The sequence below is a fragment of the Clostridium sp. UBA1056 genome, from assembly GCA_002316385.1.
Classification (GTDB): Bacteria; Bacillota; Clostridia; order Clostridiales; family Clostridiaceae; genus Clostridium_J.
In genome coordinates, this window is sequence record DCDL01000004.1 from 209,588 (window position 1) to 267,258 (window position 57,671).

Sequence of the window (57,671 nt, forward strand, 5' to 3'; positions counted from 1 at the left end):
ATTCTGACTTATTTATTTTTTTGAAGATGCCTAAATCACAAATGAGGAACATAAGCTAATTTTTAAGCTTATGTCCCTCATTCATAAATTAGTTGAATAAAATCACAGTTGTTTATATATGAATCATTATAACATTTTTAAATGTTGCCTTCATCAGTGCTAAAGTTCCACCTGAAGTTAGGAATCCTCACTATATAAAAATTATCTTTAGTAAGAATACTATCGCTAGAATATATACAACGAAAGATACTCGTTTTCTATCTTTAGCTTCCTTTGTTGTTATATTAGCTATTAAATTTAATATAGCATATGATAACATACCCATCATTAGTCCATCACCAATACTATATGTCATAGGCATTAATGCTATAGTAAGGAAAGCCGGTACTCCTTCAGTAAAGTCAGAGAAATCTATATTTTTAACTGACTCTATCATGAAGAATCCTACAATGATTAAAGCTGGTGCTGTTGCACAGCTTGGTATAGCTATAAATAGTGGTGATAAGAACATGGCTAGTAAGAATAGTATTCCTGTAACTACGGCTGAAAGTCCTGTTCTAGCTCCCGCTGCAACCCCTGCTGAACTCTCTACATAAGTTGTAACTGTAGATGTTCCTATAAGAGCTCCAAAAGTTGTTCCAATTGCATCTACTAATAATGCTTTTCCTGCATTTTTAACCTTACCATCTTTGTCCATCATTCCAATTTTAGATGCCACTCCAACTAGAGTTCCAGCTGTATCAAAGAAATCTACAAATAAGAATACAAATACTACTGAAATAAATTCTGATATATTTCCTAGCTGAGAGAATACTGAGAAATCTAATTTACCTGCAATTGGTGCTATGGATTCAAACTTTAAAATTCCTTCTGGCAAATATATTCCGAAGGTAGCTGCAGCTTCTGGTGATATAGCAGCATATGTCCATGCAGCCACAGCACTGGCAACCATTCCCCAAAGAATTGCACCTTTTACATTCTTTTTTGATAAAATAACTATAACAACTACACCTAATATTGTAATTAATGCTGTTGGGCTTAATAAGTTACCCATTGTTACCTTTGTAGCTTGGCTTCCAACTACTATTCCTGCATTACCAAAGCCTATAAACGCTATAAATAATCCAATACCTGCAGTAACTGCATATTTTAAGTTAGTTGGTATACATTCTACAATGGCTTCTCTAACCTTTGTTAATGATAATAAAATAAATATAATTCCTTCTACAAACACTGCTGTTAGTGCCACTTGCCAAGATATTCCCATCTCCATTACTACTGTATAAGCAAAGAATGCGTTAAGTCCCATTCCTGAAGCTAGTCCTAATGGTAGGTTTGCATAAAGTCCCATTAAAATAGTAGTAACTCCAGCTGCTAAACAAGTAGCTGTTACTACTGCTCCCGGATCCATTCCGACCCCTGGATCACCTAGTATGTTGGCATTAACTGCTATTATGTATGCCATGGTTAAAAAAGTTATTAATCCACCAATAACTTCTCTCTTCACATTTGTGCCATTTTCTTTAAGCTTGAAAAGTTTTTCCATAAAGCTTGTCCTCCTATTGATACATATTATTGCAAAATAATAGCCACCGGATGAGAATTCCAGTGGCTCTTTCTTCCAAATATAGGAATTCTCATAGTCGGATTTTATCGGTATCCGGTAGAAACATCTAATCCATCACATTAGATATATATGAAAACTAGTGGTTATTTCTTTTTACATGCTTATAATATCAACTTTATCCACCCATGTCAACATTTTTCCGTATATTTATTTTATTTTATTTTTTATTGTTCGTGTATTAATAATGTCCTTTTTCAAATATCTCTCTTATTTCATCTAATTTTTTTGTTTTTCCAAGAGCTAAGATAAGCTTTATTCTTGCTTTTTGTCCTGGTATGCTATCTCCAAATATAACGCCCATGTTTCTTAGCTCTTTTCCGCCACCTTCGTATCCATAACTATCCAGAACTCTGCCTTTATAACATCTAGAAACTATTACTACCGCTACACCCTTACCTATAGCTTTTTTCACTGAGTCAGCCATTAAAGGTGGAATGTTACCTCTTCCCATAGCTTCTATTACTAATCCCTTAGCCTCCTGACTAACACAATAATCTATAAGAGTGCCATCCATTCCTGCACAAGATTTAATAAGTTGAACATTGTTTTCTATTACCTTGGTATCAATATACTCTTTTGTAGTACTCTCCCTATAGAATCTTACTTCATTGCTATCAACAATACCTATAGGGCCAAATTCTGGACTTTGGAATGTATTAAGATGCATAGAATGAGATTTTGTAACCTCACTGGCACAATTTAGCTCATTATTTAAACATACGATTACGCCTCTATCTCTTGATGCTTTAGATGTGGCCGTACAAATAGATGCTGCTAAGTTAGCAGGTCCATCATATCCAAGCTCAGAACTATTTCTCATAGATCCTGTAACCACAACTGGCTTTTCACTCTTTATAGTAAGTTGTAAAAAGTATGCTGTTTCTTCAAGAGTATCTGTTCCATGGGTAACTACCACTCCATCTACATCTTCCCTTTCTAAAAAGCTCTTAACATAGTTCGATAATTGCAGCATTATATCTGGAGTCATATGCGGACTTGGCAAGCTAGAAAATGTATATGATTCTACCTCAGCATAAGACTCAATACCTGTTACCATAGACATTATTTCTTCACCTGTTAGATTAGGTACTGCTGCTTTTATTTTCTCATCAACCTTCATAGATATAGTTCCACCATTAAATATTACTACAACTTTACTCATATTTTATGTACCTCCTAAGTCTTTATTGTTTATCTTATGTCTAGCAACTGTAGTGCTTTCATACCCTACGAATATGATAGGTAACAGTTGTACCCTAGAGAATTTTGACTTAGCTTCAACGAGAATAAAAACTCCAACTAAAGCTAAGTTTCACTTGATAATCTCAAAGTAAAAGACCAATTATAATTAATTTATTTTTAATCCATTTTAATTATATATCCTTCTTACGTAAATTGTAAATGTACCTTATATAATTATAGCCATATTGTTGAAAACTTTTACATCGCTTAATACATTTCAGCTATATAAATTATATAATAAAAAAATATAGTTTTGAAATTATTAACAATTTCAAAACTATATTTTTAAATTTGAAGAAAATATTTTAACTCTCATTAGATAATTATGCAGATAAGCCCACCATTTCCCTCATTAATAATTTTTTGAAGTGTCTTTTGAAGTTTAACTTGAACATCTTCAGGCATTTTGTAAAGTTTGTTTTGAAGTCCCTCTTTAACTAACTCTTCTAAAGATTTACCAAACATATTGCTTTGCCAAATTTGAGATGGATCATTTTCAAATTGCTCTAAAATTGATTTATAGAACTCTTCACTTTGTTTTTCGCTACCCATTATTGGTTGAATTTCTGTTTCAATATCAGCTTTAATTAAATGCAATGATGGAGCTGAAGCTTTTAATTTAACACCATATTGATTGCCCTTTTTAACAATTTCAGGCTCTTCTAACTTCATTTCAGTAAGTTGCGGTGCAACTAGACCATACCCAGTTTCATTAACTTCCCTTAATGCCTCCGCAACCTTATCATATTCTATTTTAGCCTTATAGAAACTTTCCATGATACTTAGTAGATCATTTTCATTTCTTATATCAGTATTACAAATCTCTCCAAGAATTTTATAGAATAATTCGTGTTTTGGATTAATATCCACACAGGAAGTACCCTCTCCCATATTCATCTCTTTAACTTTTATGTCTGATAAGAATTCAATGCCTTTAAAGGCATCAAGACATCTTTTAACATCTCTAACTTTATAGATATCTTTACACATGGCTTTTAAAATAGTCATTATGTTTACCTTTAACCAATGAGATGAATTTAGACTCTCCATCCATTGAGGCATATCGATATTTATTTCTTTTATTGGGAACTCTCTTAGCACTGTGTCAAATATTTCTGTAATCTCTTTACTACCTATATTCATTACATCCATAACTTTTACAGGCACATCATACTTTTCTTCTAGATCCCTTTTTAATTCCCTAGTATCTTCTGAGCTTGGGTTTACAGTATTTAAAATGATTATAAATGGCTTATTTATCTCTTTAAGCTCATTTATAACTCTCTCCTCGGCATCTACATAATCGTCTCTCTCTAATCCTGTAATACTTCCATCTGTAGCTACAACTATACCTATTGTAGAGTGATCTGTTATCACCTTCTTAGTTCCTATCTCTGCTGCTTGCTCAAATGGAATTTCATAATCATGCCATGGAGTAGAAACCATTTTAGGTGCATCAGCTTCTGTATAACCTAGAGCATTCTTTACTATATACCCAACACAGTCAACCATTCTAACTTTAAATTTTATTCCATCCTCAAACTGAATTTCTACAGCCTCGTTAGGAACAAATTTAGGTTCTGTAGTATGAATAGACTTTCCAGATCCACTTTGTGGCAATTCATCTTTTGCTCTGTCCTTCTTATGAGGATTTTCTATGTTAGGTATAACCATTAGTTCCATGAACTTTTTAATAAAAGTAGATTTACCTGTTCTAACTGGTCCTACTACCCCTACATATATATCCCCTTGAGTTCTTTCTGCTATATCTTTATATATATCAAAATTTTCCAAGGCTACCCTCCCGCAACTACATATTAACATTATATATATATTGATATAAAATTCATATTATGACTTAATAAAATAAAAAAAGTTTCCCTCTTTATTTTAAAAGGAAAACTTTTATCATATAATCTATTTTTAATCTAACTTATTAATTTTTAGTATAGTCAAGTAATTCTTCTAATGTTAGGTCTTTATCATGACAAATCTTACTAATGGTCTTATTTCCAATATATCTGTAATGCCATGGCTCATATTCGTAACCAGTTATATCTTCTTTAGTTTTAGGATATCTTAAAATGAAGCCATACTTATAAGCATTTCCCAAAGCCCAAGCACCCTCCTTTGTATTTTCAAAGGATTGATTTAACTCAAAGGTCATATCTTTACTAGTAATATCGACAGCTAATCCCAGTTGATGTTCACTTTCTCCAGGCTTTGCTACATAATCACTATCTTTTTTACCATTGTTTTGAACATCTTCATTATATAGATATACTTGAGAAGCATATCCTCTATATCCATTACTTAAAAATAGATTAAGTCCTTCTTTTTGAGCATCATAAAACATTGCCTCTAGATCCTTAACCATAGTTTCACTAACTAGATTTCTTTCATCACTTTTTTCAGCTACTAAGCTTATATTAGGAATAACTAAATTATTCGGCATATAATCCTTTGAAAGTAGATTTTCTTTATTTGCTAGCTTATATATTCCTGTAGTGTCATTACTAATAATATCTTTTATTTCAGCTATCTCCTCTTTTGTTAATGTAGAGCTAACTTTAGAGCTATTTAAATCAGGTACATCTTCTAAGTTATTATCTTTATATTTATCTCCTCTAGAAGGTGTTATCTTTCCTACATTATCATTAGAATTTGCATTTTCGTTAGTGCTTGTATTTTCGTTAGCGTTTGCATTTTCATAATCATTGCTAGCTGTATTAGATGCATCAAGAACTTTTGAATCCTCCCTTAATACAAGGCCAATCATTATGCTTACCAAAAACAATAAGCCTATAATTATTGTAGTTCCCTTATTAAAACCTGATTTCTTTTTATAAAAAATATCTTGCTTTTTATAAAATGTCATTTTTTTATGTTTGTAATTTTTACTTTTTTTATTTAACATATACTTTTGTTAGCCTCCTACCTTTATTTTCAATGTCTCATTGAAAATAAAATTAATTCTCACCTACCTAACTTTATATCATTATATCAAATAATATATTATTGTCAAAATAAAATATTGTCAAAATAACTTATTTAAATAAATGTTTACAATTTATGGTTTTCCTCTTTATACTTTCTTCCCATCAATTCAATTACAGACTCTTTAGGATTCTTCCCTTCAAAAAGAACTTCATATAAAGCAGTAGTTATCGGCATATCTACATTGATTTTAGACTTCAACTCATAAAAAGCTTTAACTGCCTCAATTCCCTCTACAACCATTCCTACCTCTGCTGTAGCTTCTTCCACAGTTTTTCCACTACCAATTAAAATTCCTGCTCTTCTATTTCTACTATGCATACTAGTACATGTAACTATTAAGTCACCCATTCCAGTAAGCCCATAAAAGGTCTCTGCTTTTCCTGAAAGTTTCGTTCCAACCCTTATTATTTCACTCATTCCTCTAGTCATTAGTGCTGCCTTTGTATTATCCCCATACCCGATACCATCTGAAATACCAGCAGCAAGGGCAATTATATTTTTAAAGGCTCCTCCTATTTCAACTCCAATTAAATCATCATTAGTATAAACCCTAAAAGTATTATTACTAAATATATTTTGTATTTTTCTTGCAGCTTCCATATCCTTTGAAGCTGCTGTTACTGTAGTAGGTATATCTCTTGCCACCTCTTCTGCATGACTAGGACCTGATAACACAACTATAGGATGGTCTTTTATCTCATCTTCTATTATCTGTGACATTCTTTTTAATGTATACTTTTCTATACCTTTAGCTACTGTTACAATTATTTCATCACCGCCAAGAAAGGGTGCTACTTTTCTTGCTATTTCTCTAATAGCCTTTGAAGGTACTGCAAGAACTACTATTTGACTGTTTTTTATGGTTTTTTCAATATCACTATAGGCAGTGACTTTCTCTGGTATAGTTATACCTTTAAGGTACTTTGTATTTTCTCTTCTAATATTAATATCATCAATGGTACTTTCACTATGACACCAAACAGAACATTCTGATCCTTTCTTAGAAAGTAATACAGCTAAAGCTGTACCAAAACTTCCTCCTCCAATAAATGAGATCTTATTCACCTTATCCCTTCTTTCTTAAATTATATATTTAAGTCTATAAAATAATGAGAATAAATATTATAATATTTATTCTCATTATTCCTATTAATTCCTTTTTAATTCACTGAAAATACAGTTGTAACAGAAAATGTAAAATTTTTATTAATCTTCTTTTCTCTTTCTAAATATAATTTTTATTCCAGTACCTTTAAAATCAAAACTCTCTCTTAGCTTATTTTCTAAATATCTCTCATAAGAGAAGTGTAATAGTGCTGGATCATTAACAAAGAATATAAATGTAGGTGGTTTCACATCAACTTGAGTTACATAGTATATTTTCATTCTTCTTAGTGCAACTACTGGTGGCTCATTCATAAGCACAGCTTTACTTACCACATCATTTAATACTCCTGTAGCTATTCTCTTAGTATAATTATTATAGCATTCTTTAGCCATTGTAAGAACTTTATTTACTCTTTGACCTGTAAGAGCAGATATAAATAAATAATTAGCATATGGCATAAATGATAATCCTCTACCAATTCTAGCTTTATAATCATTCATAGTCTTATCATCTTTTTCAATAAGATCCCACTTATTAACTATTACAAGTATAGCCTTATTAAGTTCATGAGCATATCCTATAATTTTCTCATCTTGATCACTTAGCTCTTCTGTAGCATCAAGAATCAATATACATATATCTGCTCTCTCTATAGCTGTAAGAGTTCTTATAACACTATATCTCTCTATCTCTTCCTTAACCTTACTCTTTCTTCTTAAGCCTGCAGTATCTATTAATATAAATTTACCTTCTTCAGTTTCAAGTTTACTATCAATGGCATCTCTTGTTGTACCTGGTATGTTACTTACTATATTTCTATTTTCACCTAATAGTTTATTTATAAGTGATGACTTTCCTACATTTGGCTTACCAACCATGGCAATCTTTATGTACTCTTCATCTTCTTCACCACTTCCTAGTTCATCAAAATGAGCCACTACTTCATCTAACATATCTCCAAGACCAAGTCCCTGAGTAGATGAAATAGTTACAGGATTACCTATACCTAAGTTATAAAACTCATAGGCATTATCTTCCAATTCTCTTCTATCAATTTTATTTACTACTAGTGTTATTGGTTTTCCTGATTTTCTAAGCATTTGTGCTACTTCATAATCTGCTGGATGAAGACCTGCTTTACCATCTACTATAAATATAATTACATCAGCTGTTTCTATAGCAATATTGGCTTGCCTTCTCATTTGCACCATTATGATATCTTCATTTTCTGGCTCAATTCCACCGGTATCAATAATTGTAAAGTTATGTCTTAGCCATTCAGCCTCCGCATAAATTCTATCTCTTGTAACTCCTGGTGTATCTTCTACTATGGCTATTCTCTTTCCTGCTAATTTATTAAAAAGTGTAGACTTTCCTACATTTGGTCTTCCAACAATAGCAACTACTGGTTTTCCCATATTAATCCTCCCTTAAATGTTCATTTATTATAGTTATTAAATTGTCTCCGGTGAAATCACAAATAATAACTTTTCTATTTAGTTCTTTAGCTAAATCTTCTACAGTATAATCATCTAATAATATGGCTTCATCTGAGTTAGAAAGTTCATATCCCTTTCTAAGTACATTATCAGGTATTATAACATAATCTCCATACCCTCGTTCCTTAAGAGTATTTATTATATCAATTCCTGTTAAAAGCCCCGTTACTGTAATAGTCTCTCCAAAAAACTTATTTGGTATCTTCTCCACTGAAATATTTATATTACTATTTATACTTTGAATTTTATCTTTTATATGTACTATCTCCGGATAAACTAAAGTTCCTGTTACAAAGGTAAAAGATCCAGCTCCATCTTTCTTCAACTCTGGTAATGTTGCATCAATAGTGTCCTTTAATAGAGTTACCATACCTACACCATCTTCAATTTGCTCAAATCCCTCATAATGATAAGAATCCGGCAATGGCTCTCCTGATACTATATAGAATTCATCTGACAATCTAACAAAAGGTGTTCCACTTTCTTTATAGTATTTTTCTTGTAGGGCTTTAACTAAGTTAACTTGTTCAAGAGAAGTTTCCTGAGTAAATAACTTCATCTTTTTTAATCCTTCTCTATGTTTAGTTATACCTAATGGCACTACTGCTACGCTATTAACATTAGGATAAAGCTTATATAAATCCTCTATAGTTTTAACTAATTCTTCACCATCATTAATTCCTGGGCAACAAACAATTTGAGTGTTCATCTTTATCCCTGCCGCCGCTAACCTCTTAAGTATATCATATATTTTACCTGCAAATCTATTATTAAGCATTCTAACTCTAAGCTCTGGATTTGTGGTATGTACTGATACATTTATTGGACTTATTTTATATTTTATTATTCTTTCTATATCCTCTTCCTTCATATTAGTTAAAGTTAAAAAGTTTCCTTGAAGAAATGATAATCTTGAGTCATCATCTTTAAAATATAAGGTTTCTCTCATACCTTTAGGAAGCTGATCTATAAAACAAAAAATACAATCATTATGACATCTCATAGGTTTATCTAGAATTCCTTCTCTAAACACTATACCTAAATCTTCATCATAATCCTTTTCTATTTCAATTTCCCAAATCTCGCCATCTTGCTTTTCTATTTCTAAAAGCAAAACCTCATCAGTAATAAGAAATTTATAATCTATTATATCTTTAACATCATTTTCATTTATCCTTAGAAGTCTATCTCCAACTTCAATGTCTACTTCTTCTGCAATAGACCCTGGGATAATCTTACTTATTTCATTTTTCATTTTTGTATCTCCTTCATTTGCATAGCATGATTATACCACTATTATGTTATATTATCTTAATTATATTCCCTAGTCAATGCACCTCATTAAGATTACATTAAAGCTTCCACTTTTTCAACAAAAATTCAATTTAATTTTGGAGTAAATAAAAAAGCTGACTACATATAGCCAACTTATAATTTAAAAGGGAATTACAATTAATTTAATTTTAATCTTTCTCCACACTCTAAGTATACAGTCCATTCACAAATGTTAGTAGCATGATCTGCCATACGCTCTAAGAATTTGCAGACAAAGAGAAACTGGCTAGCTTGATTTATAGTGGTTGGATCATTTCTCATTATTATAAGTAATTCAGCAAATATATTCTTATATAATTTATCTACTTCATCATCCATCTTGCTTACTTCATGCGCCCTGTTTACATCTCTAGTTATATATACCTCTAAAGAATCTTTAATCATTCCCTCTACAATTTTAGCCATTTTAGGTATATCTATAAGTTCCTTAATATAGTTTTCTCCAATGAGCTTTTTTGCTATCTTAGCTATATCTACAGCATGGTCTCCCATTCTTTCTAAATCTGTTATAATTTTAGTAGCTATAAATATTCTTCTTAAATCACTAGCCAGTGGTTGTTCTGTAGCCATAAGCTTTATACACTTATCCTCTATTTCTTCTTCAAACTTATCTACGATATCATCTTTTTCAATTACTTTATCAGTTAAAGCTTCATCCTGTTCCTTTAGTGCATTAATACTATCTTCTATTTGTTTAACTACTGCCTCACCCATGGACATTAAATCTTCATGAAGTTGTTGTAATTTAAGATCAAAACTATTTCTTGTCATATCCTTCACCTACACTTTATAAATTTTAACTTTTTAATTGCTACATATTTTATAGTATGATTAACCGAATCTTCCTGTTATATAATCTTCTGTTCTTTTATCCCTAGGCATATGGAACATCTCCTCAGTTTTTCCATACTCAATAACTTCTCCATTTAAAAAGAAAGCTGTTTTATCTGATATACGGCCGGCTTGTTGCATATTGTGAGTAACTATTACTATAGTGTATTTTTCTTTAAGTACATCCATAAGTTCTTCTACCTTTGATGTAGATATAGGGTCCAGTGCAGAAGTTGGTTCATCCATTAATATTACTTCTGGCTCAACAGCTATAGTTCTTGCAATACAAAGTCTTTGCTGTTGGCCACCGGATAATCCCATGGCACTTTTCTTAAGTCTATCTTTTACTTCTTTCCAAAGGGCTGATCCTTGAAGAGATTTCTCTACAATTTCATCTAGTTTCTTTTTATCTTTTATTCCATGAATTCTAGGTCCATAGGCAATGTTATCATAAATTGACATTGGAAATGGATTGGGTTTTTGAAATACCATACCCACTCTTTTTCTTAGTTCAATTTCATTCAAGTCCTTATAAATATTTCTATCTTCAAATAAAACTTGACCTTCTATTTTTACATCTTCAATTAGATCATTCATTCTATTTAATGTTCTAAGAAATGTTGACTTTCCACATCCTGATGGTCCTATTAAAGCTGTAACGCTATTTTTATCTATTTCCATATTTATATTTTTAAGTGCATTATTTGTTCCATAGTATAGGTTAAGATCTTTTACAGAAATTATTGACATAGTATTTCCTCCTAGCTATATCCTAGTCATTAAAACTTTTCTTTATTTATTGTTCTTGTAATTCCCTTAGCTATTAAACTTAAAGCTAAGATTATAAATATGAGTATTACACCAATTGCTGAAGCAAGCTCTATATTTCCAGCTTCCTTAGTAACTAAATAAGCATGGACAGTAAGAGTTCTACCACTTGACATAAGATTTCGTGGCATTGCTGCTACAGTTCCTGCTGTTAAAAGCATAGCTGCTGATTCACCTATTATTCTTCCAATGGATAGTATTACTCCTGATAAAATACCTGGCATTGCACTAGGTACTATTATTTTATAAATAACTTCAAACTTAGTTGAGCCTAAAGCTATGGCACCTTCCCTATAACTTTGAGGCACTGTCTTTAAAGCTTCCTCTGTTGTTCTTATAATTACAGGTAACACAATGATAGCAAGGGTTAAAGATCCAGATAAAATTGAAAACTGTAATTTAAGAGTAGATACAAAGAATACTGTTCCAAATAATCCATATATTATAGATGGTATTCCTGCAAGACTTTCTGTAGCAAATCTAATTAGTTTAACACTTCTACCTTGTTTTGCATATTCTTGTAGATAAATAGCTCCGCATATTCCTATAGGAAGTGATATTAATAATGACAATATTACTGTTAATAATGTGGTTATTATCATCGGAAATATTCCTCCTCCAGTGGTGGGTGAATAATCTCCAAAGATAAAGTTAAAATCTATTAGTCCAAACCCTTTTTTAAATATATATCCTACTATAGTTGCAATAATTACAACTGTGATAACTGCAGATAACCATAAAATAGCTTTTAACATATTATCTTTTACTTTTCTCATATTAATTACCTGCCTTTTCTGATATTTTAGCTATTACAAAGTTTAATAGTAGAATGAAAGAAAATAAAACTACTCCTGTTGCAAAAAGCATTTCTTGATGAGTCCCAAAAGCATATCCCATCTCTAGAGCTATGTTAGTAGTAAGTGGTCTTATACTATCCGTTATACTAGATGGTATAATAGGACTATTGCCAGCAACTAATATAACCGCCATGGTTTCTCCAATAGCTCTTCCCATTCCTAATACAACTGCTGTTAAAATTCCAGATTTAGCAGCTGGTAAAATTACCTTAAATATAGTTTCAATTTTCGATGCTCCTAATGCTAAAGATGCCTCCTTATATTGTTTAGGTACTGATCTTATAGCTGTCTCTGCCACTGAAATTATAGTAGGCAACATCATTATAGAAAGAACTATTATAACTGCAAGTAGGCTTTGTCCTTTAGGAAGATTTAATTTATTTTGAATCGCCGGTACTATTATTCCAAGAGCAAATACTCCAAATAATACAGAAGGAATTCCTGCTAATAGCTCTACACTCTGAGACATTATCTTGGCTGCTGGCTTAGGTGCTATTTCCACAATAAAAATTGCTGTTAATATTCCTATAGGTACTCCTATTACAAGAGAACCTAATGTTCCATATATAGAAGCAATGATCATAGGAAGAATTCCATACTTATCTGAGCTTGGTATCCATTCTGTTCCTATTAAGAATTCTCTAAAAGAATATCCTTTATATATAAATGGTGTTAATCCCTTATAAAATACAAAGCCTATTATCAAAATTAAACTCATAACTGCTACTAAAGCACACACTTTAAAAATATTTTCTGATATACCATCAATGATATATTTTACCCCCTTTGGCTTTTGGGGTTTTTCCATCTTAACTGATTTCACTGACATATAGTTTACCTCCAATTCAAATTCAATAGACCCTTAAGATAAAACTTTCTCTCAAAGGTCTATATCCATTGTGGCATATGAATTATTTATTTCACCTTTATTCCACCTGATTGTTCTACAATCGCTTGACCTTTGTCACTTAAAATATAATCAATAAATTTTTTTCCATTCTCTGTTATGTTACTTTCTTTATAAACTACTGAGAAAGGTCTTGATAATTTATATTCTTTACTTAAAACTTTTTCTGGAGTTGCTTCTACTCCTTCAACCTTTAAACCCTTGACTGACTTATCTAATTGTTCAAAAGAAATATATCCGATAGCATTTACATTAGTTGAAACTGTAGTTTTAACGCTTCCATTCCCCTCTGCTATTGTTGATTTTTTATCTAACTCTTCTGATTTATATCCAGCGATTTCTTGGAAAGCATCTCTTGTTCCAGATCCATCTTCTCTTGAAACTACTACTATTGGAGCATCATTTCCTCCAACATCCTTCCAATTAGTTATGGCTCCTGTATATATACCTTTAATTTGTTCCATAGTTAAATTTTCAGCTTTATTTGATGGATGAACTACTAATGCTATTCCATCATAAGCTATTACTTGTTCAGTAACCTGTGATTTCTCAGCATCCTTTAGTTCACGAGAGGACATACCTATTTCACTAACACCTTCTATTGCATTTTTTATTCCTGCTGAAGACCCTATTTGTTGAACCTCTACAGTAGTATTTGAATTTTCTCCTTTATAGGCTTCTGCCTCTTTTTCCATTAATGGCCCTACAGATGTTGACCCTGATACTTTAATTGTTATAGCCTTTCCTTCACTACTATTACCTGAATTGGAAGTATCCTTTCCTCCACAACCTACTAATAATCCCATAGTCATTGTTGCAACTATTCCTGCTATTAATATTCTTATTGATTTCTTTTTCATGTGATTTTCCCTCCAATTTGTTTTCTTATCTATCTTACAATATTTATTTTAGTCTTTATTAGTTAACCCATTATTATACCTATATTAAAAAAACTTTACTTAAGTTAATTATATTTAACAAAAATATGAAGTCTATTGGAAGTCTTTTTCGATTGAGTTAAATTTTTGTCGAAAAATTCACTCATTGAAAACAGCATAAATTTTAAAATTTAATAAGGTAAAATTCACATAAATATTACCCTGTATTTTGTGTATCCTTTTTTAGTCAAAAAAGTAAACTATACCCTGTAAGGTAACACAGCTTCTTTTCTGTGTCTCTCTTACAATGTACAGTTTACCCATCTTACAACCTACTGCATAATATCTCAATTTTACTTTTCTGTACTATATGGAATTGTAATTATAAATTTAGTGCCTACACCTAAGGTACTTTCTACATCTATACTTCCATTAAATCCAATGACTATATGTTTAACTATAGCAAGACCTAATCCAGTTCCACCCTTTGCTCTTGACCTAGCTTTATCAACTCTATAAAATCTTTCAAAAAGTCTCGGTATACATTCCATATCAATCCCCATACCGGTATCTTCTACTATAACTTTAAAGTATGTATCGCAAGCTATCTTTGTAATTGTTACTGCATCAAGGGGTTCACTATATTTAATTCCGTTATCCACTAGATTTATAAGCATCTGTTTGAACTTATCTTTATCACCTAGAATATCAGGGATGTCGTCTCCCCCTACACTCAAATGGACTTGTTTCTTTTCTCCTGTATTCTTCATTAAATAAAATACATCTTCTATTGCTTTATTTACACTAAATACTTCTTTCTTAAACTCTTGTTTGTGTTCAATTTGCGATAAAAGTAATATATCTGATATAAGTATCGTAAGTCTTTCTGCTTCTTCATTTATAATAGTTAAAAATTTATTCTTAGTTTCTTCATCTTCAACATCTTTTAATGTTTCAGAAAAACCTCTTATAGATGTAAGGGGAGTTTTAAGCTCATGGGATACATTAGCCACAAATTCAGTTCTCATATTCTCTAATTTTTTAAAATCAGTAATATCTTGTATTACTGCTACAGCTCCAATATGTTGATGATTATTAACTATAATGTCTGCAGTTCTCACTCTAAGAAATTTCATGTTAGGAACATTTAACTTGAACTCTTGAATATCTCTATCTCTCATAGAAAATATGGATTTGAAATCTACTTCACTACATATATTTTGAACTGGATTCCCTACCACATCCCCTTTAATGTTAAAAATTTTTTTTGCATAGTTATTTATCATTATAATGTTATGACTGTTATCTATGGCTATTACACCACTTTCCATACTTTGAAGAATTGCTGAAAGCCTATTTTGCTTTTCACTTACTTCATGTAAACTATTTTCAAGTCTATCTGCCATATGATTAAAATTTAAAGCTAATTTACCAAGTTCATCATTGGTAGTAATTTTAATTCTTCTACTTAAATTTCCATTAGTAATCATAGATGTAATAGAATCTAAATCACGAATTGGCTTAACTATTATATAAGATAATTTATTGGCAATCCAAAGAGATATAAAAATCATTATAAGTATAGCACCACCATACCATACTATATATGTATTATTTAATTCATGAGTTCCTTTTACAGATGTAGAGGTTCTAGCTACTGTACCATCTTCCATGGCCACAGCATAGTAAATTACATACTGTCCTTCGCTTTCACTATATCTAGTAGCAACTCCTTCCCCTTCTAGTCTAGCCATAACAACTTCTTCTCTATCATTATGATTCTCTAGCTTTTCAGTATCTCCTAACGAATCAAATTTAACACTTCCACTTTCATCTAAAACAGTTATTCTAACATTTAGATTACCTAGTTTGTCTACAGTCCTGGAAAAGCTTTCCTTATCCCCATTACTAATCTGCTCACTTACTAAGTAAGTATAAATATCTAATTGCTCTTTAGCACTGTCCTCACTTTCATAAGTAGCTATGGAATAAAATGCCATCGTTACAAACCCTAATATAAAAACTAATGCTACAAAAACACTTAGCATTAGTCTTCTTTTCATAGTTCCTTTTGAATTATCTTTCATAATTTTCTCCATAGTTAAATTTATATCCTATACCTCTAATGGTTTGAATATAAATTGGATTCTTATCATTATCCTCTATTTTTTGCCTTAAATGTCTCACATGAACATCTACCGTTCTAGTTTCACCTACATATTCATAACCCCATATCTTATCTAATAGAAAATCTCTTGTCATAACTTTTCCCTTATTTTTAATAAGTATCTCTAAAAGCTCAAACTCCTTTAATGTAAGTTCTACCTTTTCTCCACCTTTATAAACTTCATGCTTTTGATAATCTATACTTATATCTCCAAATTTAAAACCATTGTCTTCTTGTTTGAAACTAGTTCTTCTTAAAATAGCTTTAGCCCTAGCTACTAATTCTCTAACTGAGAAAGGTTTTGTTATATAATCATCTGCTCCTAATTCTAGTCCTAAAATCTTATCTAATTCTTCGCCTTTAGCTGTAATCATAATTATTGGTGTAGCTTCAATGGCTGAATTTTTTCTAATAGATTTACATACTTCCAACCCATCCATGCCTGGTAACATAAGATCTAAAAATATTAAATCCGGCTTTTCATCCTCAGTTATTTTTAGTGCATCAATTCCATTATCAGCAGTTATAACCTTAAAACCATTTTTAATTAAATTAAATTTAATTAGTTCCTGGATATGCGCCTCATCATCAACTACTAATATTGTTTTCTCCATAAATATCACTCCCTCTGCTCATGGATAAATATAAATGAAAATAACCTACCCTGAGATTCTTCTTTTTTTCTATAGGAATATAGTTTCTTATCATTGCTACAATGTGTACATAAATTTAAACATACTATATTATTATTTTTTATTCCTTCATTAATTAATTGTATTTCTACACACTTTTGTAAATCTAAGTTTCTACCAAAACTAATTTCTTGATTTTTGAATAAATCACAGTTCTTAAAAGTATCTATAAGCTCTTCACTTACTTCATAACAACAACTTTTATTATGAGGACCTATAAAAGCTTTAATATAGTTTTCATCAGCACCATAGATCTCCTTCATAACTTTAATTCCTTGAGAAGCTATATTATTTAAGGTTCCCTTCCATCCACTATGAAGAGCAGCTATAATTTTATTTTTAGTATCTACTAAAATTATCGGTACGCAGTCTGCTGTAAACACTCCTATGGCAACATTTTTCTCTTTTGTTACAATGCCATCTCCATCTGAATTCACCATGAACCCCTGTCCATCATAAGGGTAAACTTTAATTCCATGGACTTGATTTAAATATACAACCTCATCAACTTGAAACCATTTTTTAAAATTGTTTAAATTAGATTTTCCTTCATTAAGGTTTTTATTAAAATTCAATTGGTTCTTAGCTGTGGAAAATCCAACTTTTATATCTTCATCTAAATCATAGGTTAAAAACTCATAATTTTCTACGTTATAAGACTTCATATTACTTTTCATCACTTAATCCCTTTATCTCCTCTATGAAACTATTAATATCATCAAACTTTCTATATACAGATGCAAATCTTATATAAGCAACTTCATCTATATCCCTCAACTTCTCCAATATTAATTCTCCTATTTCTTCAGAACTTATTTCGCTAGTCATGGTATTATTAAGTCTTTTTTCAATAGAATTTACTAAATTTTCTATATCTAATCTTGACACAGGTCTCTTTTCACAGGCCCTTATAACGCCACTTATAATTTTATCTCTATCAAATACCTCTCTAGTTAAATTTCTTTTAATAACAAATATTTGTATATTCTCTATTTTTTCATAGGTAGTATATCTTTTACTACAATTAAGGCATTCTCTTCTTCGTCTAATTGAACCATCATCATCTGTTGCTCTCGAGTCTACAACCTTACTTTCTTCTCCATTACAATAAGGACACTTCAATGTAATCACATCCTCTTAGTTTTCTATTTATACTACGATTATACACAAAGTATTCACCATTTGTATATAATTAATTCTTTTCAATTAATTATTTTCCACTACTCCATCTCCATCTACTAAGATAACATCTACTCCAATCTTTTTAATTCTTTCCCAAGGCAGTTCTATATCTTCATTTTTTGAGAACCATCCAGATTTATGCGTTGGAAGTATGATAGCTTCTAATTTATACTCTTCACAATTTACTTTAAAATCTTTTATATATCCAAGCTTAGCACCTGTATTAATATCTATAACCTCCATGGTTTTTAAGCTATTTACTGCAAACATTGAAGTCTCCATAAAAATTCCTCCCTAAATTTTATATCATTTTATCTATATTCTCTTTGAAACAATATAGAACATAAAAAAAGAGCCTGAGCTCTTTAAAATATATCCTGCTGATATTTGTATAACGGCTTTTATTAAGTCTTTATTTTTTATCCTTCCACTTTTCCATGACCTCATTTTCAAATATGTTCTTTACCTCATCTAATATTTTAAAGTTGGTAAAATCAAAATGTAAGGGTGTTAATGTTACATATCCATTTGATAAAAAATACAAATCAGAGTCATCTTCTATAATGTCATTTCTAGTACCTTTTTTTATATATACTTTATCTTCATTTTCATCTATGAGTACATAATCTGTTTTATAAGTTAATTTTCCTAATTTACAAACTTTTATCCCCTTAATTTCATTTTCTCCCCTATTGGGAATATTTACATTAAGTACTACATTATTTTTTAAATAACTTTTTTCTGCTATATCTACAATTTTACTTATCCACTTAACAGCTTTTGTATAGTCTTCGTCTTCCTTATCCCAATCAACCTCCATAGAAACAGCAATTGATGGAACACTATATATCGCTCCTTCTATAGCTGCAGATACTGTCCCTGAGTATAATATATCTGTGCCACAATTTAACCCTCTATTTATTCCAGAAATAACCAGATCAATATTATCTCCAATTAAAGATAATCCAGCTTGTGTACAATCTGCTGGTGTCCCAGCTAAACTATAAGATTTAAAATTTTCACTTAATCCTTCTTCTCTTATTTTTATTGGATCATGAATTGATATGGAATGACTAGATGCACTTTTTTGATCTCTTGGAGCTACAACTATAACTTCATGTTTTTTAGATATTTCTCTTGCTAAGTCAATTATTCCTCTTGCATTTATTCCATCATCGTTTGTAATTAATATTTTCATGTAAATCCTCCTATTTAATATCCTAAAATCTAATTAAATTATCAAGACTATATTTTATATGTTAATATATTAAATTTTGTTAATTTTCTAAGTCAAAAATTAAAATTTTAGATTATATCTTTAATTGAAGTCATAGAAAGTATAACCTCATTTAAAAATAGATAACATTCCTTAAAGTTCTATTTAGGTAATATTCACTTTTTATTAAAAATTTTAGAGAAGTTTCTTTTAATATCTATACTGCATATTCTTATATATGCATACAACGGAACAAATAAACTTGAGATACTTTATCAATAGAAATACAGTATATTTACTACAAAACTATTTTAACAGAATATACATATATTAATCAAATTTTGTTTAATTTCAGTATTTTCCATATTATATATATACATTAATTCATACTAATTAATTCGCAATGTTCATATTTGTATTATTGATTTTATTAAATTATTTATATATTACAGATTTATAATATTATATAAAACAAAAAAGAGCCTAGGCTCTTCTTTGCTAAATTATAAACTTTAATTTTAACTTCATTACAATATAAATTTTTAACATAATATCAATTAATTATATTAAAATATCGTAATTAGTTTTTAACTCTAAAATTAAGCTACCTACCTGTAAATAATTATATTACACGTGTTTTCTCATATGTTTAAGTGCTGTCTTCTCTAACCTTGAAACCTGAGCTTGAGATATTCCAATTTCATCAGCAACCTCCATTTGGGTCCTTCCTTGAAAAAATCTTAGATTTAAGATTAATTTTTCTCTATCTGTAAGCTTTTTCATGCCTTCCTTTATTGATATATTTTCAAGCCATCCATCATCTAAATTCTTACTATCGCTAATTTGATCCATAACGAATATGGCATCTCCACCATCATGGTAGATAGGTTCAAATAATGAAATAGGATCTTGAATTGCGTCTAGCGCAAATACCACCTCTTCTTTAGGCATTTCTAGTTCCTTTGCAATTTGAGAGATAGTGGGTTCCTTGTTATCCTTATTAACAAGCTTATCTCTTACTTGTAAGGCCTTATAAGCAATATCTCTTAAAGATCTACTTACTCTAATAGAGTTATTATCCCGAAGGTATCTTCTAATTTCTCCAATTATCATCGGTACTGCATAAGTGGAAAATCTTACGTTTTGACTTAAATCAAAATTATCTATGGCCTTCATAAGACCTATACATCCTACTTGAAATAAGTCATCTACATTTTCCCCTCTGTTATTAAATCTTTGAATCACACTTAATACTAATCTAAGATTTCCTTTTATAAAATCTTCTCTACAGCCCTTATCACCCTGCTTTATTTTGATTAGTAGCTCCCTCATTTCCTTCTCTTTTAATACAGGTAGCTTTGAAGTATTTACTCCACAAATTTCCACTTTATTAATCATCATAAGGTCTCATTCCCTTCAGAATAATTACATTAAAATTATCTCCTGCTGTAACTTTTTTATACTAAAGACAACCTTATAACATTTTATTAATTTCTTTTTTAAGTCTTTTGATTATTCTTTTTTCTAGTCTAGAAATGTAGGATTGGGATATACCAAGCATATCAGCCACTTCCTTTTGAGTTCTTTCTGTAACTCCATTTAAACCAAATCTTAACTCTATTATTTCTTTTTCTCGACTATTTAATTTATCCATAGCAATACGAAGAAGTTGTTTATCCACTTCTTCTTCTATATAGTTATATACTACATTACTATCCGTACCTAATATGTCTGATAATAATAGTTCATTCCCATCCCAATCGATATTCAGCGGCTCATAAAATGAAATTTCTGTTTTTATCTTGTTATTTCTTCTCAAGTACATAAGTATTTCATTTTCTATGCATCTAGAAGAATAAGTCGCTAACTTAATTTTCTTCTCTGGTGCGAAGGTATTTACTGCCTTTATAAGTCCTATAGTTCCTACCGATATTAAATCCTCTACATTTACTCCTGTATTTTCAAATTTTCTAGCTATATAAACCACTAATCTTAAATTACGCTCAATTAGAATAGATCTTATACTTTCATCCCCCATTTCTAAGTTTTCTACTAAGGCTTCCTCTTCTTCTTTAGTCAATGGTGGTGGTAATGCATCATTTCCCCCTATGTAGTATATGGATTTTGCAAACCCCTTAAATTTACTTAAAAACCTACTTAATATACTCTGTAACTTGTTCCTCATTTCTGTAACCTTTTTTAATACATTATTCATAAAAACTCCCCCTATTCTATAATCCCCCTTGGTAAAAGCCCGTTATAATCACTATGCTTACTAAGCTTTTTATCAGAAAATGCTAATATCAAATTTTTCTCTCTCATATCTCCATTAATGTTAATCTTAACACTATCTGGTTTAATCCCAATAAGTTTTCCATTATATCCATTAACAACAGAGTAAGGAATATTGTATATATCATGAGTCTTTAAATTTAAATCTTTGAAAAGTTCCTTTTCCACAATTATTACTGGTAAATTAGTTGCTGGTTCTCGAAGTTCGTTTCCAGTATCTAAGAAAGCTTTTATTATAGTCTTAACATTATCTATACATATTTCTGTATTATACACATAACTAGTTAATATTCGCCTCTCTTTTACATAAACTATCAATTTATAAACTAATATATAGGTAATCATTAAAGATAATATAAGATTTTTATAAGAAAAATTATATATCATAGCACTTGGTGATAAAGATGGATTATCTTTTATAGCTAAGTAAAAGGCCATTCCTGCAAGGAGTATAGAATATAATACAAATATCCCCATTGCCTTTAATATTTCAATAACACTTTTATCCTTAATAGCTATTAAGATCATTATTACTGCCACTACTATTTTAAAAGGTGTAGTTGCAAATAACTGCAACTTAGGAATGACTATGGTTAAAACATACGAAGTACCAATAATTGAACTTAACATTAATCTCCCTGTTGGAACTTTCTTTTTTATTGTCTGCATAGTTATGGTTAATAAAAATAAGTTTACTAAAAAGTTCTCCAATAAAAGCATATCTAAGTACACTACCATTTTCTTTACCCCCTTAAGGATTATTATATAGATTAGTTACAGTAAAATTTGTAAAATCCTATTGTAAAATTCCATATTATTACTAGGAAATTATGTCATTTTACGATTTTTTTTTTGAATTCTATATATTCAAAATTAATGGCAAAGCTTAAGCATAAAATTACTGATAAAATAAAAGAGATTACCATTTATAAAGTATAATAAAAAAGGAGCTATTTCAGAATTAACTTTAGGTTAATTCTGAAATAGCTCCTTAATAAGCAATATTATCTCATATTTTTTCTAAGCCATGTAGGTACTGTAAAGTCTTCGCCTTCATCTTTAGGCGGTATAGCTTCACTTGATTGAGTAGCAGCCACCTCTGACTTAGCACTTTGACTTTTAATAGAGTCAAACCCTACTCCACTATCTATTTTAGTTTTTTCACTATCAAATCCTGTAGCAATAACGGTTATTCTTATTTCGTCATTTAAACTTTCATCAATTACAGCACCAAATATGATATTTGCATCTGGATCAGCCTCTTCTTGTACTATTTGTGCTGCTTCATTAATTTCTAATAAAGATAAATCAGATCCACCAGTAACATTTAAAAGTACTCCAGTAGCACCTATAATTGAAGTTTCTAAAAGTGGGCTCGCTATTGCTTGTCTTGCAGCATCTTGAGCTCTACTATCACCAGTTCCAACACCTACTCCCATATGAGCAAGTCCTTTGTTTACCATAATAGTGCTAATATCTGCAAAGTCAAGGTTAATTAATCCTGGTATAGTTATTAAGTCGGATATACCTTGCACACCTTGTTTTAAAACATCATCTGCTTTTCTAAAAGATTCTACAAGAGTAGTTTTCTTATCTACAAGAGATAATAATCTTTCATTTGGAATGGTAACTAAAGTATCAACTGATTCCTTTAAAGCTTTAATTCCAGCTTCTGCATGAATCATTCTTTTTCTTCCTTCAAATGGGAATGGCTTAGTTACAACTCCTACAGTTAAGATTCCCATAGATTTTGCTATTTCTGCAACTACTGGCGCAGCTCCTGTACCAGTTCCTCCACCCATTCCACATGTGACAAATACCATGTCTGCACCTTTTAAGGCTTCGATTATTTCTTCTTTGCTTTCTTCAGCTGCTTTTCTACCAATTTCCGGATTAGCACCAGCTCCTAAACCTCTAGTAAGCTTGTCCCCTAATTGAATTTTAAATTCAGCCTTTGACAAAAATAATGCTTGTTTATCTGTATTAATACCTATAAATTCAACATTTTTAAGTCCTTCTTCAATCATTCTATTTACAGCGTTGTTTCCACCGCCTCCACAACCTACAACTTTAATTTTACATAAATCATCATTTTGAATATCGAAATCAATCACTTTATTACCTCCTCATTAGAAAAACTCTTTAGAATTCCTTTTAGCCTTGTCATAAACTTATTTTCTTTATTTCTATTATTGCTACTACTTAATTCTTCATTATCACTTTTACAGCAATTTTCATTTTTATTAAAGAGCTGTTCTTTACTTAAAACATATCTTATAATTCCTGTAGCTGTTGAATATATTGGGTTTGCTGCCCCAACATAGTTTGGAACCCCTATTCTAACTGGCTTTCCTAATAACTCTGAAGCTATAGCTGTAATGTCTCTAAATAAAGATATTCCGCCTCCAACAATTACGAAACTGCTAATTTGATCACTAAGTTGCTCTTTTTCAATGTGCTTGCTTATTATTTCAAGTAGCTCCTTAACTCTTTCACATATTATATCCACTAACATTTCATAATTAACTTCAACTACATCATTTCCATTAGTGTTAACCTTCATTTTATAATTCCCTACGGAATTTTCTTTTAATAAAGTATTACACTTAAACTTTAGTCTTTCACTATCCTGTAATGGTAGATTCAAACAAATAGAAATATCATTTGTAATATTCTTACCACCTAAAGGTACTGAAAAGCAATCTAAGAATCTATTATTTTTAAAAACTGTAACTTCCATATTAGAACTTCCAACATCAATAACTGCTACACCTTTAGCAAGCTCAGCATCTTCAATTACATCCTTGCCTATACATATAGCATTTATTACCCATCCCTTTATCTCGATTCCAGCTTCTTTTAAACATCTTTTATATCCATCAACATATTTTTTATCCAATATAAATGCATTACCTTCTGATTCAAGTACTTTTCCCTTCATTCCTAGTGGATTAGTAATATTCTTCATAGAATCAACTATGTATTCTTCAATATCAACTTGGACAATTTCTTGATCCTTGCTAACACAAAACTTTGCAACCTCACCTACATTTACTATGTCCTCATAGGTAATCTCCTTCATTTCTTGAAATGATAAAACTCCTTTAGTTTTTACAATTTCACATAAGGAAATTGGTACAGATACGTATGTCTCTTCTAATGGTGAATTTACAATTTCCTTTAAACGCTCCATTACATTGCGTACTATGTCGGAAATATCCTTTTCATCCAATATTACATTATCTTTGACTCCTTCATAATCAGAAGTAGTAATTCCAGCAATCTGTATTTTATTTTCTTGATCTAATTTCCCAACTACTCCACATACCTTCGAAGAACTTATATCTATTCCAACAATGTAATCATTCATCTATCATATTCCCCCCACATCCTACTTCCTAAGAAGTTTACAGTGTACAAAGGTATATTCAACATAAAAATTTAAATTCCTTCAAAATAAAAGAATATTTTCAGAATAAGTTTATGTTATACTAAGGCTGCCACCATTATAGCTTCTTAATAAGAAGCAACTATATGCTTTTTGCATAAATAAATTCATATTAATGAGAATTCCTAATTGAATATAAATATACCATTAAATCATTTATATTCTATATATAGTATAAAACTTAATTAAAAAAAACACAATAGTTAAATTTTTCTATTCCCTTAATATTGTAGACTTTTACCAGCATATTCTATAATTCTATAGCTCTTCTTCATCAATGTATCTACTGATTTTGCCTATAGCTATTTCCATTGTCTGCATACCATATTTCGATGAAGTTTCCATAATAGATGGTATTTGATGTATTTTTCCTTCTCTAATTAAATTTTGAATTGCTGGCGTGTTCACCATTACTTCAATTGCTGCAACTCTTTCATTACCATCTACCTTCTTGAACAATCTTTGACATACAATCCCCCTTAACACTGTAGAAAGCTGATTTCTTATTCTCAATTGTTGTTCAGCAGGAAAATAGTTTATAATTCTATCAATAGTTTTATACGCACTTATGGTATGTAACGTAGAAACTACCAAATGTCCTGTTTCTGCTGCAAGTAATACTGCAGACATAGTTTCTAAATCTCTTATTTCTCCTACTAAAATTACATCTGGATCCTCTCTAAGTATAGCTCTTAATCCACTATCATAGCATTCAGTATCGCTGCCTATTTCCCTTTGATTTATTAGAGATTTTTTATGACTATGTAGATATTCTATAGGATCTTCTAAAGTTACAATATGAGTTTTTTTGTTTGTATTTATCTCATTTATCATAGCCGCCATAGTAGTACTCTTACCACTTCCTGTAGGGCCAGTTATAAGAATTAATCCGTCCTTTTTATTTGTAAATTCCCTTATGATTGCAGGCATATTTAAATCCTCTAGAGTTGGAACTTTTATCGGTACTACTCTAATTGCAATAGTGTCAAAACCTCGGTCTTTATATACATTAACTCTGTATCTTCCTACTTCAGGTAATGTATATAGTTTATCCATCTCTCCTACTTCATTATATAGCAAGTAATCTTCTCCAAGAATTTCCTTGCTATATTGCCTAACTTCTTCTTCAGATAAAACGTCTTCTATTATATCTACTAACTCTCCATTTTTTCTTTGGATTGGAGGCGCTCCTACAGATAAGTGTAAGTCTGAACCTTCATTTTCGACTACATATTTTAAAAGTTCCTTTAACTCCATTTATTATCTCCTCATATATCATAAAATAAATTTAGACATATATTGTTATATTTTTAATTATATATCTTACTTTAAGTTTACAATAATTTCTATTTGCTTATCAATGTATATAATTATAATAAAAATTTTTATATTTATATAAGTTCCAATAAATAGAACTCATTAATACTCTTTAGTGTAATCTAGGATTTCAAACAAATTTATGGTATAAGCTTTATTAAAACTTATATATATTCATATATAAAATTTATTTAATTCTTTTAGTTTGAACCTAAAATTTCTAAAATTAAAATATGATATGTATTAACTTACAATTTATTTATAAATTAATACATATCAATATCTTTCATAGTATGAAAATAATTATATAGCAAATATTTAAATATTAGATTAAGATATGTTACTAAGCTTCACCAAAATTTAATTCTTTAAGCAACTTCTTTAATGCTCTTTTCTCTATTCTAGACACATAAGACCTTGAAATTCCTAATATTAAAGCTATTTCTCTTTGAGTTTTGGGTTTACCATCTATTAATCCATACCGCATTTCTATTATCTTTTTCTCTCTTTCTTGAAGACACGTTTCCAATATAAAATATAGCTTTTTCACTTGTATCTTGTTTTCCACCACTTCCAAAATAGAATCCTTATCACTACTTAATATGTCCATAAGAGATATCTCATTTCCTTCCTTATCTAGTCCAATTGGATCCTGTAGGTAAACTTCACTTTTAATTTTCTTATTATTTCTAATAAGCATAAGAATCTCATTCTCTATACATCTTGCGGCGTAAGTTGCTAGCCTAGTTCCCTTGTCCATATCGAATGAATCTATAGCCTTAATTAGCCCCACAGTTCCTATGGATATTAAATCATCCACTTCTTTCCCAGGAAATGAATATTTTTTAACTATATGTGCTACTAATCTTAGATTTCTTTCAACTAAGACACACTTTGCTTCAGGATCTCCATCTTTTAATCTCTGTAAATATTCCTTTTCTTCTACTTCTGTAAGTGGTTGTGGAAAAGAATTGTTTCCCGAAACATATCCTGTAAGTAAGGCATATTCACTAATTACGTTCAATAACCAACTCAAGCAAAACATTTATGCTCCCCCTAATAGTGCTTATTATTATAATATGTTCTCTCAGGGAGAAAAGTGACTATATTGAAATATTTATTTAAATGAAAAATTTAAAATTTTAGTCATATTATATTCTTTATATATTTATATAAAGTTATATATGGCTTACCTATAGTAATATAGTAACGATTCCATAATTCATGAAAATATAAATGAATCCTCTAAATAAGTTCAATTAAACTTTAATACCATATCAACCTTATCTAAAATTATCCTCACTTAACTATAGATAACTTTCCTTAATTAAATTTTCTATAATATCCTTAAATACAGAACATGCAACTTGGCTACTTCCATTCATTTCCTCTATTTGTGGTAAATATATAACCATTGAATAATACTTATTTTTATAGTTAAAAAAACCTGCGAACCATCCGTCAGAGCATTTTTTCTCTCCTTCAAAATATTCAGTAGTTCCTGTTTTACCTCCCACCTCTAAATTATCTATTTTAGCATTAGTTCCTGTGCCTAAATCATCATTTACTACCCCTATCATGCCTTCCTTAATTATATTAGCAGTACTTTGGCTAAACACTTCTTTAGATTTATTTTCATACTTCTTTAATATTTTACCATCTACATTTATAATTTCCTTTACAATTTTAGGTTGAATATATTTACCACCATTAACTACAGTATTAGGAATTGTTAGTGCTGCTAATGGTGTAGTTCTCACCGTTTGGCCTATGGATGTATTAGTAATAATGTCTAAATTATTTTCTTCCTTATATCCTTCTATAATCCCACTTTTTTCATCTTGAAGATTTAATGTCTTATTAAATAATCCTAGTTCATTAGATAATTCATATATCCTATCCATTCCAACTTTCCATCCAATTTGTGCAAAAGTATCATTAGATGATGCTATATATGCCTGTTGCATATTATATGAACCCAATTTTTCAATACTTTTAGGAAAAATTCCATTCAAATAAAACTTTTCATCTATTCCTATTAATTGATTTTCTAAAGCAGATTCATATACTATAGTTTTAAAGGTAGAACCAAGCAAGAATCCATTACCACTAGGAACTCCAATATTTACATTTGATAAACTATCATCTTTCTGTGCCATAGATAGTATATTACCCGTATCACTTTCCATTAATATGGCCCCAATTTGCCCATACTTCTCATAATTTTTACTTCTTAAAATTTCTTCTATTTTTCTTTGGATATTATAATCTAAAGTTGTAACTACATTAGCATTATCTTTAGTATCACTAAAAACTTCTTTGATTATATTACCACTAACATCTTTTTCAAGTTTTAACTGTTCTTTTTTATTATTCTTTGTATATTCATATATTTCTCTTTCTAAAGTTCCTTCATCTTTTAACTGTGAATTATCAGAATACTTTACTCCGCTAGCTAATATATTTTTTATATTCCAATCATTACTCTTTTTATACTCAGTATATTCATATAAATATACTCCTCGTACAGCTTCTACAGCTTTTAACTTTTCATAGCACTCTTTATCAATTTCATATTTTTTATTCCCACTTCCCATTTCATATTGAAGTAAAGATACATCATAATCCTTATTATAACCTCGTAGTATATATGAAATATTTTTCATTGGAATAAAAGCTAACTCCTCATTCAATGTATAAAAAGTTATCGGATCTATTACTGCATAATATCTTAATGTACTTTCAAAAAGATTCTCATTATTTCTATCAAGCAACTTAAAATTAACATTATTTATGTCCTCTTCATAATAATATTGCTCGTTAGCCGATACCGAAAGAGCTGGACCTTCCATTAGTTGGACATGAACAAGTCTTATAATTAATCCCATAAATGTTACTACCATCATGGATAGAAATATATAATTTCTCACAGTTACTTGTTTCTTGTTACTTTTACGAAACAATAAAAACACCTCCTTTAGTATAATCTTTGACTAAAGGAAGGTGTTTAATACCAAAATTTGAAAGTTGTTTATATTGATCTATATTGTTTATTCTTGTCTTGCTAAAATTTGATGGATATTTCCTTTAATAACCTCTATAGCTACTTTATTGTGTCCACCTTCTGGTATAATAATATTTGCATACTTCTTAGTATTCTCTGTAAATTGCTCATGCATTTGCTTAACTACTGTTAAATATTGAGTTATAACTGAATCGACAGTTCTTCCTCTTTCATTAATATCTCTTACTAATCTTCTTATAAATCTTACATCTGCATCAGTATCTACATATATTTTTATATCTAGCATATCTCTAAGAGCTTCATCCTCAAGAACAAGAATTCCCTCTACTATTATTATTTCTCTTGACTCCACTGGTACAGTTTCTTTCTTTCTGTTATGTACCTCAAAATCATATTGAGGTTTTTCAATAGATTTACCATCAATTAAAGATTTTAAATGATTTACTAATAATGTTGTATCAAAGGCATATGGATGGTCATAGTTTGTCTTTACTCTGTCTTCCATAGTTAAGTGGCTTTGGTCCTTATAATAACAATCTTGCTCTATCATCGCTATACAATTTTCATCAAAGCTTTTGCATATTTCCTTTGCAATAGTGCTTTTTCCTGAGCCAGTTCCACCTGTTATTCCTATTATAATTGGACGTTTCATTAAACTTCCTCCTTAGCCTTTATTATAATATCATTTTCCTCTAATTCTTCATCAACTTTAGCAGTATATATCATTTTTGCGCTAGGTGCTGATTCAATTTTATTTCCTTTTTCATCGTGAAGGTCTTTTAAAACAACTTGTTTATTCTCACCTACTGGTCTCATAACCTCAACCTGAGCTCCCTCAATTACTTTATTTCTATGTTCAATAGTAACTATTCCTGTATCTTTATTATAATCCTTAACAATACCTACAATATCATAATTTCTCACGTAAGCTGAACTGTCCTGAACTTGTTTATTTTCCTCATTTAAATAAAATCCAGTGTAATATTGTCTATGGCTAGGTTTATTTAAATCTTCTAACCATCTTGGATTAAATTTATAATCTGTTGGGGACTTCATATATTCATCTATAGCTTCTCTATAAGCTTTAACAATACTTGCTACATAGTAAGTACTCTTCATTCTACCTTCTATTTTAAATGATAGTGCTCCAGTTTCCATAAGTTCTGGAATATGCTCAATCATACATAAATCCTTAGAGTTCATTATGTAAGTTCCTTTATCATCCTCAACAATAGGATAATATTCTCCCTCACGCTTTTCCTCTACTAGGTGATACTTATATCTACATGGTTGCGCACAAGATCCTCTATTAGAATCTCTTCCTACCATATAGTTAGATATAAGGCATCTTCCAGAGTAAGCCATGCACATGGAGCCATGAACAAATATCTCTAAATCCATAGTTTCAGGTATTCTATCTTGCACCTTTTTAATTTCTTCAAGGGATAATTCTCTAGCTAAAACAACCCTTTTAACTCCCATCTTATGCCAAAACTCACAAGTCTTCCAGTTAACTGTATTAGCCTGAGTGCTTAAATGCAACTCCATATTTGGCACTGTTTCTCTAGCCATCATAATTATACCGGGGTCTGAAACTATAATTGCATCTACTTTAGCTTCATATAATTCCTTAAGATAATCTTCTAGACCTTCTAAATCTTCATTATGTGGGAATACATTTAAAGTTACATAGACTTTTTTACCCTTTGAATGAGCGAACTCTATTCCTTCTAATAATTCTTCATTACTAAAATTATCTGCAAAAGCTCTAAGATTTAACTTGCTTCCACCTAAATATACTGCATCTGCTCCAAAGTTTATTGCTGCTTTAAGTTTCTCCAAGTTACCTGCTGGAGCTAATAATTCCGGTCTTTTCATTTTCATTCCTCCTGACTGTCAGTGCTATACCATCTCCCATTGGTATTACTGTTGTAAGTAAGTTTTCATCTTTTGAGATTGTTTCCATGTATTTCTTCATTCTTTTCACTATAGTAATTTTTCTTTTTATCATCAGGTCTTTACATGCAACCATCCCTCTAAATAATACATTATCTGATATAATTATTCCATCCTTTGATAACATTCTTATGCAATGAGGTAAAAACTCACTATAATGTCCTTTTCCTGCATCCATAAAAATTAAATCATATTCATCGTCTAAACCTTCAAGAATTTCTAAACAATCACCTTGTACTATTGATATCTGATTATCTAAACCTGTTTTTTTTATATTTTCAGTTGCTATAGTTACCATTTTTTCATCTCTTTCAATGGTAGTTATAGTAACATTATTTTCTGATGCTAAGGACATTAAAATGGAGGAGTATCCTATCGCTGTTCCAAGTTCAAGTATTTTTTGGGGTTTTTTCATGTTAATCATAAACTCTATTAATCTAGCAGTTTCCTTTTGAACTATAGGTACTGCGTTCTCTTCCGCAAAATCTTCTAATTCTTTTAATATTCCTTTAGAATCTCCTATGAGACCTCTTAAGTACTTTTCCATATAATCATATGTAATACCGCTCATATCTTCCTCCATATAATTCCTATATAATTTACTCTTTAACTTATTTACTATATTCAAAATTCTAATATCTATGTCATATAAATTCTTTATCAACCATATAATAATTACATAGTATAAAGTATTTCTAATAAGATATTTATAGCATAAAGTTATAAGCTCAAAATTATTGAGCTTACAACCTTATATGCTTATACTAAATTTAGTATTTTAATATCCTAATTCTTCTAACTTGTTCATAAAATCCACATCATTATTAGTAAAATAATGATGCATTTTATCTTTTTCTAGAACATAAAACAGATAATCTGTACTTTCAGGACTAGCTGCTGCAGAAATAGATGCTAATCCTGGACTAGATATAGGCCCTAATGGTAATCCATCATTTTTATAAGTATTATAAGGTGAATCTACCTCTAAATGCTTATACAAAACAGTATCAACATGCTCACCTAAAGCGTATATAACTGTAGCATCAATCTGTAGCTTATTCATATTATCACTCTTTAACCTATTGTATATAACCGAGGAAACTAATGGTCTTTCTTCATCCACCCTAGTCTCATTTTCTATAAGAGAAGCTATAGTTATTATATCGTAAACATTAGCTCCTTCAGGAATAATACTATTGATCTTAGAATTAAAAGCATTATTCATAGTAGCTATAACTTCATTAGGTTGAACTCCTTGATTAAAGAAATATGTATCAGGAAATAAAAATCCTTCTAAATCATACCTTCTTCCTTCCTTTGCTGGGATATAGTCTGGAGCTGGATATTCTTTTACTGCTTTTAAAAACTCATCCTTAGTAAATAATCCCTTCTCCTCAAATAATATAGCCATTTTTTCTATATCATATCCCTCTGGTATAGTTACAGATATAGAACCTTCATTGTTTTTATTTTTCAAAACATCTATCAGCTCATCTAAACTAGACTTCCCTGATACCTTAAAAGTTCCTGGTACAAGCTCTACTGAAGTGTTATGCAACCTCATATACACCTTAATTAGATTTTTATTTTTTATAAAACCCTGACTATCTAATCTATCTAATATGTTGTAAAGAGAATCCCCTTCGTTTACAACTATTGTAATTTCTTCACCCTTGAATGGAGCCTTTGTCACATAATTGTAATAAAAGCCACTAGCTGTTAATATTGCTATCAGCACTATCACAACTATACCTACAATTTTCTTCATATTACACCCCCATGAATAGAAATATTATTTCTTTAATGCTGCTCTCTTTCTTAGGGTTGGATCTAGTATTTTCTTTCTTAATCTTATAGTTTTTGGAGTAACCTCTACAAGCTCATCAGATGCTATAAATTCTATACATTGTTCTAATGACATATTAGGTACTGGTATTAATTTTAGAGCATCATCTGATCCTGAAGATCTTGTGTTTGAAAGATGCTTTTTCTTACATACATTTACTTCAATATCTTCATTTCTAGAACATTCTCCACAAACCATACCTTGGTATACTGGTACTCCTGGCCCTATGAATAACCTTCCTCTTTCTTGTGCATTGAATAGTCCATATCCAATAGATTCTCCAGATTCAAATACAACTAAAGATCCTCTACTTCTTTCCATTATGTCGCCTTTATATTTCTCATAACCAACTAAAACGTGGTTCATTATTCCATTTCCTCTAGTTTCAGTCATAAACTCATTTCTTAATCCAATTATTCCTCTTGATGGAACTTTAAATTCAAGCCTTGTGTATCCATTGACAGCACTAGTCATGTTAATCATCTCTGCTTTTCTAGGACCCATCTTTTCCATAACAACTCCCATATACTCTTCTGGTACGTCCATTGTTAAGTTTTCCATAGGTTCTAAAAGTTCTCCATTTTCATGTTTGTATATAACAGATGGCTTAGATACTTGGAATTCATATCCTTCTCTTCTCATAGTTTCAATAAGAATTGAAAGGTGAAGTTCTCCCCTTCCACTAACTTTAAATGAGTCCGCTGAATCAGTTTCTTCAACTTTTAAACTTACGTTAGTTTCAAGTTCTTTCATAAGTCTATCTCTTAAGTGTCTAGATGTAACAAAGTCTCCATCTTGACCTGCAAAAGGTGAGTTATTAACTATAAAGTTCATACTAAGAGTTGGCTCGTCAATATCTATAAATGGTAACGCTTCTGGATTTGCAGCATCAGCTATTGTTTCTCCAATATTGATACCAGGAATTCCTGATATAGCTATAATATCACCAAGTTGAGCTTCTTCTACCTCAACTCTTTTTAATCCATCGTAAGTATAAACATTTGATACTTTTACATTTTTCTTACTTCCGTCCTTGGACATTTGAGCTACTGTTTGATTCTTTTTAATAGCTCCTCTTTCAATTTTACCTATTCCAATTTTACCAACATACTCGTTATAATCTATTGATGTTACAAGCATTTGTAATGGCTCGTCTATGTAACCTTTTGGTGGATGTACTGTTTCGATTATGGCTTCGAATAATGGAATCATATCTACAGCTTCATCTTCAAGTTCAGCTACAGCAACCCCTTCTCTTGCAGATGCATATATAACCTTAAAATCTAATTGTTCATCTGTAGCACCTAATTCTACAAATAAGTCAAAGATTTCATCTATAACTGCTTCTGGTCTTGCATCTTTTCTATCAATTTTATTAATAACAACCATTGGAGCTAATCCAAGTTCTAATGCTTTTTTTAGAACGAATTTAGTCTGTGGCATAGCACCTTCATAGGCATCTACTACAAGTAAAACACTATCTACCATCTTAAGTACACGTTCAACTTCTCCACCAAAATCAGCATGCCCTGGAGTATCTATAATGTTTATTTTTACTCCATTATACATTACTGCAGTATTTTTTGAAAGAATAGTAATTCCTCTTTCTCTCTCTAAATCATTTGAGTCCATAACTCTTTCTTGCATTACTTCATTTTCTCTAAAAACTTTACTTTGCTTTAAAAGCGCGTCTACTAAAGTTGTCTTACCATGGTCAACGTGGGCTATTATAGCAATATTTCTTATATCTTCTCTTGTATATAAATTCATATTTTTCCTCCAAAATTTTATTTTAATAATAAACTACAAAATAAAATTGGATACTTGAGTATCCAATTTAAATTAACTATTTCAATTCTAATATTATGTGGATAAAAAGTCAATGTTATTAAAACATTATTAAATTCCAACATAGAATAGATTTATCATTAATTACTATTTGTGTAATGTATTTTAAAGTAATTAATAATAGTGAAAAGTTTAAATCATTAAACTTCCATAATTATAGGTAAAATCATTGGACGTCTCTTAGTCTTTTCATATAGATACTCCCTAAGAGCTTCTCTAATAGTAGCTTTTATAGTAGGCCATTCTGTAATGTGCTTTTCTTCACACTCTGTAAGTGCCTCTCTAACAACTTCTCTCGCTTTATCCATTAAATCCTCAGATTCTCTAACATAGACAAAGCCTCTTGAAATTATATCTGGTCCTGCAATAACACTTCCAGTATCTTTACCCATAGTAACTACAACTGTCAAAATACCATCTTGTGATAGATGCTTTCTATCTCTAAGAACAATATTTCCAACATCTCCAACTCCAAGTCCATCTACAAATACTTGACCTGAAGCTACTGTACCAGCTTTTCTTATGGATGTTCTGCTAACTTCAATAACATCTCCATTTTCTCCCAAATAAACATTTTTTTCTGGTAAACCTAACTTAACAGCTAATTCACCATGTTGTTTTAAATGTCTATATTCTCCATGCACTGGTATAAAAGATCTTGGTTTTACTAATGCTTGCATAAGTTTTAATTCTTCTTGACATGCATGCCCTGACACGTGTACTTCTGCTAAGGATTCATATACTACTTCTGCTCCTTTTTTAAACAATTGGTTTATAACCTTTGAAACCAGCTTTTCATTTCCTGGTATTGGACTTGCAGATAATATTACTAGGTCTCCCTTTTGTATATTTACCTTCTTATGCTCAGAAGCTGCCATTCTTGAGAGTGCTGCCATAGGTTCTCCTTGACTACCAGTAGTTATCATAACAATTTCATCATCACGATATTTTCCTATAGCATCTATGCTGATTAATGCATCCTCTTCTATATTAATATATCCAAGTTCTATAGCAACTGCAATTATATTTTCCATGCTTCTACCTGAAAGTGCAACTTTTCTACCATACTTACTAGCAGCTGTAATTATCTGTTGAACTCTATGAATATTTGAAGCAAAGGTTGCAACAATAACTCTACCTTTTGCACCATGAAAAATCTTTTCAAAACTTTCACCTACTATGCTTTCAGACATAGTATACCCTGGTCTTTCTACATTAGTACTGTCTGCAAGAAGTACTGTTACACCTTTTTTACCTAACTCTGCAAATCTAGCCAAATCTGCAACTTTACCATCTATAGGTGTAAAGTCAATCTTAAAATCTCCAGTATGAAGCACTACCCCTAAAGGTGTGTGTATAGCTATAGCTACTGAATCTGCAATACTATGATTAGTTTTAATAAATTCAACAGATACACTTGTAAGCTTTATAATATCCTTTGGTTTAACTTCCCTTAAGTCAACCACTCCTAATAATGCATGTTCCTTTAACTTACTTTCCACAATTCCTAGTGTAAGTTTAGTTCCATAGATAGGAACATTAAGTTGTTTTAATACATATGGTAGAGCACCAATGTGATCTTCATGAGCATGGGTTAAGAAAATCCCAGTAACTCTATCAATATTCTTAATTAGATAGGTTACATCTGGTATAACTACGTCTATTCCCAACATCTCATCATCTGGGAATTTAAGTCCGCAGTCGATAACAACTATATCATTTTTATATTCTATAGCCGTTAGATTTTTACCTATCTCATTTAATCCCCCTAAGGGAATTATTTTAATCTTCTCTTTTTCTTTTTTCAAAACTCTACCCTCCTTTTTTCGTAATTTGCTTTATGCTCTCCCTAACTTTATTAATATGAAAGATAAAGTTTTTTTGAGCATATTAATTTAATCTAAACATATAAAAATTTAACTTTAAATTCAAATTCTTATAGCATAGATTTATTTTATATAACATCTCTACTAATAATAATAAAATTTCCCCGTTGACTCATCGACTTAATACTATCATCTTCCTAAAGTCGAGTATCAGCACAGTCATATATTTATATATAATCATTTATCTGAGAAATTTATTTATATTATTATAAAGAGCAATTATCACAAATCCCATAAAATTTTAAGCTATGATTTTTAATCTTAAAATTATATTTTTTTTCTATTCCCTGTTCTAACTCCTCTAAAAGATCTCCTTCAACCTCAATGACTTTACCACAATTCTGACAAATCAAATGATGATGTTGATGACTTTCATCTTCATCACAAAGTTCGTATCTATTGCATCCATCATCTAAATCAAGCTTATACAGAACCCCCATATCTTCTAATAACTGAACGGTTCTATATACAGTCGCAAGTCCAATTTCAGGACAATTAACCTTTACTAAATCATATATTTCTTCTGTGGTTAAGTGGCTACCTTCGTTTTTAATAATTTCATCAAGTATAGACCTTCTTTGAGGTGTCAATTTATAGCCTTTTTCTTTCAGAATAAGTTTTAAATTTTCAATTTTTTCATTAGACATAAATTAACACAACTCCTTCCACCACCAGGTGAAGTATATTTACTCTATAACACCTTCATCATATAGAGTTTCAAAAGCATCATTAACTATACTGAACTCTTCTTCATCCTCTACTGTTGCAAAGTATTCTTCTCCATCTTCATCTTTAACAACCTTTAATGCAATAGCATCCTCATTTTCATCATCAATAGGTGCTACTATGAAATACTCTGTATCTTCTATTTCTAATTTTGTTATAACTTCAAACTCAACATCATTACCTTCTTCGTCAGTTAATGTTATATTCTCTAAAAAATTATCCATAAAATTTTCTCCTCCTTTTAATTCTTTGTAATGTTTTCTTTTTATATTAAAACTTATCCATACTATAAATTCATTATGTAAGCTATAATTACCAATTTAAATTATACTGTGATTCATCAATATAAAATGAAACAGAATACTATTTACTAAGGCTATCCAAGTATCCTTGTAAAATGTAAGTAGCAGCAATCTTATCAACTAAGCCTTTTCTTTTTTTCCTTGACATGTCAGCTTCTAACATAGCCATATGAGCTGCTCTAGTAGTAAGTCTCTCATCCCAAAATTTAATTTCTATATTTATATGTTCTTTTAGAACTTCACAAAATCTTTGAACCTTCTCCGCTTGCTCACCTATAGTACCATTCATATTCTTAGGTAATCCTGAAATTATGGTTTCAACATTATATTCATTGCATATCTTTACAATTTCCTCAATATCCTTTTCTTCCTTTTTACGTCTAATGGTAGTGATTCCTTGTGCTGTGAAGCCTAGTGGGTCACTTATAGCTACTCCAATAGTTCTATCTCCCACATCTAATCCAAGTATTCTCATGCTTTTCTCCTCACTGCATATTGCAGATACGGAACTCCCTATTGATAAACCTCGTCTTTATCATCCTATAGGAGCTCCTTAATCTTCTTATTATATTATAAATTAATGTCATTATAATATTAATTCTATGTATTATAACAACATAGATATATGATAATTTATTTTAATGGATAAATTTAATTCATTACCCCATGCTATATACTAACTTCATAGGCTATGCCTAGTATCTATTTTGTGTAATTTTAAAATAAAAATGCCTTTAAAGGCATTTTTATTTTATATCTAGATAAGATTTTAAAACTTCTTCTAATATCTCGTCTCGCTCTAGTTTACTTACCAATGCTCTTGCGCCATTATAGTTGGTTATATAAGTTGGGTCACCAGATATAAGATATCCCACTAGCTGGTTAACTGGATTATAGCCCTTCTCAATTAGAGCATCATATACATCAGTTAGTATAACTTTTGTCATATCCTTCTTATCTTTCATTACATCAAACTGAACTGTATGCTGTTTATCCATTATATCACCTTCTTAACCTTACTTTATTTCTTATTATACCATCATTGAAAGCAAAAAGTATACTACTTTACTAAAGTTTCTACTATTTCACTTACCTTCGAAATTGCTTCATCTAGTTTTTCTGGCTTCTTTCCACCTGCTTGAGCCATATCAGGTCTTCCACCACCACCACCGCCAGTGATGATAGCTACCTCTTTAATAATCTTTCCAGCATGAGCTCCTTTTGCAACAGCTTCTTTGCTAGCCATTACTACAAATTGAACCTTTCCAGCAACTCTACTTCCAAGGACTACTACTGCATCTGAAACCTTATTTCTAAGCTTATCACATAGATTCCTAAGTGCATCTCCTTCAATATCATCTAAAGCAGCAGCAATTACATTAATCCCTTTAATATTTTCAGCTTTATTAATTATTTCATCTTCAATACCACTAGCTAATTTTTCTTTTAGCCCTTGAATTTCCTTTTCTCTTTCTTTTAAAGTGGAAAGTAACCCATTTAATTTGTTTAATAAATCCTTTTCTCCACACTTTAATACCGCTGATACTTCTTTTAATAATTCTTCTTTTTCATTTACATAACTTTCAGATTTAATACCTGTAACAGCTTCAATTCTCCTAATTCCAGCTGCTACACCACTCTCACTTAAAATCTTGAATAAGCCTATTTCTCCTGAGTTTTTAACATGAGTTCCACCACATAGCTCCTTGCTATATCCACCTACAGATACAACTCTAACATCCTCTTTATACTTATCATCAAATAGAGCAACAGCTCCCTTAGCCTTAGCTTCATCTATAGACATAACTTCCGTATTAACTTCATAGGCTTTAAGAATTTGGCTATTTAAATCTTCTTCAACTTCTTTTAACTGTTCAGGTGTCATAGCTGAGAAATGAGTAAAGTCAAATCTTAATCTATCTCCATCTACATAAGATCCTGCTTGGTTTACATGATCTCCTAAAACTTCTTTTAAAGCTTCGTGAAGCATATGAGTAGCAGTATGGTTTTTACATATGTTATTTCTCATAGCTGAATCTACTGATAGCTGAACCATGTCATTTATTTTAAGCTCTCCCTTGATGCCTTCTACAAAATGAAGAATATGACCTCTAGTACTCTTTTTGCAATCGTAAATTTTTCCCTGGAATTTATCAGTCTCTATAATTCCAATATCTCCTACTTGACCTCCCATTTCTGCATAAAATGGAGTTTTGTCAGTAACAACTACAAACTTTTCCCCTTCTCCAGCATCATTGATAAAATCATCATCTTTTACCATGAATAATACTTTACCTTTACTGTCTGTAGTACCATACCCTAAAAACTCAGTAGTTATTTCTATTGGAATATTATTCAAGGCACCTTCATCATTTCCCATGTAGTTTGATGTACCCCTTGCAGCTCTTGCTGTATTCCTTTGATTTTCCATTTCTTTATGGAAAGCCTCAAAGTCAATTTTCATTCCTTTTTCAACTAAAATTTCTTCAGTAAGCTCCACCGGAAACCCAAAAGTATCATAAAGTTTAAATGCTTTTTCGCCACTTAAAATCTTTGTGCTTTCTGTATTCATCTCATCAATATAAGACTTTAATATATCCATACCCTGATCTATAGTCTCTTCAAATCTCTCTTCTTCTAAACCTATAACCTTTTTAATATAATCTTTTTTCTCTTCTAGCTCTCCGTAAGCATCCTTTGAACTTTTAATAACTACATCACAAAGTTCATTTAAGAATATACCTGAAATTCCTAAAATTCTTCCGTGTCGTGCAGCTCTTCTTAGAAGTCTTCTTAAGACATATCCTCTACCTTCATTAGACGGTAAAATTCCATCTCCAATCATAAAAGTTAAACTTCTTATATGATCAGTGATTATTCTTATAGATACATCTAAGTCTTTATTATCACCATAAGTTTTCCCAGATTTTTTACAAACTGCATTTAAAACATCTTTAATTGTGTCTACTTCAAAGATATTATCCACACCTTGCATTATAGTAGATATTCTCTCTAATCCCATTCCTGTATCTATATTAGGATTGGCTAATCTCTCATATCCACCTTTACCATCTCCATCAAATTGTGTAAAAACTAAGTTCCAAAATTCAATTATTCTATCCTCATCACTAGCTTTAATGAATTCTTCAGTAGTCTTTATTTGTGGAAGATTCGATTGTCTATCATAGTGAATTTCTGTACACGGACCACATGGACCAGCACCATGCTCCCAGAAGTTATCTTCTTTGCCTAATCTAAAAATTTTACTTGGATCTATGTCAGTTTTCGCAGTCCAAATATCAAACGCTTCATCATCCTCAAGATATATAGTTACATATAGTCTATCCTTTGATATTTTTAAAACCTCTGTTATATACTCCCAAGCCCATACTATGATCTCTTCTTTAAAATAATCTCCAAAAGAAAAGTTTCCTAACATTTCAAAGAAAGTACCGTGTCTTGAAGTTTTTCCTACATTGTCAATATCTCCAGTTCTAATACATTTTTGACAAGTTGTAACTCTTTTACTTGGCGGTGTCTGAATACCAGTGAAATATGGCTTTAGTGGTGCCATACCAGCATTTATTAGTAAAAGGCTTTTATCATTTTTAGGTACTAGAGAAAAGCTATTAAGTCTTAAGTGCTCTTTACTTTCGAAAAACTTTAAAAAACTTTCTCTTATTTCATTTAAACTCATATTGTTCATATTTCATTCCTCCTAATTCTTTCTATTATCAGTGACTTTTATTCAATTTTCACTAAAATAAAATTTAAAAAATAAAAAAATAAAACCCTCCTCCCTTAAAAGGGACGAAAGGTTTCCGCGTTACCACCCTAATTATACTAGATTAACTAGTATCTCTTAATTAATTATAGCTCCAAGACAGCTTCAATATGTTCCACTGAAAGTTTTCACCATCCACTTTCTCTCTGAAAGCTTCTCATACCTACTAATTCTTATCATTACTTCATATTTATTTAAATGAAACTCGACTCACTACGTTCACTGAGTAAGTGATTCACACCAAATCATAGATTTGGGTTCTCTACTTAAATGAAACTCGACTCACTACGCTCACTGAGTAAGTGATTCACACCAAATCGTAGATTTGGGTTCCCTACTTATATGATAAATTATATTTAGCATTTTACTAATTGTCAATAATTCTAAGCTAAAATAAATAATAATCTATTTCTTCTACTACTATTTTAATCATTACCCATACTGGAATTACAAGAATCATACCTATAATACCTCCTATACTACCGCCTATTATAAGTAGCAGTAGTATGGTTACTGGATGAGAATCCACAGTTTCACCTAAAATTTTAGGACATATAATATCCCCTTCTAGTTGTTGAATTACAAATAACCAAAATATAACTATAATAGCCTTTTTAGTTGATGTTAATAGAGCTATTATGATTATAGGAATTGCCCCTATAACTGGTCCAAAGTACGGTATTATATTAAATATTGCATTAACCAAAGATAATATTAGAGCATATTTTATACCGCTAGTCTTTAGTGCTATAAAGGTCAGTATACCAATTATTCCACATAATTCAAATTGAGTTATTATATATCTCTCCATTACCTTATCAATGTGATTTAGGGCTCTTCTAATGGCATATTTATTATTAAATGGAATATATTTCATTATCCCCTTTGAAATATGATTCCCGTCACTTAAAAAGAAATATACTAAAGTTGGTATTATAAATAGCAATAGCATATTCTCAGCTATGGATAAAATTTTTGATAAAGAATTTGACACAACTACCATAAGTGTGACTTTAAGCTTTTCATAGGAATTATACAGTACTTCCTTAATAAAAGGACTATCTGTAATATATTTAGCGTCTGCAGTAATTCTTTCATAATAGCTTTTCATCTCTCCTATTACTTCTGCAAAATTCGCACTTTCACTATATATCCAAGGAATCAAAATAGAAAATATTGCAACTATAAACAGTATAATAGATAGAATTACTATTAAAGCACTTAACTTTCTATTGACACCTCTTTCTGTAAATAATTTATGAAAAGGCCTAATGCTATATGAAATTATAAAGGATATTATAATTACTCCTAATACCTCTGTAAAAATAGGAAACTTCCATAATAAAAATATTATTATACCAACGCTTAATAAGGCTATTACTAATTTACTTATGACATTCCAGTTCCAATCAATCCTTTTCATAATATACATCCTTACTTGCAGCTTTTCCATTCCCTATATTAGGCATACATTTTAAAGATATACTAGTATTTTCTGTTGAGTACAGTATATACTCATCTCCTAATATTAAATCCGATTTTAATAAAATACTTCTCTTTTTAAACATGGTGAAAATATTATAATCTTTTACTGCAATACCTTTTATCTTAAAATTATCATCATCAAATATGATCTCACTTACTAATCCTAGTATATTAGAGTATTTATCTATTACATGCATATTCATAATAGTCGAAAATTCTAAATATTTCTCCTTAACTATATTATTAATTACGAGTTGTGACTTATAATATACTATATTTTCCTTAAGCACGTTAAAATCCTTACCAAATAACCTATACGGATTAATCTTAAACCCTATCACTTCCCCTTTATTAAAATCAACTAATAAATCCTTTATATATCCTATCTTTTTACCTTGGATATTAATCACATCCATATATATATAATCTCTACTTTTAGCCATAAAATAAACTCCCTTCATAGGAAATTATATTTCTATCCTTGCCTATTTAAAGAGAGTTTATACTAATATTAAATTAAGCTGTGCTATGTAACTATAGCTATTATCTATTCTTCATCATACTTATCTTTCCACTTTTCAAGACCACAAGATTCTCTATAATTATTAATAGCCTTGTGTATAGTTTGTTCTGCAAGTACGGAGCAATGAATTTTAGAAGATGGTAATCCATCTAAAGCTTCTATAACAGATTCATTAGTAAGATTCCAGGCTTCTTCTAAAGTCTTTCCAATAATAAGTTCTGTGGCAATGCTAGATGAAGCGATGGCAGATCCACAACCAAAGGTCATAAATTTAGCCTTTTTAATTATATTATTCTCTATAATTAAATATATCTTCATAACATCTCCACACCTTACATCCCCGCACTCACCTATACCATCAACATCAGGTAAAGTACCTACATTTCTTGGCGCATAGAAATGTTCTAGAACTTTATCACTATAATCCATAAAAATACCTCCTAGAATAGCATCAAGGATTGCCTTAAAGTATACTAGCTTACACTTACTAATAAGTCTAGACAAATTACTTTAAGACAACCCTAACATATTATTCACACCTTTTTATTGCACTTTAAATTAAGCTATAATTTATTCTTTTGGAGCTAAATTACATTTTATTATTTAATAACTTTCTCAATAATTCCTCCACCAACAACTATGTTTCCTTGATAGCAAACAACAGACTGTCCTTTTGTTATAGCACGTTGAGGTGTTTCAAACTCTAACTTAATATGATTTTCATCTATCTGAGTTAGCTTAGCAGGAGCAGGTTTAGCTGAATATCTCACCTTAGCCTCTACCATAATCTCTCCTTCTATTTTATCCATAGGAATTAAATTTATATCTTTAGCAATAAGGGTAGTATTAAAGATTTCTAATTCATCTCCTAAAACTACTTCATTTCTTTCTGGGATTATGTTCGTTACAAATACGGGTTTTCCAAGAGCAATTCCAAGTCCTTTTCTCTGCCCTATAGTATAATAAACTATACCCTTATGTTTCCCTAAAACCTTTCCGTTTTTATCCACAAAATTTCCAGGTGCAACTTCTCTTCCACTAAATCTAGCTATATAATTACCATGATTATTATCAGGTATGAAGCAGATTTCTTGAGAGTCTTTCTTTCTAAAGACCTCTAGACCTATTTTTTCAGCAATAGCTCTAATTTCAGTTTTAGAATAAGCTCCACAAGGCATTAAAGTGTGCGCCAACTGATTTTGAGTTAGGGTATATAAAGCATAAGTTTGATCTTTTCTATCATCTTCTGAACGCTTTAATCTATATCTTTCATCTTTAAAATCTATAGTAGCATAGTGCCCAGTAGCAATATAATCAGCACCTAAACCTTGAACTTTTCTTAAAAACTCTTCAAATTTTATTTTTCTATTACATTCTATACACGGATTTGGAGTTCTTCCGTTAAAATATTCCTCTACAAAATTATCTACTACATGTTCCTTAAATGGAGCTTTAAAGTTCATAACATAGAAAGGTATATCTAAAACATCAGCAACTCTTCTAGCATCATTAACTGCTGAAAGAGAGCAACAACCTCCTTCATTTTCCGCATATTCAGGATTATCTGGAGCTAGTTTCATCATTATTCCAGTAACATCGTATCCTTGTTCTTTTAAAAGATATGCTGCTACAGAACTATCAACTCCTCCGCTCATCCCTATTACAACTTTTTTCTTCATCTGAGTATCACACCTATTCTCCATGAACTTGGTCATGTATATCGTCATGCTCTTCATAATCCCAAGGTTGTAATCCTTGTTTTTGTCTATAATCATTTATAGCTTTATGAATAGCTTCTTCTGCAAGAACTGAACAGTGCATTTTAACTGGTGGAAGCCCATCTAAAGCTTCTGCTACAGCTACATTTGAAAGTGTCCATGCTTCATCTAAGCTCTTACCTTTTATTAATTCTGTAGCCATACTTGAAGATGCTATAGCAGATCCACATCCAAAAGTCTTAAATTTACAGTCTACAACTTTATTATCTTCAACCTTTAAGTAAACTCTCATTATATCTCCACATTTAGCATTTCCAACTTCTCCAATTCCGTTAGCATCTTCTATTTCACCAACATTTCTTGGGTTTGTAAAATGATCCATTACCTTTTCACTATATATCATAATTATTTATCCTCCTTATTAAAAAAGCTTTTGCATTTTCCATTTATAAAACTGTCGTATAGCGGTGACATATCTCTAAGTCTTTGCACTATTGCAGGTACAGTTTCTATTACATAATCTACTTCTTCTTCTGTTGTTTTAGCACCCATTGAAAGTCTTAATGAACCATGAGCAACTTCATGTGGAAGTCCTATAGCTAATAAAACGTGAGATGGGTCTAAAGAGCCTGATGTACATGCACTTCCACTAGATGCACATATCCCTTTAGCATCGAGCATTAAAAGTACAGATTCTCCTTCGATGAATTCAAAACTAATGTTTACGTTTCCTGGAAGTCTTCTATCTCCTACAGGTCCATTAAGTTTAGAATATGGAATTTCAAGTAATCCCTTTATAAGTTTATCTCTTAAATAAGTTAATCTTTCTCTTTCTTCTTTTAGATTTTCTATAGCTAATTCTATAGCTTTGCCTAAACCTACAATTCCTGCCACGTTTTCTGTTCCAGCTCTTCTATTTCTCTCTTGAGCTCCACCATGCACTAAATTATGAATCCTTATACCTTTTCTTAAGTATAGGACTCCAGCTCCCTTAGGTCCATAAATTTTATGTCCTGATAGAGATAATGCATCTATGTTCATTTCCTTAACATCCATATCTATATGACCTATAGCTTGAACTGCATCTGTATGGAAGAAAACTTTTCTTTCTTTGCATATTTCACCAATTTCTTTTATAGGTTGTATGGTTCCAATTTCGTTATTAGCAGTCATAATAGTTACTAATACAGTAGTTGGCTTTATAGCATTTTTAAGATCTTCTAATCTAATAGAGCCTTCCTCATCTACATCTAGATAAGTTACTTCAAATCCTTGCTTCTCAAGATATTCACAAGTGTGAAGCACTGCATGGTGCTCTATTTTAGTAGTTATAATATGATTTCCTTTATTTTTATTAGCAAGAGCTATTCCTTTAATGGCCCAGTTATCTGCCTCTGATCCTCCACCAGTAAAATATATTTCTGTTGGATCTGCATTAATAGCTTTTGCTACTCTATTTCTTGCTTTATCTACTGCCTTTTTAGTTTCCCTTGAAATGGAATATATAGATGATGGGTTACCATAAAACTCCGTAAAGTAAGGTAACATCTCCTCTAATACTTCTGGTTTTGTGTGTGTTGTTGCCGCATAATCCATATAAACTAGCTTATTCATCTAGGTTCACTCCTTTAATCTTCAATATGTTAGAATAATCATCTACAATATCCTGTAAAGTTATTGAGGTTGTCACAGAATCAATGCTGTCCTTAATCTTTTTCCAAACTATTCTAGTTGCACAACAATCAATATTATTGCAACCATCACTTTCTAGGCAAGTTGAAATTTCTATGGGACCTTCCAGTACCTCTAATATCTGATACACTGTAATTTCCTTTGGATCCTTTGCTAAGATGTATCCTCCGCTGGATCCTCTAATACTTTTTATTAGCTCAGCTTTTCTTAACCCCGAAAATAACTGTTCAAGATAGTATTCTGAAATATTTTGTCTACTTGAAATACTCTTAATTGATATAGGGCTTTTTCCGTAATTAATAGCTAAGTCAACCATAGCCTTAACTCCGTATCTTCCCTTAGTTGATAACTTCATAAAATCATTCCTTAATGTTGAGTACTTTACTATGATTTAATAATATCAAATCAGAGTATTTATGTCAACTATTCTTTTTATATCTGCACCAATAAAATATGTTTCTAATAATATATAGTAACAACTATTTATTTAAGGAGGTAAAAAATGAGTAACTTTAAGGATAACCCATATAGAAATTTAGTTTATGGCTTAGATGTTAGGGTTCCACTAATAGATAAATCATACTGCATAGGCATCAATTTCGATAATGCAGCCACAACGCCTCCATTAAAATCTGTAATTGATGAAGTAATAAAATTTTCTCCTTATTATTCATCCATACATCGGGGAGATGGATATAAATCACAATTATCCACTCACATGTATGATAACTCAAGGGAAATTGTGAAATTTTTCGTAAATGATTATAGTGATATGATGGATGTTATATATGTAAAGAATTGTACCGAAGCTATAAATAAACTAGCTAATATATTAGCTAGCCAGGATAAAGGTTCAATTATTCTATCCACTTCTATGGAACATCATTCTAACGATTTACCATGGAGAAAAAATTTTGAAGTTAAATATGTAGAAATAGATGAAGACGGTTGTTTAGATATGAAGGATTTAAGATCTAAATTAGAGAAATATAATGGAAGAATTTCTTTAGTTGCAATCACTGGAGCTTCAAATGTAACTGGCATTAAGAATCCCATATACACCATAGCAAATCTAGCCCACAGTTATGGAGCTAAAATTTTAGTGGACGGAGCTCAACTAATCCCTCATAGTAAATTTTCTATAGGCCCTCATCTACCCTTAGGTCCCATTGATTTTGTTGCATTTTCAGCACATAAAATCTATGCCCCATTTGGTTGTGGTGTATTAATTGGACCAAAAGACTTCTTTAATGAATATGAGCCTGATCATACTGGTGGTGGTACTATTAAGTTTGTATCTCATGATAAAGTAATATGGACGACCTCCCCTGATAAGGAAGAAGCAGGCTCTCCAAACGTTATTGGATCAATAGCCTTAAGTGCTGCTATCAACGAGCTTTCAAAAATTGGGATGTCAAATATAGATGAATATGAAAACTATTTAGCCATATATGCTACAAAAAATCTTCAATCTATAGACTCAGTAATACTATATGGTAATTGTGGTGACTTTAAAAATAAAGTTGGTATTATTCCATTTAATATAGAAGGAATGCATCATACTATAGTTGCTAAAACATTATCTTTTGAATTCGGAATAGCTGTAAGAAGTGGATGCTTCTGTGCTCATCCATACCTACAAAGACTTTTAAAAATCCCTTATTCAATGATAGAAGAGATGACTCTTGTATCTAAAGATATACAACCTGGTATGGTTAGGATTAGCTTTGGCTTTTATAATACAATAGATGAAATTGATAGATTATTATATGCAATAGAAAAAATTACAGCTAATAAGAATTACTATATAAGGAAATATGGCTTAACTAAAAGTAGCTTATATAGTTGACTACCATAAAATTTATTAACTTTTAATATATGGGCTTTTGCAAAATGACCTAATCTTAGATTAGCAATATTTTTGCAAAGCCTCCTTAATATTTATCTGTATTCTAACATAATACTGTTAAAACTACATATTTAAAAAGTTTCATATTTAAAATTTTATATCCTTCCAATAAGTACTACTGCTATAAGATGTATTGGGTAAAAACAATAAAATATCCATTTAGTAAGCTTATTATTAATACCTAATTTTTCGTTATACATTAGTATAGGAATTATAGCAAACACCATCATCCATTGATAATCCCAAACCAATATAGATTCTAAAAATAATTCTCCATTTCCAAGCCCTGAAAATACAGGAAGAATACTAGAGATTATATATACTAAGGCCATAACACCCTTTTTTTCTCTTAAGAAGTAAAATATTAATGTCATTGCAACGCCATAAAGTGAAGCCTCAGTAAACAACTCTAATACTAACGCAATTACAGAAACCATTACCCATATAATATAATTTTCATTATTTTTACGTGTCTCCTTAGCTTTATCAATACATGTTAAAAGTGCTACTGAAAGTCCAAGAGATAAAAATATATTATTATGAATACCTAGTATATAATCTACAACTAGCATTACTCCGCTAAAAGCAAATAACCTTAACATGTACTTATTTTTGCTTCTGGTGTGGAAAAATCCTTCAACTATTAAGAAAAAGAATATAGGTGCAGCAATCTTCCCAAAATATCCAAACCATATTGGAATACTTACTCCTCCATTAGTTCCTATATAAGTTAGAATATGATCCATAAGCATAAATATCATAGCTATAACCTTTAAAGTAAAAGAATCTAATTTTCTCATAAAATTTAACCTCCAAAATAAATTATCTACTGCTATGATTATAGGTAATAAGTATGCTTTTTCATATTTATTTACATTACATGAAGATTACAAAAGTGTAAGATAAAATTTTCATAGACTTTTCAAGTGAAGTAATTATTTTTCCCATTCCATCATTAACTCTTTTCTTCCTGTAGCTTCATCCATATCCTCTATATTAAATTCTCTTATAATCAAAGTATTACCATCCTCTATTTTTTATTTTTTCATTAAATTTTTCATATAGTTTAATCATATTAGATTCATTACTATATTTATGAATTTCATTAATAGGAATCCATGCAACACCACTATTTTCATCTTCCTTTACTTTAAGTTCATCACCTTCATCAGCTTCTAATAAATAAGCAATGGATAAATGAAGATGAGGAGATACATATTTACCTCTTTTAAAATGTCCTATCACCTCTAGTATATCTAAAGATAGTATTTCAGGAGTAATCGCTCTTATATTTTCTACTCCTGTTTCTTCTTTAGCTTCCTTTATTGCTACATGAAGTAAATCCGCCTCTCCATCTGCATGTCCACCCGTCCAGCACCAAGTTTTATAAATATTATGATGAATCATTAAAACTTTAGTCCTATCCTTATTTACGATATATCCTGAGCTACTTGTATGAATTAATGGGTTTTCTCTAGTAAGTAGATTATCAAATTGCTCTATGCCTAATAAAGCTACATTTTTATCTTGTGCTTCCTCCTCATTATAGGGTATATAATCTTTTATGTCTTGGATCCATCCCATGATTATCTCTCCTTTATATTATCTATATTATTTTTTATATCTTTTATATTATAATAGCATAAAGGCTCAATACAGCAGTATTATAAAAACTGTATTGAACCTTCTATTAATCTAAATGTATATGACAGTATCCATTAGGATTTTTCTTTAGATACCTTTGATGATACTCTTCTGCTTTATAATAATTCTCTAAAGGTTTTATCTCTGTGGCTATTTTCTTTATATAATTTTTCTGTAGATTATCTACACTTTTTATAATAATTTCTTCATCTACTTTATCAACGTAATAAATGCCTGTTCTATATTGACTTCCTATGTCATTTCCTTGTCTATTTAGTGTCGTTGGATCTATAATAGACCAAAATTTATTAAGTATTTCTTCTAAAGAAATTATATTTTCATCATAGTCTATCAAACATACTTCTGCAAAATATGTGTTGCCATAACACACATCCTCATAGGTAGGATTTTCTGTTCTACCATTGGCATATCCCACTTCGGTATTCATTACCCCATTGATTCTAGAGAAAAATTCTTCTACACCCCAAAAGCATCCTCCACCTAATACAATTCTTTTCATATTATCAACTCCTTATTTTAATCTTCTGGAATATAAGTACAAATTTTATTTTATTCACAATTTACATAGAACGTATATCATTATTAAAATCTCTGTACAGCTCTAGTATAAATTCTATACTTTCTTTTTTAATCTCTTGACTTTTACCATATACAATTAATACTTTATAACCTACTTCTATTACATATTTGTTATTAATATTTATAAATCTATTAATTTCCTCATCATTATATTGAAGATTTCTCATATAAAGCTTCTGACATAAAAGAGTGGAATGAATAATTAAATCTCTTATTTCATGAACCCGCTTATTCCTTTGTAAAAATTCCATACTGTCTTCTATAAGTCTTTTATTTAGTCTAGCAATTTTATCTATAAGCTGCTCTACTCCATCCTTCAATTTATATGGAAATATAAATTTATTAGCCATGACTACAATAACTACTCCTATAATTACGTATATCACCCTATAAAAAACTAGTACATTAATATTTTCAGTGAAAGAAGCTATACATATAGAAGATATAGCAGTAAATAGTGATATTTTATAGTATTCTTTAAAAGCATAAATTAAATAAAGAGAAATAGTTAAAATTCCTAAAGTAACTATCCTAGAATCTACCACATTAATAAATATCCCTGTAAATAAAATACCTAATACATTTCCAATAACTCTATCTCTAGCTTTTTCAATAGTATCTTCATAATAGGGTTGCATAATAGACATTATAGTTATAACTGCCCATATCACTTTATAAAAACCTAAAAATTCTCCAATAAGTAGTGTTGCAGTAAGAGTTATAGCCATTCTAATAGCAAATTTAAATCTTATAGTATCAGGTCTAAAATATTCTTTAAAGGTCACCCTAGTTTTATCGATATCAGCCCTAGCCCACTCTTTATATACCTTATTAGAACCTCTTTTTCCTATAGATCTCAGCTCTTTAATACTATTAACAAAACTTTCCAACATTAAGGATATCTCTAAATGATACTCCTTATCTTTATCCCATCTTTTTATAAACAGCTCTATATTTTCTTGTAAAACTTGAATGTCTAAGTTATCTTTACATAGCTCTATTATATCTTTTATTATTTCTTTTAAATCTTCTACATAAACCTTAGAAATAATTGAATCCTTTACATATTTATATATATTAATCATGTATAAATTAAAATATTCTACATTAATAAATATCTTAAACTGGACTTTTCCTAGGTTAGTAGTTAAGTATTTTCTATGCCTTGTTACATAAACCTTATAAGCTATGTCCCTCATAATTTTTGAGCATTTATCTTCTATGGTATTATCATACTCTCCAATTAATATATTTTCAAATTGATTATCTATTAGAGTGAAAGCTTCCTGTACACTCTTTCCTAGAGTAGACCTTTCATTTACTCTATTTATAAAACTTAAGCCTACAACTATCAAAACCCCAAAGATCACAGCTAAAACCCTAAAGGGAAGCTCTCCTAGTGATACCTGAGTATATTGGGTAAATACATATAGCATTATAAAGGGCTTATAAAAGGTTAAATCATAGGGCGACACTATGGTATACATTATAAGAAAAATAGCGAAAAAGTTTATAGGTATTCCCCACCAAATATTAATAGATGAAAGATAGGCCGTTAAAACAATAATTAAATCAACAAGAATTATTTTAATAGCTTTGCTAAAGGTTTTAACCTGAAAGTTTTGTCTTCCCATAACCTTTGATGTTAGAGCTATTGGAAATGCTATCATCATATTTTTAACTCCAAATAATATACCCACTCCAAATAGAGTTATTACAGCCACAGAGCCATGTTTTAGCATAGAGTATGTATTTATATTAAATTTCTTTACCAATTTATCATACATAAAGCCAACATCCTTACTATAAATAATTAGATTATCTACTTATTATTAGCTAATTTAACTTACGTATTCTTTATATTAGCTGTTTTTACATAAACAGAAAGACATCCTAAAATTTTAGGATGTCTTTCTATTTCATAATTAATTCAAATATGTATCTTCCAGTGTTAAGTCCTAGAACCATAGCAATTCTAAAAAATCCTATTGTAGCAATTCCAGCAAGAATTCCTGTTAATAATCTTCTTGCATTATTGCTTATCCAATATCCATGCAATTGTCCAAATCCATCAATGGTTATGGGAATTAAAAGTGAAAGTTCAAATAAAATATGCATTTTTTTAGACAGTATAGCATATATAATTCCGAATAAATATCCTACTAGTATCCCAGTACATCTTGCACATATAGGAAATTGCCTTCCTTTATGAAAAAAAGATCTTTCAGGCATTCTATGACATAAAAACATGTAATATAGTACCTTATCCATAGTTTTCATTTAATTTTAATAGTATATTGATTCTGACGCAAATCCTATAGCAATACAGATAAAATAAAACAATACCCAAGCCACTATTCCGCCTATCATCCAGTAGCAAACAGTCTTAGCTGACTTAGGCTTTTCATCTTTCCATAAGAAATATAAAATTATTCCTACTATAGGAAAACAGCATGACGCAACTCCAGCGAAGTGTGATGGGTTATCTACCTTTTCCAGTATAGCTTCCTTTACTCTCACTCCACATAATGGACATATTTCTGCATTATTATCTATTTCTTTTCCACAATTCTTACAATACATTTTTTTCCCCCCAGTATCTCATATATCTTTCATTCGTTCATTTTCTATTAACATTATATAAATTTTTTATCAACATTGCAATAAAAGTTTTTAATGTAATGCTTAATCTAATTATTAAATTAGTTACCATAGAGTATTAATTGTCTAACTTCTTCCTCACTAAGATGTCTCCACTTACCTAGATATATTCCTTCTACATTTATAGAGCAAATCCTTATTCTTTCCAGCTCTATTACATTATATCCTAAGGCTTTGCTCATTCGTCTAATCTGTCTATTTAATCCTTGAGTTAATATAATTTTAAAGATATATTCATCTATTTTTATAACTTTGCATGGTCTTGTCTTTTCTCCCAGAATATATACTCCTGTGGACATGTGATTTATAAAATTATTATCAATAGGTTTATCTACAGTTACTACATATTCTTTTTCATGATAATTATCAGAGTTCAATATTTTATTAGCTAAATCACCATCATTAGTCATAAGAATTAATCCATGAGATTTCTTATCTAATCTTCCCACAGGAAATATATATTCTTCATAATTTATAAAATCAATTATGTTATCCTTCACTTCACTAGCTGAGGTACATGTAATTCCTACAGGCTTGTTAAAGGCTATATAAATTTTTTTCTTTGCCATAATAGGCTTATCATCAATTAAAATTTCATCCTCACTCTCTACCCATTGGCCTGGAATAGAAAGAACTCCATTTACCTTCACCCTACCTTCTTCTATAAGTCTATTAGTCTCTCTTCTTGAACAAATTCCAAGGTTACTAAATAATTTATTAATTCTCATAATTTATCCTTTCAACTATTCTATTGATATTTATTTAGTTTTATTTCTTAACTCAACTTATTATAAAATAAAGAAAATTAAGCTATCTTAAAATAATTATTAAGATTTATGAAACTTAACTTATTTTAAGATAGCTTTTTAAGAAGATTATATCATTATTATTTTATTTTCTTTATATTTTTCTAAAGTTCTTTAAAGATATATCAAGAGCCTTTACTGAATGAGTTAATTCTCCAGATGAAATATAGTCTACCCCAGTTTTTCCATACTCTAAAACAGTATCTAATGTTATATTTCCCGAACATTCTGCTACTGCTCGTCCATCTATTAGTTTAACCATATCCTTTGCTAAATCTGGACTCATGTTATCAAGCATAATTATATCAGCTCCTGCTTCTAGTGCTTCAAGAACTTGTTCTCTAGTTTCAGCTTCTACTTCTATCTTTCTTATAAAAGAAGAATTTCTTCTTGATAGTTCAATAGCTTCTTTTATTCCTCCTGCATAGCCTATATGGTTATCTTTAATAAGTATTCCATCGGATAAAGAAAACCTATGATTTACTCCTCCTCCTATCCTAACTGCATATTTCTCAAGAATTCTTAAGTTAGGTGTAGTTTTCCTTGTATCAAGTATTTTTGTTTTTAATCCATCTAGCTTTCTTACGTATTTATTAGTTAGAGTAGCAATACCACTCATCCTTTGAAGTAAATTAAGAGCTAATCTTTCCCCTATTAATATATTTCCTGCATTACCTATAACTTCCCCAATCACCATAGTATTTTTAACTTTATATCCATCCTCTATAAAAAGTTTAACTTCAACATCTCCTAAAATGTGAAAAACTCTTTTAAAAACTTCTAATCCACAAATTATACCATCTTCCTTAGCTATTAAGTCTACCTTTGCTCTCTCTTTTGGAGATATTATAGTTGATACAGTTACATCACCATAGGGACAATCTTCCTTTAAAGCCTCTTTAATAATATCATCAACAATTAAAAAGTTTAACATATTCAACATTTACCTTTTCCTTTAAATAATTAATAAATTTGTGCTGATATTTCTTATTAGTAATTCTAATTTTATTCATTTCTTTAAAATTTATTCTTTCAACTAGCTCCCCCTTTAATTTATCTTCTTCCTCATTTACAATTAAATTAATATGTTCTGCTGCCTTTTTGCTAAAAACTAATCCTTCTAGCAAAGAGTTGCTTGCTAATCTGTTACTACCATGAACTCCAGTACAACTAACCTCTCCCACTGCATATAAATTCTTCATAGATGTCCTCGCTTTTAAATCTACCTGAATCCCTCCCATACAGTAATGATGAGCTGGAGCAATTGGTACTAAGTCTTTATCCATATTATAACCACGTTTCAAACATTGATCATAAATATAAGGAAATCTATTAATTAAAAATTCTTTAGGCTTACTAGTTATATCTAAGAATGCGTATGGAGTTTGTGGTGTTTTATATATCTCTTTGAGAATTTCTCTTGAAACTATATCCCTAGGTAATAGTGGATTTACAAATTCTTCTCCATATATATTTTTTATTCTACCACCTTCACCTCTAAGTGATTCAGATAAGAGTAGCTTTCTTCCTCTTACATTCTCCTCATATAAAACAGTAGGATGAAGCTGAAGATAAGATATATCTTTTATAGGGATACCATGCTTTAATGCAATACTAAGTCCATCTCCTGTAATAGTTTCAAATTTAGTGGTTGAATTAAATATTCCTCCAATCCCACCAGTTGCTAATACTGTAATCCTAGCATTAGTAGTTATAATTTCATTATTGTATTCTATAATACCACCAATACATATATTTTTATATTGAATTATATCTAGAAGCTTAGCTTCTTCTAATAAAGTTATATTTCCTTTACTAAACACATAACTTATTAATTTTTCTATTACTTCTTTACCAGTTTCATCTTTAGAGTGTACTATTCTAAACTTACTATGTCCACCTTCTCTAGTATAGTTTAACCCTTTTGAATCTTTATCAAGATTAACTCCTAATTCTAATAATCTGTTAACATTATCAGTAGAATTTTTAACTAATTGAGTTACAGCTTCCACTTTATTTTTATAATTTCCAGCCTTTAAAGTATCCTCTATAAATACATCTGTGTCCTCAATATTTCTTAAGGTAGATATACCACCTTGTGCTAAATAGCTATTACAATCTCTTAATTTATTTTTGGTTATTATTAAGATCTTTAACTTACTATTTAAATTACAAGCAGTATAAAGTCCTGCAATGCCTGTCCCTATAATTAATACATCATACTTCCTATTCATTTTATCTATTAGATAGAAGATGCATATTTTCTAAAGATTTATGAGCCTTTACTCTTAATTCCTCTTCAATATGTACTTCAAACTCCTCCTTAAGTAAACAATTATATAAATCTCTAAGTGATATTTTTTTCATGTTGGGACAAATCATTCCACTTTCTATAGGTATAAAAGTTTTACTTGGACTCTTTAGTTTCATTTGGTAAAGAACGCCTTCTTCTGTTACTACTATGAATCCTTCTGATTCATCCTTAGTACTATACTCTATAAGTCCAGAAGTGCTTCCTATAAAGTCACCTAAATCTCTTACCTTCTTAGAACATTCAGGATGAACTAAGACTTTAAATTTGGGATACTTATGTTTTAATTTTAAAACCTCTTCTGCTTCTATTCTTTCATGAACAGGACAAAAACCATCATATAATATAAATTTCTTATTTGGTGTATTTTCCTGTAGATAACTCCCCAAATTTCTATCTGGAAGAAATATTACTTCTTCTTCCTCTATGTTATTTAAAATTTCTTTAGCAGAAGAGGAAGTCACACATACATCAGATAAAGCTTTAATATCTCCATTAGAGTTTATATATGTTACTACCTTTG

General features: G+C 30.3%; 55 protein-coding genes, 1 riboswitch and 1 other annotated feature (1 of these 57 cut by a window edge). Of the genes, 1 reads left to right on the plus strand and 54 read right to left on the minus strand.

Features of this window, described 5'->3' with window-relative positions; all coding sequences use genetic code 11:
- Nucleotides 1-190: 190 nt before the first annotated feature.
- The 44 genes from B3W71_RS02040 to B3W71_RS02255 all read right to left on the minus strand — a co-directional run bounded on the left by B3W71_RS02040 (nt 191) and on the right by B3W71_RS02255 (nt 47,572).
- The gene (locus B3W71_RS02040; RefSeq protein WP_346887263.1) at nt 191-1,546 is read right to left on the minus strand and encodes an NCS2 family permease; all 1,356 of its coding nucleotides are present in this window, start codon (nt 1,544-1,546) and stop codon (nt 191-193) included.
- Between the two features lie 74 nt (nt 1,547-1,620).
- A riboswitch (purine riboswitch) is annotated at nt 1,621-1,720 on the minus strand.
- 85 nt (nt 1,721-1,805) lie between these two features.
- Complete coding sequence (locus tag B3W71_RS02045; RefSeq protein ID WP_346887264.1) at nt 1,806-2,789, minus strand: asparaginase; 984 nt, start codon at nt 2,787-2,789, stop codon at nt 1,806-1,808.
- A gap of 395 nt (nt 2,790-3,184) precedes the next feature.
- The gene (spoIVA, locus tag B3W71_RS02050; protein ID WP_346887265.1) at nt 3,185-4,663 is read right to left on the minus strand and encodes a stage IV sporulation protein A; all 1,479 of its coding nucleotides are present in this window, start codon (nt 4,661-4,663) and stop codon (nt 3,185-3,187) included.
- Between the two features lie 142 nt (nt 4,664-4,805).
- Nucleotides 4,806-5,786, minus strand: coding sequence for a M15 family metallopeptidase (locus B3W71_RS02055; RefSeq protein WP_346887266.1), 981 nt, complete (start codon nt 5,784-5,786; stop codon nt 4,806-4,808).
- A gap of 146 nt (nt 5,787-5,932) precedes the next feature.
- The gene (locus B3W71_RS02060; protein WP_346887267.1) at nt 5,933-6,934 is read right to left on the minus strand and encodes an NAD(P)H-dependent glycerol-3-phosphate dehydrogenase; all 1,002 of its coding nucleotides are present in this window, start codon (nt 6,932-6,934) and stop codon (nt 5,933-5,935) included.
- A gap of 141 nt (nt 6,935-7,075) precedes the next feature.
- On the minus strand, nt 7,076-8,395 hold the full coding sequence (der, locus tag B3W71_RS02065) for a ribosome biogenesis GTPase Der (RefSeq protein ID WP_346887268.1): 1,320 nt from the start codon (nt 8,393-8,395) through the stop codon (nt 7,076-7,078).
- A 1-nt stretch (nt 8,396) separates the two neighbouring features.
- The gene (locus tag B3W71_RS02070) at nt 8,397-9,731 is read right to left on the minus strand and encodes a DUF512 domain-containing protein (protein WP_346887269.1); all 1,335 of its coding nucleotides are present in this window, start codon (nt 9,729-9,731) and stop codon (nt 8,397-8,399) included.
- A gap of 197 nt (nt 9,732-9,928) precedes the next feature.
- Nucleotides 9,929-10,582 (minus strand): phosphate signaling complex protein PhoU, encoded by a 654-nt coding sequence (gene phoU, locus B3W71_RS02075; RefSeq protein ID WP_346887270.1) that lies wholly within the window; start codon nt 10,580-10,582, stop codon nt 9,929-9,931.
- Nucleotides 10,583-10,642: 60 nt separating this feature from the next.
- Nucleotides 10,643-11,392 (minus strand): phosphate ABC transporter ATP-binding protein PstB, encoded by a 750-nt coding sequence (gene pstB, locus B3W71_RS02080; RefSeq protein WP_346887271.1) that lies wholly within the window; start codon nt 11,390-11,392, stop codon nt 10,643-10,645.
- Nucleotides 11,393-11,421: 29 nt separating this feature from the next.
- Nucleotides 11,422-12,246: a phosphate ABC transporter permease PstA gene (gene pstA / locus B3W71_RS02085; protein WP_346887272.1), complete on the minus strand. Its 825-nt coding sequence runs from the start codon at nt 12,244-12,246 to the stop codon at nt 11,422-11,424.
- Between the two features lies 1 nt (nt 12,247).
- Nucleotides 12,248-13,135 carry a phosphate ABC transporter permease subunit PstC gene (pstC, locus tag B3W71_RS02090; RefSeq protein WP_414631969.1) on the minus strand — a complete coding sequence of 296 codons (888 nt, stop codon included), beginning with the start codon at nt 13,133-13,135 and terminating at the stop codon, nt 12,248-12,250.
- Between the two features lie 107 nt (nt 13,136-13,242).
- Nucleotides 13,243-14,094 carry a phosphate ABC transporter substrate-binding protein gene (locus tag B3W71_RS02095; RefSeq protein WP_346887274.1) on the minus strand — a complete coding sequence of 284 codons (852 nt, stop codon included), beginning with the start codon at nt 14,092-14,094 and terminating at the stop codon, nt 13,243-13,245.
- 371 nt (nt 14,095-14,465) lie between these two features.
- Nucleotides 14,466-16,199, minus strand: a complete 1,734-nt coding sequence (locus B3W71_RS02100; protein ID WP_346887275.1) for a HAMP domain-containing sensor histidine kinase — start codon at nt 16,197-16,199, stop codon at nt 14,466-14,468.
- Complete coding sequence (locus B3W71_RS02105; RefSeq protein ID WP_346887359.1) at nt 16,189-16,899, minus strand: response regulator transcription factor; 711 nt, start codon at nt 16,897-16,899, stop codon at nt 16,189-16,191. Before B3W71_RS02105 ends, B3W71_RS02100 begins: the two co-directional genes overlap by 11 nt.
- Nucleotides 16,899-17,648: a peptidoglycan editing factor PgeF gene (gene pgeF, locus B3W71_RS02110; protein ID WP_346887276.1), complete on the minus strand. Its 750-nt coding sequence runs from the start codon at nt 17,646-17,648 to the stop codon at nt 16,899-16,901. Before pgeF ends, B3W71_RS02105 begins: the two co-directional genes overlap by 1 nt.
- A complete protein-coding gene (gene nrdR, locus B3W71_RS02115; protein WP_346887277.1) occupies nt 17,638-18,093 on the minus strand; it encodes a transcriptional regulator NrdR in 456 nt (151 codons plus the stop codon). Before nrdR ends, pgeF begins: the two co-directional genes overlap by 11 nt.
- A gap of 84 nt (nt 18,094-18,177) precedes the next feature.
- Nucleotides 18,178-18,435, minus strand: coding sequence for a YlmC/YmxH family sporulation protein (locus B3W71_RS02120; protein ID WP_346887278.1), 258 nt, complete (start codon nt 18,433-18,435; stop codon nt 18,178-18,180).
- A 130-nt stretch (nt 18,436-18,565) separates the two neighbouring features.
- Nucleotides 18,566-19,351, minus strand: a complete 786-nt coding sequence (gene surE / locus B3W71_RS02125; protein ID WP_346887279.1) for a 5'/3'-nucleotidase SurE — start codon at nt 19,349-19,351, stop codon at nt 18,566-18,568.
- Between the two features lie 645 nt (nt 19,352-19,996).
- On the minus strand, nt 19,997-20,770 hold the full coding sequence (gene sigG / locus B3W71_RS02130; RefSeq protein ID WP_147519479.1) for an RNA polymerase sporulation sigma factor SigG: 774 nt from the start codon (nt 20,768-20,770) through the stop codon (nt 19,997-19,999).
- A gap of 73 nt (nt 20,771-20,843) precedes the next feature.
- Nucleotides 20,844-21,554, minus strand: a complete 711-nt coding sequence (sigE, locus tag B3W71_RS02135; protein ID WP_346887360.1) for an RNA polymerase sporulation sigma factor SigE — start codon at nt 21,552-21,554, stop codon at nt 20,844-20,846.
- Between the two features lie 41 nt (nt 21,555-21,595).
- Complete coding sequence (spoIIGA, locus tag B3W71_RS02140; RefSeq protein ID WP_346887280.1) at nt 21,596-22,399, minus strand: sigma-E processing peptidase SpoIIGA; 804 nt, start codon at nt 22,397-22,399, stop codon at nt 21,596-21,598.
- 266 nt (nt 22,400-22,665) lie between these two features.
- The gene (gene ftsZ, locus B3W71_RS02145; RefSeq protein ID WP_346887281.1) at nt 22,666-23,775 is read right to left on the minus strand and encodes a cell division protein FtsZ; all 1,110 of its coding nucleotides are present in this window, start codon (nt 23,773-23,775) and stop codon (nt 22,666-22,668) included.
- The gene (ftsA, locus tag B3W71_RS02150; protein WP_346887282.1) at nt 23,772-25,031 is read right to left on the minus strand and encodes a cell division protein FtsA; all 1,260 of its coding nucleotides are present in this window, start codon (nt 25,029-25,031) and stop codon (nt 23,772-23,774) included. The genes ftsZ and ftsA overlap by 4 nt, the downstream gene beginning before the upstream one ends.
- A 336-nt stretch (nt 25,032-25,367) precedes the next feature.
- On the minus strand, nt 25,368-26,366 hold the full coding sequence (locus tag B3W71_RS02155; RefSeq protein WP_346887283.1) for a type IV pilus twitching motility protein PilT: 999 nt from the start codon (nt 26,364-26,366) through the stop codon (nt 25,368-25,370).
- Nucleotides 26,367-26,769: 403 nt separating this feature from the next.
- Nucleotides 26,770-27,471 carry an RNA polymerase sporulation sigma factor SigK gene (gene sigK / locus B3W71_RS02160; protein ID WP_346887284.1) on the minus strand — a complete coding sequence of 234 codons (702 nt, stop codon included), beginning with the start codon at nt 27,469-27,471 and terminating at the stop codon, nt 26,770-26,772.
- Nucleotides 27,472-27,733: 262 nt separating this feature from the next.
- Complete coding sequence (locus B3W71_RS02165; protein WP_346887285.1) at nt 27,734-29,389, minus strand: peptidoglycan D,D-transpeptidase FtsI family protein; 1,656 nt, start codon at nt 29,387-29,389, stop codon at nt 27,734-27,736.
- 87 nt (nt 29,390-29,476) lie between these two features.
- A complete protein-coding gene (gene udk / locus B3W71_RS02170; protein WP_346887286.1) occupies nt 29,477-30,103 on the minus strand; it encodes a uridine kinase in 627 nt (208 codons plus the stop codon).
- Nucleotides 30,103-31,329: a U32 family peptidase gene (locus B3W71_RS02175; RefSeq protein WP_346887287.1), complete on the minus strand. Its 1,227-nt coding sequence runs from the start codon at nt 31,327-31,329 to the stop codon at nt 30,103-30,105. Before B3W71_RS02175 ends, udk begins: the two co-directional genes overlap by 1 nt.
- A complete protein-coding gene (locus tag B3W71_RS02180; RefSeq protein WP_346887288.1) occupies nt 31,295-31,978 on the minus strand; it encodes an O-methyltransferase in 684 nt (227 codons plus the stop codon). Before B3W71_RS02180 ends, B3W71_RS02175 begins: the two co-directional genes overlap by 35 nt.
- A gap of 207 nt (nt 31,979-32,185) precedes the next feature.
- Nucleotides 32,186-33,175 (minus strand): endolytic transglycosylase MltG, encoded by a 990-nt coding sequence (gene mltG / locus B3W71_RS02185; protein ID WP_346887289.1) that lies wholly within the window; start codon nt 33,173-33,175, stop codon nt 32,186-32,188.
- Between the two features lie 24 nt (nt 33,176-33,199).
- Entirely contained in the window at nt 33,200-35,023 is a 1,824-nt protein-coding gene (gene typA / locus B3W71_RS02190; RefSeq protein WP_346887290.1) for a translational GTPase TypA, read from the minus strand.
- 218 nt (nt 35,024-35,241) lie between these two features.
- Nucleotides 35,242-36,909 (minus strand): ribonuclease J, encoded by a 1,668-nt coding sequence (locus B3W71_RS02195; protein ID WP_346887291.1) that lies wholly within the window; start codon nt 36,907-36,909, stop codon nt 35,242-35,244.
- A 284-nt stretch (nt 36,910-37,193) separates the two neighbouring features.
- Nucleotides 37,194-37,634 (minus strand): Fur family transcriptional regulator, encoded by a 441-nt coding sequence (locus tag B3W71_RS02200; RefSeq protein ID WP_346887292.1) that lies wholly within the window; start codon nt 37,632-37,634, stop codon nt 37,194-37,196.
- Between the two features lie 39 nt (nt 37,635-37,673).
- Nucleotides 37,674-37,937, minus strand: coding sequence for a DUF1292 domain-containing protein (locus tag B3W71_RS02205; protein WP_346887293.1), 264 nt, complete (start codon nt 37,935-37,937; stop codon nt 37,674-37,676).
- A gap of 139 nt (nt 37,938-38,076) precedes the next feature.
- Entirely contained in the window at nt 38,077-38,490 is a 414-nt protein-coding gene (gene ruvX / locus B3W71_RS02210) for a Holliday junction resolvase RuvX (RefSeq protein WP_346887294.1), read from the minus strand.
- 271 nt (nt 38,491-38,761) lie between these two features.
- On the minus strand, nt 38,762-39,013 hold the full coding sequence (locus B3W71_RS02215; RefSeq protein ID WP_035133250.1) for an IreB family regulatory phosphoprotein: 252 nt from the start codon (nt 39,011-39,013) through the stop codon (nt 38,762-38,764).
- A gap of 62 nt (nt 39,014-39,075) precedes the next feature.
- Nucleotides 39,076-41,721, minus strand: a complete 2,646-nt coding sequence (alaS, locus tag B3W71_RS02220; protein ID WP_346887295.1) for an alanine--tRNA ligase — start codon at nt 41,719-41,721, stop codon at nt 39,076-39,078.
- A 97-nt stretch (nt 41,722-41,818) separates the two neighbouring features.
- Nucleotides 41,819-41,988: a binding site (T-box leader), on the minus strand.
- Between the two features lie 199 nt (nt 41,989-42,187).
- Nucleotides 42,188-43,222 carry an AI-2E family transporter gene (locus B3W71_RS02225; protein ID WP_346887296.1) on the minus strand — a complete coding sequence of 345 codons (1,035 nt, stop codon included), beginning with the start codon at nt 43,220-43,222 and terminating at the stop codon, nt 42,188-42,190.
- Entirely contained in the window at nt 43,209-43,727 is a 519-nt protein-coding gene (locus B3W71_RS02230; RefSeq protein ID WP_346887297.1) for a PRC-barrel domain-containing protein, read from the minus strand. The genes B3W71_RS02225 and B3W71_RS02230 overlap by 14 nt, the downstream gene beginning before the upstream one ends.
- A 104-nt stretch (nt 43,728-43,831) precedes the next feature.
- Nucleotides 43,832-44,236 (minus strand): Fe-S cluster assembly scaffold protein NifU, encoded by a 405-nt coding sequence (nifU, locus tag B3W71_RS02235; RefSeq protein ID WP_346887298.1) that lies wholly within the window; start codon nt 44,234-44,236, stop codon nt 43,832-43,834.
- A 170-nt stretch (nt 44,237-44,406) separates the two neighbouring features.
- The gene (mnmA, locus tag B3W71_RS02240) at nt 44,407-45,486 is read right to left on the minus strand and encodes a tRNA 2-thiouridine(34) synthase MnmA (RefSeq protein WP_346887299.1); all 1,080 of its coding nucleotides are present in this window, start codon (nt 45,484-45,486) and stop codon (nt 44,407-44,409) included.
- A 13-nt stretch (nt 45,487-45,499) separates the two neighbouring features.
- A complete protein-coding gene (nifU, locus tag B3W71_RS02245; RefSeq protein ID WP_346887300.1) occupies nt 45,500-45,928 on the minus strand; it encodes a Fe-S cluster assembly scaffold protein NifU in 429 nt (142 codons plus the stop codon).
- A 2-nt stretch (nt 45,929-45,930) separates the two neighbouring features.
- On the minus strand, nt 45,931-47,139 hold the full coding sequence (gene nifS, locus B3W71_RS02250; RefSeq protein ID WP_346887301.1) for a cysteine desulfurase NifS: 1,209 nt from the start codon (nt 47,137-47,139) through the stop codon (nt 45,931-45,933).
- A complete protein-coding gene (locus tag B3W71_RS02255) occupies nt 47,132-47,572 on the minus strand; it encodes an Rrf2 family transcriptional regulator (RefSeq protein ID WP_346887302.1) in 441 nt (146 codons plus the stop codon). The genes nifS and B3W71_RS02255 overlap by 8 nt, the downstream gene beginning before the upstream one ends.
- A gap of 147 nt (nt 47,573-47,719) precedes the next feature.
- On the opposite strand from B3W71_RS02255, the gene B3W71_RS02260 reads away from it, so the two are divergent.
- The gene (locus B3W71_RS02260) at nt 47,720-49,066 is read left to right on the plus strand and encodes an aminotransferase class V-fold PLP-dependent enzyme (protein WP_346887303.1); all 1,347 of its coding nucleotides are present in this window, start codon (nt 47,720-47,722) and stop codon (nt 49,064-49,066) included.
- 155 nt (nt 49,067-49,221) lie between these two features.
- Here B3W71_RS02260 and B3W71_RS02265 read toward each other — a convergent pair whose 3' ends face one another.
- From B3W71_RS02265 to nadA, 10 genes are all read right to left on the minus strand, one after another.
- Nucleotides 49,222-49,926 (minus strand): TraX family protein, encoded by a 705-nt coding sequence (locus B3W71_RS02265; RefSeq protein ID WP_346887304.1) that lies wholly within the window; start codon nt 49,924-49,926, stop codon nt 49,222-49,224.
- A 220-nt stretch (nt 49,927-50,146) separates the two neighbouring features.
- Nucleotides 50,147-50,710, minus strand: a complete 564-nt coding sequence (locus tag B3W71_RS02270) for an NUDIX hydrolase (RefSeq protein ID WP_346887305.1) — start codon at nt 50,708-50,710, stop codon at nt 50,147-50,149.
- A gap of 106 nt (nt 50,711-50,816) precedes the next feature.
- Nucleotides 50,817-51,290 (minus strand): peptide-methionine (S)-S-oxide reductase MsrA, encoded by a 474-nt coding sequence (gene msrA / locus B3W71_RS02275; protein ID WP_346887306.1) that lies wholly within the window; start codon nt 51,288-51,290, stop codon nt 50,817-50,819.
- A gap of 61 nt (nt 51,291-51,351) precedes the next feature.
- Nucleotides 51,352-53,157: an FUSC family protein gene (locus B3W71_RS02280; protein WP_346887307.1), complete on the minus strand. Its 1,806-nt coding sequence runs from the start codon at nt 53,155-53,157 to the stop codon at nt 51,352-51,354.
- Nucleotides 53,158-53,284: 127 nt separating this feature from the next.
- Entirely contained in the window at nt 53,285-53,641 is a 357-nt protein-coding gene (locus B3W71_RS02285) for a DUF2085 domain-containing protein (RefSeq protein WP_346887308.1), read from the minus strand.
- 15 nt (nt 53,642-53,656) lie between these two features.
- Nucleotides 53,657-53,953: a zinc-ribbon domain-containing protein gene (locus tag B3W71_RS02290; RefSeq protein WP_346887309.1), complete on the minus strand. Its 297-nt coding sequence runs from the start codon at nt 53,951-53,953 to the stop codon at nt 53,657-53,659.
- A 119-nt stretch (nt 53,954-54,072) separates the two neighbouring features.
- A complete protein-coding gene (locus B3W71_RS02295; protein WP_346887310.1) occupies nt 54,073-54,759 on the minus strand; it encodes a pseudouridine synthase in 687 nt (228 codons plus the stop codon).
- A 172-nt stretch (nt 54,760-54,931) separates the two neighbouring features.
- The gene (gene nadC / locus B3W71_RS02300) at nt 54,932-55,771 is read right to left on the minus strand and encodes a carboxylating nicotinate-nucleotide diphosphorylase (protein WP_346887361.1); all 840 of its coding nucleotides are present in this window, start codon (nt 55,769-55,771) and stop codon (nt 54,932-54,934) included.
- Complete coding sequence (locus B3W71_RS02305; RefSeq protein WP_346887311.1) at nt 55,749-57,071, minus strand: L-aspartate oxidase; 1,323 nt, start codon at nt 57,069-57,071, stop codon at nt 55,749-55,751. The genes nadC and B3W71_RS02305 overlap by 23 nt, the downstream gene beginning before the upstream one ends.
- Before the next feature lies 1 nt (nt 57,072).
- Nucleotides 57,073-57,671 carry the 3' portion of a quinolinate synthase NadA gene (gene nadA, locus B3W71_RS02310; protein ID WP_346887312.1) on the minus strand. 310 nt of this gene lie beyond the right edge of the window, so 599 of the gene's 909 nt are visible here — the last part of the coding sequence; its start codon lies beyond the right edge, outside the window; it ends in the stop codon at nt 57,073-57,075.

Excerpts from the sequence above, each read along its gene's own strand:
- msrA (WP_346887306.1), bottom strand. The coding sequence starts at position 51,290 with ATGAAAAGAATTGTATTAGGTGGAGGATGCTTTTGGGGTGTAGAAGAA.
- B3W71_RS02095 (WP_346887274.1), bottom strand. The coding sequence starts at position 14,094 with ATGAAAAAGAAATCAATAAGAATATTAATAGCAGGAATAGTTGCAACA.
- nifU (WP_346887300.1), bottom strand. The coding sequence starts at position 45,928 with ATGATATATAGTGAAAAGGTAATGGATCATTTTACAAACCCAAGAAAT.
- sigK (WP_346887284.1), bottom strand. The coding sequence starts at position 27,471 with ATGTTTTGCTTGAGTTGGTTATTGAACGTAATTAGTGAATATGCCTTA.
- B3W71_RS02285 (WP_346887308.1), bottom strand. The coding sequence starts at position 53,641 with ATGGATAAGGTACTATATTACATGTTTTTATGTCATAGAATGCCTGAA.
- B3W71_RS02180 (WP_346887288.1), bottom strand. The coding sequence starts at position 31,978 with ATGAGCGGTATTACATATGATTATATGGAAAAGTACTTAAGAGGTCTC.
- surE (WP_346887279.1), bottom strand. The coding sequence starts at position 19,351 with ATGAAAATATTAATTACAAACGATGATGGAATAAATGCAAGAGGAATA.
- udk (WP_346887286.1), bottom strand. The coding sequence starts at position 30,103 with ATGAAACGTCCAATTATAATAGGAATAACAGGTGGAACTGGCTCAGGA.
- B3W71_RS02260 (WP_346887303.1), top strand. The coding sequence starts at position 47,720 with ATGAGTAACTTTAAGGATAACCCATATAGAAATTTAGTTTATGGCTTA.
- nadC (WP_346887361.1), bottom strand. The coding sequence starts at position 55,771 with ATGTTAAACTTTTTAATTGTTGATGATATTATTAAAGAGGCTTTAAAG.
- B3W71_RS02155 (WP_346887283.1), bottom strand. The coding sequence starts at position 26,366 with ATGGAGTTAAAGGAACTTTTAAAATATGTAGTCGAAAATGAAGGTTCA.
- ruvX (WP_346887294.1), bottom strand. The coding sequence starts at position 38,490 with ATGAGAATACTTGGATTAGATGTGGGAGATAGAACTATTGGAGTAGCT.
- alaS (WP_346887295.1), bottom strand. The coding sequence starts at position 41,721 with ATGAACAATATGAGTTTAAATGAAATAAGAGAAAGTTTTTTAAAGTTT.
- B3W71_RS02040 (WP_346887263.1), bottom strand. The coding sequence starts at position 1,546 with ATGGAAAAACTTTTCAAGCTTAAAGAAAATGGCACAAATGTGAAGAGA.
- pgeF (WP_346887276.1), bottom strand. The coding sequence starts at position 17,648 with ATGAAAAGTAATATGAAGTCTTATAACGTAGAAAATTATGAGTTTTTA.
- B3W71_RS02280 (WP_346887307.1), bottom strand. The coding sequence starts at position 53,157 with ATGTATGATAAATTGGTAAAGAAATTTAATATAAATACATACTCTATG.
- sigE (WP_346887360.1), bottom strand. The coding sequence starts at position 21,554 with ATGAGGAACAAGTTACAGAGTATATTAAGTAGGTTTTTAAGTAAATTT.
- B3W71_RS02295 (WP_346887310.1), bottom strand. The coding sequence starts at position 54,759 with ATGAGAATTAATAAATTATTTAGTAACCTTGGAATTTGTTCAAGAAGA.
- B3W71_RS02305 (WP_346887311.1), bottom strand. The coding sequence starts at position 57,071 with ATGAATAGGAAGTATGATGTATTAATTATAGGGACAGGCATTGCAGGA.
- phoU (WP_346887270.1), bottom strand. The coding sequence starts at position 10,582 with ATGACAAGAAATAGTTTTGATCTTAAATTACAACAACTTCATGAAGAT.
- B3W71_RS02290 (WP_346887309.1), bottom strand. The coding sequence starts at position 53,953 with ATGTATTGTAAGAATTGTGGAAAAGAAATAGATAATAATGCAGAAATA.
- spoIIGA (WP_346887280.1), bottom strand. The coding sequence starts at position 22,399 with ATGGTAGTGTACTTAGATATGCTTTTATTGGAGAACTTTTTAGTAAAC.
- mltG (WP_346887289.1), bottom strand. The coding sequence starts at position 33,175 with ATGAAGAAAATTGTAGGTATAGTTGTGATAGTGCTGATAGCAATATTA.
- pstC (WP_414631969.1), bottom strand. The coding sequence starts at position 13,135 with ATGGAAAAACCCCAAAAGCCAAAGGGGGTAAAATATATCATTGATGGT.
- B3W71_RS02120 (WP_346887278.1), bottom strand. The coding sequence starts at position 18,435 with ATGGAGACTTCAATGTTTGCAGTAAATAGCTTAAAAACCATGGAGGTT.
- der (WP_346887268.1), bottom strand. The coding sequence starts at position 8,395 with ATGGGAAAACCAGTAGTTGCTATTGTTGGAAGACCAAATGTAGGAAAG.
- B3W71_RS02255 (WP_346887302.1), bottom strand. The coding sequence starts at position 47,572 with ATGAAGTTATCAACTAAGGGAAGATACGGAGTTAAGGCTATGGTTGAC.
- typA (WP_346887290.1), bottom strand. The coding sequence starts at position 35,023 with ATGAATTTATATACAAGAGAAGATATAAGAAATATTGCTATAATAGCC.
- B3W71_RS02270 (WP_346887305.1), bottom strand. The coding sequence starts at position 50,710 with ATGGGATGGATCCAAGACATAAAAGATTATATACCCTATAATGAGGAG.
- pstB (WP_346887271.1), bottom strand. The coding sequence starts at position 11,392 with ATGTCAATAATTTCTGTAAAAGATCTTAACCTATACTATGGAACAAAT.
- B3W71_RS02265 (WP_346887304.1), bottom strand. The coding sequence starts at position 49,926 with ATGAGAAAATTAGATTCTTTTACTTTAAAGGTTATAGCTATGATATTT.
- nifS (WP_346887301.1), bottom strand. The coding sequence starts at position 47,139 with ATGAATAAGCTAGTTTATATGGATTATGCGGCAACAACACACACAAAA.
- B3W71_RS02045 (WP_346887264.1), bottom strand. The coding sequence starts at position 2,789 with ATGAGTAAAGTTGTAGTAATATTTAATGGTGGAACTATATCTATGAAG.
- mnmA (WP_346887299.1), bottom strand. The coding sequence starts at position 45,486 with ATGAAGAAAAAAGTTGTAATAGGGATGAGCGGAGGAGTTGATAGTTCT.
- pstA (WP_346887272.1), bottom strand. The coding sequence starts at position 12,246 with ATGAGAAAAGTAAAAGATAATATGTTAAAAGCTATTTTATGGTTATCT.
- B3W71_RS02100 (WP_346887275.1), bottom strand. The coding sequence starts at position 16,199 with ATGAAAGATAATTCAAAAGGAACTATGAAAAGAAGACTAATGCTAAGT.
- B3W71_RS02055 (WP_346887266.1), bottom strand. The coding sequence starts at position 5,786 with ATGTTAAATAAAAAAAGTAAAAATTACAAACATAAAAAAATGACATTT.
- ftsA (WP_346887282.1), bottom strand. The coding sequence starts at position 25,031 with ATGAATGATTACATTGTTGGAATAGATATAAGTTCTTCGAAGGTATGT.
- B3W71_RS02205 (WP_346887293.1), bottom strand. The coding sequence starts at position 37,937 with ATGGATAATTTTTTAGAGAATATAACATTAACTGACGAAGAAGGTAAT.
- sigG (WP_147519479.1), bottom strand. The coding sequence starts at position 20,770 with ATGATGATTAATAAAGTGGAAATTTGTGGAGTAAATACTTCAAAGCTA.
- B3W71_RS02225 (WP_346887296.1), bottom strand. The coding sequence starts at position 43,222 with ATGAAAAGGATTGATTGGAACTGGAATGTCATAAGTAAATTAGTAATA.
- B3W71_RS02200 (WP_346887292.1), bottom strand. The coding sequence starts at position 37,634 with ATGTCTAATGAAAAAATTGAAAATTTAAAACTTATTCTGAAAGAAAAA.
- B3W71_RS02070 (WP_346887269.1), bottom strand. The coding sequence starts at position 9,731 with ATGAAAAATGAAATAAGTAAGATTATCCCAGGGTCTATTGCAGAAGAA.
- B3W71_RS02215 (WP_035133250.1), bottom strand. The coding sequence starts at position 39,013 with ATGGATAAACAGCATACAGTTCAGTTTGATGTAATGAAAGATAAGAAG.
- B3W71_RS02175 (WP_346887287.1), bottom strand. The coding sequence starts at position 31,329 with ATGAAAAGACCGGAATTATTAGCTCCAGCAGGTAACTTGGAGAAACTT.
- B3W71_RS02230 (WP_346887297.1), bottom strand. The coding sequence starts at position 43,727 with ATGGCTAAAAGTAGAGATTATATATATATGGATGTGATTAATATCCAA.
- nifU (WP_346887298.1), bottom strand. The coding sequence starts at position 44,236 with ATGGATTATAGTGATAAAGTTCTAGAACATTTCTATGCGCCAAGAAAT.